This is a genomic window from Microcoleus sp. A006_D1, from assembly GCF_036702805.1.
GTDB lineage: Bacteria > Cyanobacteriota > Cyanobacteriia > Cyanobacteriales > Microcoleaceae > Microcoleus.
This window is the reverse complement of record NZ_JAUBVZ010000011.1, coordinates 115,343-173,013: the sequence shown is the minus strand read 5'-3', so window position 1 is coordinate 173,013 and position 57,671 is coordinate 115,343. Positions and strand designations below refer to the sequence as shown.

The window sequence follows — 57,671 nt, the reverse complement described above, 5'->3', positions numbered from 1 at the left end:
GAATGAACTCATCTTCGCTGCAAGCAACTGTTTTGCCCGATCGAGCGAAAATGACAGTAGATGTCTGAGGTTTCGCCGCGACTGCCGTTTCGTCCCTGTCAACCGTCAGTTGCAGTTGCCTGTTAAGGGCAGCTACATCCCCGGGAGATTGATTGGGAACAGCCCCAAACTTATCCACTAACAGTTGGTGCAGCAGCGGTTTCAGGTCTTCGCAAGGAATGCTTTTTTGGACGCAAGTACCCAAATGAGCATCTTTGCCAACTGTCCCTCCCATGTAGATGTCCACACCTTCGAGGGTTTTGCCGTTCTTGCGAACCTTTGTGCCCATCAAACCGATGTCGGCTACTTGGGGTTGAGCGCAGGAATTGGGGCAACCCGTCCAGTGAATTCTGACCGGTTTGGGAACGGACAGTTCGGCTTCCAGTTCCCGAATCATTGCCACGGCGCGGGTTTTGGTTTCAATGAGGGCGAAGTTGCAAAAATTCGCGCCTGTGCAGGAAACTAAGGCTCGCGTCAGGGGTGCGGGGTCGATCGAGAAACGCTGCAACAGCGGTTCTTTGAGCAGCGACTCAATCCGCGATTCGGGAACGTTAGGAATAATCGCGTTTTCTTCGACAGTGAGCCTGATCTCGCCGCTGCCGTAAACCTCGGCGATTCTGGCCAAATCGAACAAATCCGATGCTTGCAGCCGTCCGACGGGAACGTGCAACCCTACATACTTTAGCCCTGCTTGTTTTTGGTCGTAGATGCCGATGTGGTCGCGTTTGTCCCAGATGATTTCATCTTTGAGGGCGGCGGGTAGCAAAGTGCGGCCTACTTCTTGTTCGACGGCGGCGCGGAATTGTTCGATGCCGAGTTCGTCAATCAGCCACATCAAGCGCGATTTTTGGCGGTTTGCTCTCGGGCCGCGATCGCGAAATACAGTTAAAATGGCTCTGCACAAATCCACAACGTCGCTGGGACTAGCCCAGACGTTGAGGGGAATTGCAGCTTCGCAGCGTTTGGCGGAGAAGAAACCGCCGACTAAAACGTTAAAGCCGATGTTGCCATCTTGGTAAGCGGGTACGAAGGCGATGTCGTTGATTTCGGCGTGGACTGAGTTGTCGCGGCAACCTGCGATCGCAATATTAAACTTTCTCGGTAAATTGGAAAACTCGGGGTTGCCTTCGCCGCTGTTGGTAATCATGTCTTGGACTTGGTTCGCCAATTCCCACGTATCTATCAGTTCGTCCGCGTCCAAGCCGGAGACAGGGGAACCAGTGATATTACGCACGTTATCCATCCCAGACTGAACGCTGGTCATCCCCGCTTCTTTGAGGCGGCGGAAGATGTCGGGCACGTCTTCGATGCGAATTCCGCGCAGTTGCAGGTTTTGTCTGGTGGTGATGTCGGCGCTGCCGTCGGAGCCGTAGCGCTGGACGATTTCTGCTAGGGTTCTAGTTTGATTGCTGGTAATGACGCCGTTGGGCAACCGCAGCCGCATCATGAATTTGCCCGGAGTTACTGGCCGAAAGAAGATCCCGAGCCATTTGAGGCGGTGCTCGCGGTCTGTTTCGTCCATTGCTTCCCAGCCGATTTCGGCGAAGTGGTCGAGTTCGGCTTTTAATGCTAAGCCATCTTTTTCGGCTTTGAGTTTTTCAAATTTGTTCTGGCTGGCTTTGGGTTCTACTGTTTGGGTCATTGGTTTACCCTCGCTGCTGGCTTGTTCGGGGGAGGTATTGACTTGGAGCATAAAGTGTGTTTCCTGCTAAGCTTAGTGAGTGTAGGGATTTAAAACTGTATATTTAGTTACTTGATGGAATTTCTTTTAAGCATGGTTGGTCTTCTGTATACTTGAGCTTTTGTGGGCGCTGCCTCGAATGCCGCCAAACTATGTATGGTTATAGTTGCTACCGATGGTTCGATCGCTGCGTTTCGATGCACCTTTGTTATGAACTAATGTAAAGGGCAACACAGTAAATATTCGTAGCTATTTTTACAAAATATTGAGTTTTATGAATTTGTTGCATCGAGTCGATGCGTTTTATACATCTGTCATGGGGCATGGGGCATGGGGCATGGGGCATCGGGAATAGGGAATAGGGCATGGGGCATGGGGCATGGGGCCGAAGAGCATTTTTGACTATTGACTGTTAACTGCTGACTAAGGACTAAGGACAACTGACAACTGACTTCCATCCGTTACATCCGTTACATCCGTTACATAATCCGTTGCCGAACTTTTTTTTGCTGCTATAAAATTATTTTTGTGACGGCGATCGCAGACTTAAAACGCAACTCGTCACATACTTAGAGCGGCCGCTGTCACACAGTTTGGCTCAAAACATCACGTTCTCTGCTATGCCAGCGTCACTCTTGATTTTTGGAGAACGAGAGATGATAGTAGTATCGAATTCAGGGAACGTCTCATGTTTTTTATTCAACTTATCCCCGGCGCTATTTCCGAAATACTTGCCTCTGTTACCGATACGGGCAGTTTGACTTTAGCCGATCGCTACGGTTTGATGGCTGCTGTTTTGGACGACTCTCTCGACGAGCAAGACAGACATTCGCTCAACCGCCTGCTACGCTCCGTGCTCAAGGGAAAAGTCAAGATAGTCAACGACCTGTCGGCGATGTGTTAAGAGCATTGAAAGATTTGATGGATTTGTGCAGCGCTTCAAGTGCACAAACTACCGCCTGAGTTAGAATGAACTCGCGATGCCTGCTGTGATATATTGCAGGAACTTGCTTGACTATTCTAAAAATGTGCGTAGGCGACAGCCGAGGCGTTAGCCATCGATCCTCGCCGTCTAAACTTTTTGTGATTCTCCAATTATTTAGTTTTGCCAGATTATTTCACTTCGCTTTACCGCGAATTAATCTTACTTTACTATTTATTTACCGATTAGTTGTTGTTTTTTACCGATCTAGTTGATATTACGCGATCGCCTCACAAAAACTTTACCAAAACTTTAAGAAAATCTGCCGGAATTTATGATTAACTAAAAATCAAAGAGAGTCGAAAGATCGCACTTAATAATTTAACACTCATTCATCAGGGAGCTTTTTATGAATTCCATTACTAAAAATAGCATTCACTGGACTTGCTCAGCGGCTGTTTTCTGTGCAATTATCGCACTACACCCACAACAGGCTACAGCAGCAACGCTATCTAACGGCTGGAATTATGCGATCGACTCCTTCAACGACGGCGTGACAGGGCCCCAAGTCGGCGGCGGCGCATTTGAATTTTACGGCATCGCCGTCAAAGAAACATCAGATACAGCTTTCGTCGCCATCAACTCCAATCTAACTTTAGCAGGATATGCCGACAGCGCCGCTGCTAAAGGTAACATCAACTACGGCGATTTGTTCTTCAATTTTTCCGGTCAAAACTTCAACACAGCTAACGCAAATCGCAGCTTATTTGCCGTTCGTTTTGCCGACGGAAATGACTCAGGCGTGGCGACAACAGGTGTTTACAGCAATGTTACCGCTAAAAACGTCACCCAAACTAACTCCGGCTTCGTCAATTTAAATCAATTCAACACCTACGTTGCATCTCACGGTGGCACCCCATCAATGGGCGATTTAGCTGCCACTGACCCCTATTTTCAACAAACAGGAAACTGGACAGTTCTCAACTCAATTGCTGCGGGAACAAAAGTAGCAGACATCAATTCTTTAACGCCAGCAACTTTGAGCGCCCTCGGTCTAAATTTCGCTCAGTTTAATGCAGTAGGTTCTCAAACAATAGGATTCAGTTTCAATAAATCCTCAATGCCTTCTGGGAACTATATTGCTAACTTTTTTGCCGAATGCGCTAACGATGCGATCGCCATTAAAGCCTCGTTTCAGAATGCAGAAGCTGTACCCGAACCTTCTACTTGGTTCGGTACTTTAGTAGGATTGAGCTTTTTAGGTATGGGTGCGGCGAAACGCAAAATGAAGAGCAAGATTGCTTGAGGCGATTGCAGCATTCTGAGGAACGGGCTCTTCGGCCCATTCCGCAAAAACTAAATCTTCTAGTGGAACTAGCCGAAGAGCCAGTTCCTAAAAACCGCGCACCTAAAAACCTTATCGCGACATGAAATGCGCCCAAACATTACCATCTGGGCCCGCAACTTGATTGATGTAGCCGTAGGGATACATCAACTTTCTGCCCTCAGTATCGCTGTAACCGGTGAGTGCATCTCCCCAAGGATCTTGCACGATATAACCGTCAGAATTGTAACCAATTAAAGTGATAATGTGACCGGCCGCCGTAAAATCTCCCGCTAAAACTACGGGCCGCCGATTCAACAATTGCGATCGCACATCCGCCCATTTGCGAGTCGTACTAAAACTCGTCTTAAACCCGTAAGCTTGAATCAGCGCCGAAAGCACATTGTGATCGGTTTGAGAACCAACGCCTGCATCGTCGAAACACCACTGCAACAACTCATCTTCCAACTGTCCGCCCCACTTAGAACGAACGCCGTAATAATACAACACCATGGCGATCGCAGTTACGTTGCAAGTAGACCAGTCAAAACGCGGATTGTCCCGCTGCGAAAAATACGGCACGTTCAATTCCACATTGTTCGGAACCGGATCGAAAATTTTATCTCCGCGCTTGAACTGAATAAAACTCGGAAAAACATAACCTGTATTGCCAAAATTCGGCACTTCTTCAGTTAGAGAAACTTTCAGGTGATTTTGTTCCAAACCGTAGCTTTCCACGCCGTAAACTCGACCTAAAGGCAGTGTAGTCCTCTCCGTAGCGGTTAGCTTGGCAGCCTCTACCGGGCGTTTTTTGAACACAGTTGGTTGCAGCATGGTCATCGTCAAAGCATCAGGGTCAAAGGGAACTTCTTTGCCGTTTTTCTTGATTTGCACGTGCTGCCAATAGATAAATCCAACATTGCCGAAACCGGGAATAGATTCGGCGAGAGTTACTCGGAAATGCCCCAAAATGCACGCATAACCAGTGATGGTGTAGGTGCTGCCTAAAATTATCTCAGCAACTTGATTCGCAGGCAGTTTCGATGAATCTACTGTTTGACCTTTAATTTGAGTTGTTTGAGTGACCAACAGTTGAGCGCTGACATTGCTGTTGGGTACGTCAGCAAGGTCAAATTTCAGGACTTTTGTACCTTTGGCCAACTGAACGTCTGGTTCGTAAAAATAGCCAAAAGTGCCGATCGGCGAAATTGCTGAATCCAGCACCACCTTGAGATGGCCGTCAATAAATCCGTACTTGCTAACCGCCAAAGTCATACCTGCTTTGACAACAACTTTTTGCTGGTTGTCGAGGCGGGAAGAATCAACAGGGGCTACCTTAAACAAAGTGTCAGAAACTATCTTTAAGCTCAAACCTTTTCCAACAGTCAGCGGATCGGAACTTACGGTAATGTAAATTATTTGGCTGCCAGTAACGTTGCCTTTGGTGTCAGTTGCCCGCAACCTCAGCCAGCGAGCTCCAGCTATCTTAAATCCCTGCGGCAAATTCACTTGCCAAGTGCCGGCAGTTTGATTGAGAGTTACGTTTAGCGGAAATTTATCCTCAGCTATTACCTCAACTTTTGCTGCTTCTTGCTTGTCAAAAGTACCCCCAAGGACGATCGCCTGATTGACCAAAACTTCCGTCGGCCCTTGATAAGTTAAATTTGGGGCAGGGTTAAAAGATTTGCCACCGCGACTGAATTGTACGAAATCGGGATAAACGAAACCCGTGTTCCCAAAGGGTGGCAAATTTTCAGTCAGCGAGACTTTAACGTGACCTTGTTCTATAGAGAATCCAGAAACTCCGTAAATCATTCCCGCCGGCAAATTAATTTTTTCTTGCGGTTGCAGGCTTGCAGCCGCCGCCGGCCGCTTTTTAAACGCAGTAGTTTTGACAACAGTCATGGTAACTGCATTTCTGTCAAACGAAATTCCCTTGCCGTCTTGCAAAATTTGGACGTGTTGCGAGTACAGAAATCCCGAATTTCCGAAGTTAGGAATCGGGCTACTGAGGGTGACTCGAAAATGATTTTCTACGCAAGCATAGCCGAGAATATTGAAAGTTTCTCCCTGGTTAAATCGGACTTTCTGATTTTGTCCTAAAGTAGCAGAATCTGCGGGGTTGCGCTTTAACCAGGTTTTTTTATTTACCCACAGAAACTGCATTCCAGGTGCTGGGTTCGGTAGTTGAGTGCGATCGAAGATCAGGATTTTTGCACCTTTCGTGACGACTACGTGCTTTTCGTAAAAAAAGCCGGACTTTCCCACAGGAGAAATTGGATTATTTAGTTGAACTTGCAGGTGTCCATCTTCTAACTCGTAGTCGGTAATTTGATAAGTTGTTCCTGCTGGTATGTCCGCTTTTTGGGTATCATTAAGATTGCTAGTCGGCACTGTTCCGGCTTTGAATCTGGTAAATTGGAGAGTAATTAACGTGAAAGATTGATCGGGTGTGTTAGCAGCAGGATTAACTTTGACGTTAATTGTTTGTTCGCCGATAACTTTCCCACTCTTATCAGTTGCTTTCACCTGCACTGTGCGAATTCCGGCCCTATCGAATCCTTTCTCTAAACTGATATTCCAAATGCCGGTAGATAAATTTATCCCGGTCTTCAGGGCATTTGAGCCTTCTGCTGCTGAGATTGCCGCCACTTGATTTTTGTCAAAACTGCCAACTAAGACAGCAGCTCGATTAGCCTCAATTTCTTGTGGGCCTAAGTAACTCAAAATAGTGTTGTTGCTGGTCATTCTTTATCTGCCTATCTACTTAATTATTCAGCTACAGTAAGGATAACTTCTCATTTTATCAAACACAATGACTCGATCCCGGACAAAATCGCCCCGAGACTGAATCTAGGGGCGGTTAAGGCATTTTAAAGCATGAATTTTTAATGGTTGGCGGGATTATTCCAGAAATCTGACGCTCCAGGTACTTATGGCGCACCTGGCGCGAATATACGGCTGCTTGAGAGGATTTGTGGTGCAAGTTTTGAGGAAACAAATTTAGTTCGAGCCGGCTATTGCCCCCTGTACCTTTGACCCCTCACTTACTCGGTCAGGACTTACGAAAAAACCCGGTTTCTACGACAATATTGCCTGTAGCAACGAGACATCTCGGAAGAAACCGGGTTTTTACTCACTTGCTGAGCGCGGCTAAACTATGGTGACGAGAATATCTTGAGCGTGAGAGTCAACTTTCAGATTTTCTCCTTCATAAACCTGAATAATTTTGCCAGTACCGTCGATGACAAAAGTAACGCGCTTGGCATAATCACCTTTCTCCACATCGTAAGCTTTGGTAATCGCGCCATCAACATCTGCTAATAGCTGGAAAGGCAAACCGTACTTCTCTGTAAACTTTTGATGCGATTCTTCGTTGTCGCGGCTGACACCGAGAACTACTATATCTTTGCCCTTGTATTCTTCATGAGCTGCTTTGAAGCTTTGGGCTTGTCTGGTGCAGCCGGGGGTGTCATCTTTGGGGTAGAAATACAAGATTACGGTTTTACCGGCGAATTCGGAGAGGGAGACGGTTTTGCCGTTCGTGTCTTTGGCGGTAAATTGAGGCGCAGCGCACCCTACTGGTAATGTCATAGTTTTGTTGACCTTGCGATGGATAAAGATATTTTAGTTGATTTTGGGCTGATGTTGTCAATTTCTTAAATGCGAGATTCGGGATTGAGTGCCCGAAAGGGATAATTCGCACTCTGCAATAGTTCGACAGCGTGATTTTGTGCCTTGACTTGCGGGCGATCGTGTGTTAGATTGTGGGCGTGTAATCCAATTTTCCTGACGCTATTAAACTTGATAAACTAAGTAAAATATGATAAACTTTTACACTATTATTATCAGAAATAGTGCCAATAATTGGGTGGCATTGTGTTTGGAAAATGGATTGGTGGGACAAGGAAACACTCCCGAACAATCTATTGATAAACTCAAACAGGCGATCGAGTCATTTTCCGAAGTATATGAAGCTGAATCAGATATTTATGTCAGTCCTCTTGCTATTAATGAATTGCACGAGTTTCTTACTTTAGAAGATGCGGAAGCTTCAGACACTTATGAACTAAGAAAAGTTTATGCCTAAAAATCTCCCATCTTTAAAACCTAAAGCATTAATTAAAATTTAATAAAAAAATGGATGTCAATTTTACCGAGAGGGTAAAGGCGATCATTGTTTGTATATGCGTGAACTTGAAGGTCAAAAAAGGGTTGTTCCGATTGATATAGGTGCTGGGGAAATGTCACCAGCTTATGTGTTGCGGATTTTCAGGCAATTTGGGTTTACAGATTCAGAAATTGAGGGGATGATTAATTAAGTCAGTTAATTTTAATATTAATAGGACTTACGAAAAGAAACCCGGTTTCTACGATAAATCTTGGGTTTGGCAGCGAGTAATTCACGCAGAAACCGGGTTTATAGCCCCGGTGCAAGTCGTATTTTACTACTCCGGCATTCTTACGCACCTATAATGAATTAACTAGCATTTTTCACAACAGACAAACCGGGAGATACAACTGGTAATCCCTGCGCTTCTCGCTGTGCTACCTCAAAATTTAACTCTAGCAAAAACTGCAATGGATCATCGTTGGCTTTGATGCCGTAGGCTTGGCGAACCAGTTGATCTAGTTGGGCGTGGAGTTTGGCAAGTTGGCTGGCGGGTTCGGCAAAAAATTGGTTGTATAGTTGGGTAATTCCCCACTGTTTGCGCTCCATTTGCTCGGTGCGGTAATCATGGAGGGCTTGCATGGCGGCGCGAATTTGGGTTTTGGTTTTTTCTGGGCAGTTTTGGGGGAAAGGGAAGGTTTCAAAACAGGTGTTGTGCGTGTAGCGTGTATCGGCTTTAAGGGTTGAGCTTTGCGCTTTTACCCATTGGCGATGCAGATTTGAAGTTAGGATTCCCAGAACGTAGAAGTCATCAGAGGCAACAACATTAGCACCATCACCAGGCAGCCAATCTGGAATAGCAAGAATAAAGATTGACCATTTCGATACCCTGGGAACAACGAAACAAAAGGGTAAAGTTGCTAAAGCTTTTCGCATTCCTGGACGTTTTTCACCATATTTCCACCAATTTAACTTTGTTGTCTCTCTTCTGTTCTGATCTCGTTCTGGCTTTACATGAGTTTTGACATGGTTAAAAGGCAGTTCATATTCACTGGCATCTTCTAAACTCATGTCATTAAAATCAATAATCCAACGCTTCGGCTGACCATTTGCATTCTGTGCTAAGTCTTGCCCCTGAATAAAGAGTTTGAGAACTTCTTGATTTTTGGGATCGGCTTTAATCCATTGGTTGACCTGGATTTCTGTAAGCATAAAACCTTTTCCACTAGGCTGTAAACCTTTAAAGCAGTAGTTTATATTAGCTTGTAAGCATTTGGCTTGGGTAACATCAATTTCTGCTTTGAGGGAAGAGTTGATATTTGAGACAATTTTGTGATCTATTCGGTAGGTTAATTCTTTAGTATCAGAGGTTTTTAGCCAATTGATAATACTGATGTGTACTTTCGCTTCACCTGACCAAGGTTGTGTAGAAATTGCATCATAAATGTGTCCGCCATTTTTGGTAATATAATCTAAAGCAGCTTTACGACTTTGACCTTGAGAGATGGTGTTTGTGCCTACTAAACCAGCGCGGCAATTTTCTCCCAAATGGTTATGGGTAAGGCGAAACCAGTAGGTACAAAGATCTACTTGACCTTCTACTTCAGGAAATTTAGCAAAAATACGATCGACATATTCATCATTAAGCGTTAGTCGCAGACGATGACCACCCAAAAATGGAGGATTACCGACGATCGCATTAACGGGTTCCCAATCGCAAAACAGAGCATCATCAAAGCGGATATTGCGATCGAGGTTATCGAGGGGTAAAGCGCGATCGAGTTCCAGTGCTAGGTTCATTTGTGCCGTCTGTAGCAAGTGGTTTTCTTCATCTAAAGCTAACTTTTTGGCAAGCATCAGCGTCACTTTTGCCAATTCCACTGCAAACGGTTTGATGTCAATGCCGTAAAACTGGCTAGTCTTCACAAGCGACATCGTACCAATGGCATTACCAGCACGAGAGAAATTCTCATGAATTTTGGTTAGCAACTGTGCCTCTAACCGCTTCACTTCTCGATAAGCAACATAGAGAAAATTACCGCTACCACAGGCGGGATCTAGCACTTTGAAATCGAGCAATTCCAGCCGCAGTGCCAGCAAATCCTTTAGCGTATTCGCCGCTTCGATGCGCTCTCGCCAAGGGCGAATAATCGTAGGCAAAACCACTTTTTGAATATCCACCTCGCTAGTGTAGTGAGCGCCCAAAGCATGACGTTCTGCTTTGCCCATGCTCGATTCAAATAATGTGCCAAAAATCGCAGGTTCCACTTTTGACCACCGTTCCGCTGCCGCTGCCAACAGCAAGTCAATTTCAATTCTGGTTAGATGTATGGGTTCAATAGTTGAAAATATGCCACCATTAAAATAGGATACATCTCGGTAGCGGCTATCCTTGGGAGCAGGGCGATTGCTTCCCATCTGCCGAAATAATCCCCCTATTAAATCATAGGAACTTTCTCGATTTGTCTGGCAAACTTCTAATAATTCCGTGAATAAACCTCTAGGCAATAGATCGATATCTTCAGCAAACAAGGCTACAACACACTGAAGGATAAACCTTTGAGCGGTTTCTACTTTTTCGCCGCGCTCTACTAAGCGATTGAAAACTTGAGCAACTTTGTCAGCAGCCGTTCTTGTGACATCAATTTGGTTATTATTAAATAAAGGCTGGCGATTTTCGGGAAAGAGAAAGTTGAGGGCAGTGAAGCGATCGGGTAACTCTTCTAGTTTAATGCGATCGACTGGTTCCCGAAGCTGAAGATCGAAGTCGTAAACCCAAAACTCATCAAAATTGCAGAGAACTACATATTTAGGACGTTGTGGTACCAGTTCCAGCCAATATTCAAAGGCTTGTTGATAGTGTTTTTCCAGCTTTTCGCCACGCTTTTTCATTTCCAACAATAACCGGGGCCGCCACAATAAATCAGCAAACTTTGTGGTTTTGCCTTTCGCTTTCACCCGATATTCTAGTTCTGCTCCGGCTTCCTTGTAGCCTGCATGACCGAAGGCCTGAAACAGGCGATCGCAAAATACCTGAGCTTCCCCTTTTTCGTCTCCCTTCAAAGTACGCGCGTAATCAACAAATTTCTTAATATTATTCAGTGTATCGGTCATAATAAGTGTAAAATTAGTATTGATTGGATTGATATCTCTTAGTGTCCGCTGATTTGAGTAGCCGTTGCCAGGGATACAGGAAGCGATCGCCAGCTTTAAATGTCAATTGTTGTTTATATCTGTAACAATCAAAAATATACTACCTATTCACAGGCAAATCAATGACTTTTATCCCATCCGAAGCGTTTAAATCAATTAGTTATCCCAGCCGCACGGTAAAAAGAGCCGATCGCGCGATCCGGTGTGCCCCATTTCAATTACACTTCTTCCAGACCATCCGCGATAACAGCGTTTTCCTAAGTGCGATCGCCTCCAATGCGGGTGTCGAAAGCGGTTACACGCGATCGCCCGTATCCGAACTCGCAGCCGAAAATTCCCTGCTGTGGCTGATTCAAGTCGGCGTGTTGCGGCGCGAAGTAGACGGACAAGGAATCACCGATAGTTTTCGCCTCACGCCGCTGGGCCGCCAACTTGTGGAAAAATGGGAACAGGAAGGACAGGGAGTGCCGAATGCTTCGTTGTGCGATCGCCTGGGAAATACCGTTAGCCGCGGGTTGGGACTATTTCTATGAGCTTTTCTCACTGCCACAGTCTGATAGATAGTCCGAGAGTCCGACAGGGAATGAATTCCCTGTCTCATAGCGAAAGTCCTCTGAAAGAGGACTATTGAATTGAGAATTTACAGTCGTCTTCAGACGACTTCAGCTTTGAGGCAGGGGTTTGAACCCTTGCCGGATCGTCGGATCGGTCAAATGTTCAGTGGGCTGACTGAGTAGCCGTAACCTGGATTTATGAATGATTTTTTAACCACAGAGGCCGCAGAGGGCGCAGAGTTAGAGAAGAGAGTGTATCTTACGGATTTGCTTTGAGCGAATGTGCGATCGATCGCCTATACTGGAATATCTGGTTGTCAGCTCTTCAAGGACGAGAGAGGACTGAAGTCCTCACTACAAACTAATTTATGATTATTTAACCTGACTTGATAAGTGAGTCCACCTAACTAAACTTAAGATATCGAGGGCTAAAAAACTTGCTGTATAAGCATTCTTTCTTCCTTCTTCTTTCTTCCTTCTTCGTTCTTCCTTCCTTCTACTAACAACTAAGTACAAAAAACGTTTCTCAAAAATGGAAGCTAAATCTTACAAAGACACGGTAAATTTGCCCAAGACCAAGTTTGATATGCGCGCCAACGCCGTCAAACGTGAACCAGAATTGCAACAATTTTGGGCAGATCAAGAAATCTACGATCGCCTTTCCCACGATAACCCAGGCGATTTGTTCATCCTCCACGATGGCCCGCCCTACGCCAACGGACAACTCCACATCGGCCACGCCCTCAACAAAATCCTTAAAGATTTTATCAACCGCTACCAAATGCTGCGCGGTAAAAAAGTTCGCTACGTGCCCGGTTGGGATTGTCACGGATTGCCGATCGAACTTAAGGTATTGCAAAACATGAAATCGGAGGAGAGATTAAATCTTACTCCGATCGAACTCCGCCGCAAAGCCGCCGCCTTCGCCGAGGAAACAATGGCGCAGCAACGCACATCTTTTCAGCGCTACGGCGTTTGGGGCGACTGGGAACATCCGTATTTAACTCTGAAACCCGAATACGAAGCGGCTCAAATCGGCGTTTTCGGTGAAATGGTGCTCAAAGGCTACATCTTCCGTGGCTTCAAACCAGTGCACTGGAGTCCGAGCTCGAAAACTGCCCTCGCCGAAGCTGAATTGGAATATCCCGAAGGCCACGTCTCGCGCAGCATCTACGTGGGCTTTCATGTCAGAAAGTTGTCAAAAGCTTTGCAGACGAAGCTCAAGCGCTATATGCCGAGCCTCTGGGCGGCGATTTGGACGACTACCCCCTGGACGATTCCGGCAAACTTGGCGATCGCAGTCAATCCCGAACTGATGTATGCAGTGGTGGAACCGCCGGCAAATTCTAACATCGCACAACAATTTATCTTAGTTGCTGTCGATGCGGTCGATCGACTGTCGGCAACTTTGAACACGGAATTAAAAATACTTGCCACCTTCAAAGGTAAAGAATTAGAAGGCTGCATCTACAAACATCCGTTGTTCGATCGTGAAAGCCCGATCGTTGCCGGCGGCGACTACATTACCGCTGACTCAGGAACCGGATTGGTGCACACCGCGCCGGGCCACGGACAAGAAGATTTTATCGTTGGGAAACGCTGCGGTTTACCAGTTTTAACACCCGTTGATGAAAACGGAAATTTCACCGCCGAAGCTGGAGTCTTCGCAGGTTTAAATGTCCTCGGAAACGGCAATAGCGCAGTCATTGATGCCCTTGCCGAAGCAAATTGTTTGATTAAAGAGGAAGCTTATCCTCACTCCTATCCTTACGATTGGCGCACTAAAAAGCCGACCATTTTTCGGGCGACGGAACAGTGGTTTGCGTCGGTAGCCGGGTTCCGAGATGAAGCGTTAAAGGCGATCGCAAATGTGAATTGGATTCCCGCCCAAGGGGAAAATCGGATCACGGCAATGGTTAGCGATCGATCGGATTGGTGTATTTCCCGTCAACGGACTTGGGGCGTGCCGATTCCTGTGTTTTATGACGAAGAAACGAACGAACCGCTGTTGAATGCGGAGACAATCGCCCACGTGCAAGCTATCTTTGCAGACAAAGGTTCGGATGCTTGGTGGGAAATGTCGATCGCCGAATTGCTACCGGAATCATACCGCAATAACGGCCGCACTTACCGCAAGGGAACAGACACGATGGATGTGTGGTTTGACTCCGGTTCTTCCTGGGCTGCGGTGGCTAAAGGGCGATCGGAATTAAACTATCCTGCTGATATCTATTTGGAAGGTTCAGACCAACATCGCGGCTGGTTTCAATCGAGCTTGCTTACCAGTGTAGCAACTAACGGCGTTGCTCCTTACAAAACAGTTTTGACTCACGGTTTTGTGCTCGATGAAAACGGCCGCAAGATGAGCAAATCTGAAGGCAATGTCGTCGATCCGGCGTTAGTAATTAAGGAATATGGAGCCGATGTTTTGCGGTTGTGGGTGTCTTCGGTAGACTATTCCGCCGACGTGCCTTTGGGCAAAAACATTCTCAAACAGCAGTCGGATGTTTATCGCAAGATTCGCAATACAGCTAAGTTTTTGTTGGGGAATTTGCACGATTTCGATCCAGCAAAAGATGCCGTTGCTTACGAGGATTTGCCGGAACTTGATCGCTATATGCTGCACAGAATGGGCGAAGTTTTTGCGGAAGTTCAAGATGCTTTTGAAAGCTTCCAATTTTCGCGATTCTTCCAAACTGTGCAGAATTTCTGCACAGTTGATTTGTCGAGTTTTTACTTGGATATTGCCAAGGATCGACTTTATATCAGCGGCACAGATGCGCGCCGCCGTCGCAGTTGTCAGACGGTGATTGCGATCGCAGTCGAGAATTTGGCACGGGCGATCGCACCTGTGTTGTGTCACATGGCTGAGGATATTTGGCAGTATCTTCCCTATCCAACTCCCTACAAATCAGTGTTTGAGGCTGGTTGGGTTCAACTTGATGCGAAATGGCATAATCCTGAATTGGCTGCGCGCTGGCAGTATTTGCGGCAAGTACGCGGGGAAGTTAATAAGGTTTTGGAACAGGCGAGGACTGAAAAGGCGATCGGTTCTTCTTTGGAAGCTAAGGTTTTATTGTATGTTCCTGATGTCGCGAAAAGAGAGCAATTGCAAGCTTTGAATCCTAGCAGCGAAGGATTGATGGATTATGTGCGATCGCAAAATGCAGTCATCGAGTTAGCCGCAGAGGAGAAAGCAAAAGCAGTACAAGATAAACAGGAAGCACAAGCAGCAAGTGTTGCAAAAGTCTTGACTGTCAAGACAATTGATGCTGCTGTGGAAACTGTCGAAAAAGGGAATCAGCCTTCTGAGGTAGTCGAGTATGCGGCGATTGCTGAACCGTCGGCTTCAGAATGGCAGGAATTGTTAGATGAAAGCGCCCAGTTTTTGACTGATTTGCCTGAGTATATGGGTAATTTCTTCACAGAATACCAAAAGGCGATCGTCACACTTGGGCTGTTAGGTTCTGTGTTGCTGACTGGTAGAATAACGATCGCAGTTTTGGATACGATTAATCAGGTTCCGATGTTGGGTGAACTGTTTGAAGTGATCGGTTTCCTATTCACGCTGTGGTTTGTTTTCCGTAACTTATTGTTTGCCGAAAACCGTCAAGAAATTGCCGAACAAGTTGAGTTGCTGAGGTTAGATGTGGCTGGAAATGATGCGGCGATTGTGTTCCCGGAAAAACAGCCGATTGTAATAGAAGTGCCCGAAAAGGTGCTTGTAGAGTTACAGCCGATCGCACAAATGGCCACAGCAGCCGCCGAAATGGCTATTGTGAAAGCGCCTGAAATGCCGAAAGCGAAGTCAATTGCACTGGATAAACAGTCGGAAATTCTGGCTAACATCACTTTGATGCCTGATTCTGCGAAGGCTAGCAACGCCGTAGACGAACTGCGGTACTTATTTATCACATCAGAAGTCGAACTGGTTGAATCGAACGTGGTGATTGCAGGATTGCCCTACAGTTACGAATCTCCAGAGTTAGCGATTGGTGTTGTTAAGGTTGGCGGCCATAAGTGCGATCGATGCTGGAACTATTCTACTCATGTCGGAGAGTCGATCGAGCATCCGCTAATTTGCGAACGCTGCGTCTCAGCAGTTGACGGCAAATTCTAACCGCCCTCTTCAACCCGCGGAGGCGGGTTTCGTTTGTGTAGACGCGGTTTCAACCGCCGTCTCCAACCGCCGCCTCCAACTCTTGTGGGATGGGCTTTGAGCAGCGTCCCAAATATGCTATTTCTTGAAAAAACGGCAGACAATTTCACCAGGGTTGTTTTGTCCAAACGCCAAAAAAGTGCCATCTTGCTTAACTAAAGTGCGATCGCGACAATTGTAGACTTCAAGAGGTTGTTTGACTCCATCAACACCCAGAATTACCCTGTATTCCCAATAATTTTTTGCACTGCGTTTGATATCGACAATGCAAATCTCGTGCCCTCGATCATTGCGGCAGACAGAAGCCTCAGCCGGAAGCGCGACGCAGCAAAAAGATATTAATAGCAACAAGTAGCAAACATATTTCATCATAGGCGATCTATTCTACTGCATAACCAGTATACTTTCGCATAAACGGCGGCTGAAATCCCCACACAATATCCTCCTTGGGAACTCCGGCTATTACTAAATCTTCAGCAATATCATCTTCAGTCGCATTCCATTGCAGCCAAATTTTCCCGCCCTTGATATCAATGTGAATGCTACAGTGATGCACCCTAGTCTGTTTGTCCCAGCCCACATAGAAGATTTGGTAATGATCTCGTTCTGTATCAATAATTGTCTCGACTTCAATGTCTCCGTGGGCAGGTTTGCGATTGCCGTACTCCCTTAACATTTGCTGCACAATTTGCCGATATTTGATTAATTTTTCCATTCTACAATTACCTCAATTGCTGTAGCGACTTAACAACAGAGCGCGCCCTCAAGCCGCCACATCATAGGATAGCTGAACCATACCCGAACTGTAAGTCTGACATCCAGTTAGCTGCAAAGCTGTAGTGTTGGGATTAGCAAATAAAGGAATTCCCTCGCCCAAAATCAGCGGATGCACCGAGAGAATTAGCTCGTTTACAAGATTTTTGTTCAGGAAATCGCGAATTAGCAGAGAGCCTCCCACTAACCAAATATTTTTGCCCTCAATCAAGCGCAAATCATTGACAAAACTCTCTAATTGTGTTACCACTTCCACATCAGAAGTTGCTGCGAAATTTAGATTTTTGGTAAAAACATAACTTTTTTTTTCTTGGTAGGGATACTCGCCAAAAGTTAGAACTTGTTCGTAGGTTTTGCGACCCATGAGGACTGTATCGATACTATCTAAGAATTTAGTATAGCCGTAATTTTGGTCTGTATACAGCCAGTCAATCTCGCCATTCGATCGCGCGATATAACCGTCTAAACTAGATGCAATGAAGAGTACAACTTTACGCATGGCAATACCGGGATTTTGGCTGTGGGGGCGATCGCCCGATCTACCTTAATTTTAAATCATATCATGTCCGAAGACAACGCGGGCAATAAGTGCGATCGCAGTAATTGACCGGAGAGAAGTACCCATCGAGGCCAAGAAACCGGATTTCTACGAGTCCTTGGTTGGGTGAGGAGAAATACAGAGAGAAACCCGGTTTCTGAGATTTTCGCATGGGGCTAAGAAACCGAGGTTTACGCATCGAGGCCAAGAAACCGGGTTTCTACGAGTCTTTGGTTGGGTGACGAGAAATATAGAGAGAAACCCGGTTTCTGAGATTTACGCATCGGGCCGAGAAACCGAGCAAATCAGGGATCTCGATCTAATTTAGCGTCCTAACGGTAGCTCGATTTTGACACCAACTTTTTCACCAAGGTCGATCGCCTTATTAGTAATATCAATCGCGCCTCCCACACCAGTGCCGAGAATACCAGCCAACGCGACAAGGGCTGTTAAGCTTTTCTTTATCCTGGCTTTATTCCATTCGTTCTCCGGTTTCTTGACTTCCGCTTCGACATCTTCAATATCAATAATTACTCCCTCGCGGATGTCTTCGGGGAACTGCGCTGCGGTTTCGCGCATTGATGAAATCAGTTGTAGAATTTCAGCGGTATTCGCGTTATTGATTTGAATGCCGCCAGAGGGTGTTTGTTGGGCGTTGTCTTTTACTTCGTTAGCGATAGCGGCGTTGGCTATTTGTGCGCCTTGAAAATTATTGTTGTTTTGGGGAGAATCTTGAGTCATTTTGTTATTACCTAAGTGAACGTTGTACACAATTTGCTGAGAATTATAGGAATCTACACGATCGCCATATTCTCTTCCGTATTTTTCCATTTCTTCGCCGCCCATTTGGTTTCTGCGCCGAACTTCGATCGCATCATAGCCATCCAGCAACTGCCGCAAATCCAGTTTCAGCTTAAGTTTGCCCACACGCACAGTATTCTCGCCCATCTCCTCCAGCCCTAGCAATTCCTCGTAATCCAGCGGTTCAGCATCGGGATAACCGGGGACAGGAACCCATTGCCCAACTTCCAGGTTTGCAAAAGAATTGTGGATTTTGCTAAACGTATCGCGAATCATGGTGAGAAAAGAACGCCGCGTCGATTCCCGCCCGCTAACAGCAATAAAGATTTTTCGATCTTTCGGGTCAGATTTGATCCGGGCGATGTTGCACACGTCAGCGCCTTCGCAGTACGCCAGCATTACGCCAGTCCGCCAGTGGATTTTGTCGTGGATTTTGTGTTGCATCAGGACAATGAAGCGCGAGACGATGCTGTCGGGGAGGATGTCGTAGTGATATTGAAATTCCAGAGTTTCGCCTGCGAGTTTGGTGTTTTCCGGTTCCTCTTTCGGCAAGAGGCCGGGGATGAGGAACCTCGGCGCGGCGCAATCCCTGACAGGGAAGCAGAGTTGAAATTCGCCCATCAACTCGGTGAGGCAATTGTAACGGTGGCTGGGATATTTATTTGAGTCGAGGATGCGGCTGAGTTCTGCGTAGGTGAGAATGCCTTTAGTATTGACTTTGAGATGTTCGTCGCTGAGGAGGGCATAGATTCCTTCTGTCACCCAGTGAGGGTTGAGGATGTTGGTGGATTGCAGGATGGGGTGTTCGCGGAAGTTGAGGACAATGCCCAGGTTGTGCAGCAGTTCCAGCAATTGGGTTTTGTCGGTTTCTTCCCAGATGTTTTGTTTGCAGCAGATACTGGCGTATTCACTCATGTTGATGAAGTCTTTGTCAAGGGTTTCCAGACTCTGCTTGACTTGAAACCAGCTTAGCGGCAAAAGATCGTAAACTTCTTTGAGTTCGGAGATTTCGGTGTTGATGGCGCTGCGGAGTTCGTCGATTCCCTTTCCGCTTTCGCAGGAGGTTTCGAGGATGGCTTTGATGTTGGGATATTTGTCGCGCAAGGCTTTGCGGTTGAGATCGAGGGGTTGTTCGTCGCACTTGTTGCCGACAATGATCACGGGGGATGCGTCGCCGAAGCTTTCGATCAGTTTCAGCCAGTATTCGAGGCGGTTTTCGTCTTCGCTGATGCGGCAGTTGCACACGAGCACGTAGAGGCTGCGTTTGGTAAGGAAAAATTGGTGGGTGGCGTGGTAGATTTCTTGTCCGCCGAAGTCCCAGACGTTGAGTTTGACGGATTTGGTGTTGACTGTAATTTGCCAGTCTGTGATGTTGAGTCCGTCGGTTTGAGGTTCGTTGGGGTTGTATTTGTTGTGGGTGAGGCGTTTAATCAAGGAGGTTTTGCCGACGCTACCTTGCCCGACTAAAAGGACTTTGGCTTCGTTGAGGGGGCGGACTTCGCCACTGCGGAGTTTTTGGAGATAGTTGAAGATGGCGGCGGGAGTACCGGATTCATCTTCGTTGCCAAGAACTTCTGGAGAAATGGGCAGGGGATTGCAGCGGAGGTCGAGTGTTTCAATTTTTGGCAGTGTTTCCAAGCATTCTGGGATGGCTGCAATATGATTGTCTCTGAGGTTAAGCCGTGTCAGATTTGACAGTTGCCCGATCGCCTCTGGGATGACTGTAATCTGATTGTATCTGAGGTAAAGCAGTGTCAGATTCGACAGTTGCCCGATGACTTCTGGGATGACTGTAATCTGATTGTTACCGAGGACAAGCTGTGTCAGATTCAACAGTTTACCGATGACTTCTGGGATGACTGTAATCTGATTGCTAAAGAGGGAAAGCTGTGTCAGATTCAACAGTTTACCGATGACTTCTGGGATGACTGTAATCTGATTGCTACCGAGGACAAGCTGTGTCAGATTCGACAATTGCCCTATAGCCTCTGCGATGACTGTAATCTGATTAAATCTGAGTTCAAGGTTTGTGAGATTGGAGAGTTGCCCTATAGCCTCTGGGATGACTGTAATCTGATTGTGATGGAGGAAAAGCTCTGTCAGATTCGACAATTGCCCGATCGCATCTGGGATGACTGTAATCTGATTCCTACTGAGGACAAGCCCTGTCAGATTCGACAGTTGCCCGATCGCATCTGGGATGACTGTAATCTGATTGCTATCGAGGTCAAGCTGTGTCAGATTCGACAGTTGAGAGATCGCCTCTGGGATGACTGTAATCTGATTGTCAACAATCGAAAGTATTTTTAAGTTTGTTAACTGAAAAACTACATCAGGAAACTCTGTTAACTTATTCCCAACCCACTCTCCTTTCTCCTGATCCAACTTCCCCAACACCAACGTCTCAAGCTGCGTGCACTTGCCAATCTCCGGCGGCAATTCCTCCAACTCCAGCCCCGCCAAATCCAATTCCGTCAATTTTTCCTCAGCCGCCCGGTGAATTCGCCGCAGTGCTTCCTCTCGCGTCATGCCCTTTGTTTCCCCGTGTGTTTCCCCGCCATCTTGTTTCTATTCTGGCAGTCATTTTGGCTATCCGGGAAAGATGAGCCGCGATTGTGGAGGCGAGAAACCGCATCGAGGCGAGAAACCGGGTTTCTACGAGTTTTTGGTTGGGTGACGATAAATATCGAGAGAAACCCGGTTTCTGAGATTTTCGCATGGGGCCAAGAAACCGGGTTTCTATGAGTTTTTGAGTTGGGTGACGAGAAATACCGAGAGAAACCCGGTTTCTGAGATTTTCGCATGGGGCGAGAAACCGGGTTTCTACGAGTTTTTGGTTGGGTGACAAGAAATATCGAGAGAAACCCGGTTTCTGAGATTTTCGCAGGCCAAGAAACCGGGTTTCTACGAGTTTTTGGTTGGGTGACGATAAATATCGAGAGAAACCCGGTTTCTGAGATTTTTGCATGGGGCCAAGAAACCGGGTTTCTACGAGTTTTTGGGTTGGGTGATGATAAATATCGAGAGAAACCCGGTTTCTGAGATTTTCGCATGACCATAATAAAATAGCGCCATTTATTAAGCACCATGTACAACAGATTGCTTTTCCCGTTCGGCTTTCAATTTTCGCAATCTTTCCGTAGCAGGATGAGGATTTGCTGCTTGGATTTTTCGCTGCTGATGCGACCACTCTAACCAATCTTGTAAATATCCACTTACTGATTCTTTGTTCAGCAAATAATACAAAATAGTCGTATAAAATTCTGCCAAAGTTAGAGAAGGGTATAATTGCTGAATTTCTTCGGCCGTGCGTTCCCGATACAGATATTCATACAGTACCGTCTCAATCCCGATCCGATGTCCTTTGATGCGAATATCATCCGGTGCTAAAAAGTCAAAATAGTCATTTAATTCCATATCTAAAATTCCTCTTTTAGCCATCTACTATTATACTCATTATATGAAATAGCGATCGTAGGCATGAGCCAAGCAACTAGGGATGGGGCGAGAAACCGGGTTTCTATGAGTCTTTGGTTGGGTGACGAGAAATACACAGAGAAACCCGGTTTCTGAGATTTTCGTATCGAGGCCAAGAAACCGGGTTTCTATGAGTTTTTGGTTGGGTGACAAGAAATACACAGAGAAACCCGGTTTCTGAGGTCTGTGTTACCAACAGATGACAAATGATGGTATGCTTGGCATAGAAACTTGTTTGTTTATGAATCAAATTAAACGTGTTGCCATAGTGGGAGGAACCCACGGAAACGAACTCACAGGAGTATACCTTGTGAAGAAGTTCGATCGCGCGCCAGAGTTAATTGGTCGATCGACCTTTGAAACAATCGCCCTGCTAGCCAATCCCCAAGCCTGCGAAATCGGGAGACGCTACATCGATATCGACCTCAACCGCTGCTTTCGCCAGCAAGACTTAGAAAATCCCCACCTCACCAGCTACGAAGCCCAACGGGCGAAAGAACTCTACCACATTTTTAGCTCAAAAAACAATCAGCAACAAAATTTAATTATCGATTTGCACAGCACCACATCCAACATGGGGCTAACCTTTATTCTCGCCAGCCAGCATCCCTTTAACCTGCAACTAGCAGCTTATTTAACCTCTCTGTATCCCCATCTCAAGCTACTCGCTTCGCCAACCAATCATCAAGATAGTCCTGTGCTGCGATCGCTCTCCGAGTTAGGCGGTACGCTGGAAGTTGGTGCAGTGCCGCAAGGCGTTTTAGATGCGTCTTTGTTTCAGCAAACTGAGCAAGTTATCGGCACAATTTTAGACTGCGTAGAAGCTTACAATCTAGGCACAATGCCTGTTCTAACAAATCCGCTGACTGTTTATCAAAGCATTCAGGCGATCGACTATCCCAGAAACAAGTCTGGAGACATTCAGGCAATGATTCATCCTCAGCTACAATCCAGAGATTATGAAGCCCTGAATCCCGGCGATCCGATGTTTTTGACCTTTGACGGCGAGTCGGTCTTGTATGAAGATAAATCGACCGTTTATCCAATCTTTATTAACGAGGCGGCTTACTACGAAAAAAAGATTGCCATGTATTTGACCCAAAAGAAAATTGTTTCTCATGGTTCGTAGTGAGGACTTTAGTCCTTCTTATTGCGGACTGAAGTCCTCACTACGAACCTTGTTTCTGGTTTGTAGTGAGGACTTTAGTCCTTCTTGTTGCGGACTGAAGTCCTCACTACGAACCTTATTTATTGTTATTTTTCGGTTAAATTATGGGAGTCAGGCGACAAAAACTTCTCTTCAGGAACAGCACGAGAATCCTGAAACTGCTGCCATACTTTCAAACTAAAAATACAGGCGAGCAGCCATACAAAACCAGCAATATAACCAGCAATAACGTCCGTAGGCCAGTGAACTCCGAGATAAAGCCGGCTCAAACCAATAGCAGCAATTAATACAACTGTCAAGCTGTAAATCAACCAGCCCTGTTTGGGAAAGCGCGCACCCAAAAAATATCCTAGCAAACCGTAAACAACCATGGAAATCATCGCGTGCCCGCTAGGAAAACTGTAAAACTTTACCTCAACCGCGCGCTCCCAAAGTTGAGGTCGATCGCGCGCAAACAGTTGTTTTAAGAGCATATTTAAACCAACCGCCCCAGCGCCAGTAATTGCGATCGTTGTGGCTTCCGATCGATGTTGGCGCACCCACAACATAATACCCAAACTCACGCTCAGCATCAGCAGCAAATTTGGCTCCCCCAAAGCTGTCAAGGCGAGCATGATGCGATCGCGCACCGGATCGTGCAGGCTCCTGAGATATAGTAAAATAGATTTATCGAAAGCGTAGGTTTCCTTTTCCCAAACCTCACGGGCAATGGTGGCAAATGCCCACATCGCCAAAGCAGCAACAGCCAGGCCGCCAAGCCGAATTATCGAAATCAGCGATCGAATTTTAGAGAGCATTTTTTAAGTAATTAAGAATTAAAAATCCCAAACAGACAATAGTACAACAAATCTAGGAAACGAAAAGATGCGATCGAGCGTCTAGATTCCTGAGCAAGTATATTGTGAATGATTAATTGATTTTTCACTACCCACCTCAGCTTTTACATCCCATCGGCGAATGACTATACTATCAAAAAAACAGATTTCGGCAATTTTGTTGACCGTAGGGTTGACAAATATCGCTAGTTGTGCAGATAAAACCGGAGTTAATAGCCCGATCGCCCAAGCCAACTCGATCGCCCAACGTCTAGTATCAACCGCAGTCGCCCAACAGCCCAACAACCCCAAATTCGGTCAGCCGATCGCCTGTACCCTAGGAAAAGACTGTTTTGTACTGCTGTATTTCGATCGCGATCCCAGTCCCGCCGCCGTCGATTTTGGCTGCGGGCGGCAAACCTACGACGGGCACGACGGCACAGACTTCGCCATTCCCGACGCCAAAACCATGGCGAAAGGAGTCCCAGTTATCGCCTCCGCAGCGGGTAAAGTTTTGCGAGTGCGAGATGGTGTAGTCGATCGGCGTTTGCAAAACCAGACAGACAAAGCCAACGTCGCAGGTACAGAATGCGGCAACGGTATGGTAATCGATCACGGCGCAGGTTGGGAAGCCCAATATTGCCACCTTCGCCAAAACAGCATTGTTGTAAAGCCGGGAGTCCAAGTACAAAAAGGCACTGTTTTGGGCATGGTGGGGAACTCTGGGATGGCATCTTTCCCCCACGTACACGTCACTTTTCGCTATCAAGGTAAGCCAGTAGATCCGTTTGTCGGGCCCGATGCCAAATTAGGCTGCAACACCGCCCGCAATCCAATTTGGGACAAGCCGATCGACTATATTTCCACAGGTTTAATCCGCGCCGGTTTTGCCCCCAAGCCACCAGATGAGAACACTGTCTGGGCAGGACAATTTTCCGAAACTCAACTACCTGTAAACAGCCCGGTTTTATTGTTTTGGGTGCAGAGTTACGGAGTCCTCAAGGGCGATCGCGAACAATACAAAATCTTTGCACCCGATGGCAAAACAATCGTCAACGACAGCAAGGAAATTCCAGCCCCCAGCCGCACTCGGTTGCGTTATGTTGGCAAAAAAAACAGTACCAATTCTCCTCTGACTCCTGGAGTGTGGCGCGCCGAATATCGGTTGACGCGGGGCGATCGGGTTGTCGAAGAAGTTAAGCGAGAAGTTGAATTGCGCTAGCCACCAAGGTATACCATTTTCGATTTTCGATTTTCGATTTTCGATTCATACCAATTATGAAAAATATTGCTACAACCGAAATTAGAGCATCTCATTTGTAGGGAAACGGCATTGCCGTATCCAGCGGAGATTTATGCCTGCCGGACAGATAATTTCAAGATAATTAATAATTGTAGCAAGACTTTTTTAAATTGGGATTAGTTTGCGATCGCACTCAAAAATTTATGCCACAAGTCTATAATTTTTACACGATCGCCAATTCTACCGGACAACGTAGCTACCATCAGCTTATTGTCGCCGGCTTGATCGCACTTGCAGAATGCTTCGGATTTTGACAATTTAGGGCAAATTTTCCCAAGCTTGAGCCACAATCTCGCTCAGCCACCGCCTTTGAGCCAAATCGAGCAGATTGTCGTCGGCGAGAACCTCGGCCTTCAAGTCCTCCAAAGACTGAGATCGCGATCGAGCAATCTGAACCACACCCACGATCGCCGACGCCACCAATTCTTCATTCAGCGGCTGCTGACGCAAAGCAATCATTTCTTGAGGATTCGTAGGAATGGGATAATTCATAAGAGTGCATACCGAGGAAAGTAGATACAGACACGCTGCGGGTCAACCGCGAGCGCGATCCATCGCAAACCTAAAAATGTGAGAACATTGTAAACTTATTTAAAACTCAATAAGTATTCGGGAGTATAGCGTACTTCGCTCCCTTGTCAACTCCCCCATCTTTATTAATTTATTCAGAATTGAGACCCCAATCATGCAAGAAATTCTTTATCTAGAAGTCCCCACACCGGATACAGCAGCCGTCTGCACCTGGTTGCAGCACGAATTTGACCCCGGAATCGGAGAAAAAATTATTACTCCTGACGGTTTCCGGCTGCTTTCACCCGCAACAGCAGCGGAGTTGGTCAAATCTGCAAGTCAAAATGTCAATCCTAAACCCGCATTCGCTGACACCAATTCCAGAAACGGCAATTCGCGATCGACAGAACTTTCCACATTTGTCTGGTCAGTCCAGCGCACAACTTATTTAAAAGTCTTTCGTATCGAAGACGCGCCCTCTGGAGAAAGAAAATTCCTGCAAGCTCTGAATCTGGCGGTCAGAAACAAGTTTCCCGATCGCTATCCAGAACCCCCTGTCATAGACCTCTCCAAACAGTCAATTTTTGACGCTCTTGCCCCCTATTACCCCCTCACCGTCAAATACTTCCAAAAAATGCCCAAAGGCGAATACGACCTCCAGCGCGTCTACTGGTGGGAGCAGCGCTGGCGCGAAGGCACTCGCAATCCTCAAACCCCAAAACAAGTAGTGTTCTTGAAGAAGGAAGAAGGTTCGGCAACGGATTCTGTAACGGATGTAGCGGATGTTAAGAAGAAGAAAGAAGCAAGTTCGGCAACGGATGCTGGTGATACTGTTTACGACTTGATTTATATTGGCGGGGCTCTGGGAGTGATTCACGCCGCAGTCATGGCGAGATTGGGCTACCGAGTCCTGCTGGTGGAACGAATGCCTTTCGGGCGGATGAATCGCGAGTGGAATATTTCGCGGGATGAAATTCAAAGCTTAATTGATTTGGGTTTATTTACGGCTGCGGAAATCGAAACTTTGATTGCCAGAGAATACAAAGATGGCTATAACAAGTTTTTTGATGCTAACAATCCGCCCGTTGCCCGATCGCCAGTTCTGCACACGCCGAAGGTACTGAATGTCGCTTTGGACGGCGAAAAACTGCTGTATTTGGCGGGAGTTAAGCTGACAGAAGCTGGCGGGGAAATTTGGGACGAAACTGAGTTTATTAGAGCCGATGTCGAAGCTGAAAAAGTGATTGTTCAGGGCTGCCACCTGCCGACAAAAGCCGATCGCACCACCTCAGCAAGGCTGCTCGTAGATGCCATGGGTTCGGCTTCTCCGATTGCTTGGCAATTGAACGGAGGGCGGGCTTTTGACAGCGTTTGCCCGACCGTCGGAGCTGCCATCGACGGAGGATTTGAGCCTGGGGTTTGGGATTCCGAGTACGGCGATGTTCTCTACAGTCACGGCGACATCTCACGGGGACGCCAGCTCATTTGGGAGCTGTTTCCCGCTGCTGGTGGAGAACTTACAGTTTATCTGTTTCACTACCACCAAGTAAATCCCGAGAATCCCGGTTCTTTGCTGGAATTGTACGAGGATTTTTTCACAATTTTGCCGGAGTACCGCCGCTGCGATCTCGATAAATTAGTCTGGAAAAAGCCGACTTTTGGTTATATCCCCGGTCATTTTAGCAGCAACAGCAGCGATCGCGCGGTGGCGGTCGATCGCCTAATCGCGATCGGCGACGCAGCATCGCTGCAATCTCCCCTCGTTTTCACCGGTTTCGGCTCCCTCATCCGCAATCTTTTCCGCTTAACTGACCTTTTGGATACAGCTTTAAAGCACAACTTATTAAGTGCCAATCACTTAAACCAAATTCGCGCCTACCAGAGCAATGTGTCAGTAACTTGGCTATTTTCTAAAGGCATGATGGTTCCCACCGGGCGCAGTTTGCCACCCCAAAGAATCAATTCAATTCTCAATACCTTTTTCGGTATTTTGGCAGAACAAGAACTCGCCGTAGCCGAAACTTTTATTAAAGACAGAATCGACTGGCTCACTTTCAATAAATTAGCTATTCAAGCAGCCGGAAAAAACCCTTCTTTGCTGCTGTGGATTTTAGATTTTGTCACCTTGGGGGATGTTTGGCACTGGTTGGGGAGTTACTTGAGTTTTACTTTGCTGGCTTTAGCAAGTTGGCTGTTCGGATGGCTACCCAGTTTCGCCCGCAAGGTACAACCTTGGCTGGAACCCCGGTATCCGGGTGTTTGGCTGTGGCTGTTGGCTACCAGCTATGCTCTCACCTACGGCATGGGAAAGGGGAGAAAATAGAAGACCGGGCGGTTGAAACCGCGGCTATACAAACAAAACCCGCATTGCCAAGGGTTGAAGAACAGGCGGTTAAAATTACGTTTTACATTATTTTCTTGACACCGCGGAGGACGTTCGGCGAAGCTCAGTCGAGCCGCGGACATCATTTTTGTAGCTGCGGTTTCAACCGCCGTATTAACTAAAACTCAACCACCCAAAAACTGTTTCAACTGTCAATTCTAATTCGATTCCACTGAGTACGGGCAATTGAGCAGCGCCTTTGTACAGTTCCACTTTTTTACCGGGAAAAACGGCCAAAATACTTTCTTCCTCCGGATACATCAACCACCCCAATTCTGTGCCATTTCGGGAACAGTGCAGTAATTTACTCAGGACTTTGGTTTGGCTTTGTTCGGGAGATAGAATTTCAATTGACCAGTCTGGATGAATGTCAAACCGGTTAGCAATTCTTCCCGATGACTGGATGGGAATTCTTTCCCATCGGAATACTGCGACATCTGGCACAATTGATGCACCGCCAAAAGTGCAGCGCAACTCTGGAAAAGCATAGGCAATTTTTGGTGTTTCGACTATCTGATTAATGACAGCACAAAATTTAGCCTGCAATCTGCTATGTTCGCCTTGAGGCATGGTTTTTTGAATAACTTCTTCATCAATAAAATCTGATGCAGGTTCAGTTTCTGGAAGTTTTAGGAACTCTTCTAAAGCGACTTTAACTTTAACGAATGCAGTCATCAGTCAGTTCTCTTAAAAGTAAACTGGATAGGAAACTTTTGCCGACTTATCCCAATCTGAAACTTATCGCAGTGGACAGTTGACAGTGGACAGTTGACAGTTGCATAACCCGAATCAAATCATTGATGCAGTACGGGTATCGGCTCTATTCATCAAGTTATTTATGTCCTCACCGATGTGGCGGTTGCTATAATTAGCTGTTTTTTTGGTAATTGGTAAATCTGAGCAATTACCAATTACCAATTGCCCATTACCAATTACCAACTTGCGTTTGCTATCCAAAACTCGGCAATTCAATTTCAGCGAGCGATCGGCGTTTTTTAGCAGCCCGCAGCGGACTGGCGATCGAGGCCAGCCAGTCGGGTTGTGCGACTGCTGTAGATTTGGCTTCAGTCGATCGCACTTCTTGAATACCAAAGGTTTCAACGGAATTCAAAATTTGAACCGCCCTAGCCAATTCTTGGCTGCCTAATGTGGCAGCCGTTTCTGGTTCAGACTCAGTTACCGACAATTCAGGTGGCACAACCGCAAGGGTAGAGTCAGTTGCCAGCTCCTGAGGCTGGTGGGTTTCGCTCGGATGCAATTGAATGCCGGATGCTTCGGCTAATTGGTTGAGTTCCAGATTTGCTGTAGATTCAGGGTCGATCGCACCGGCAGCAGGTGCTACCTCTGGATGCTCTTCGGGATCTGACCAAGGCTGGACAGGGGAAGCGTTGAAGGCTGGCGGCAGCGGCACCTGAGAGCTTTTGACCGCCTCCAGCAAGGATTCTAATTGCTTGTGGGCAGTATCCTCGGCACCCTCAGGCGGCTCGACGATCGGCGATTTGACGTGCGGCATCTCCAGACTTCTTTCCAAGGCAGCTTTGAATTGCAGGGTGTGGCGCTGCTGGCGGTGCAAGCGCGATCGCAATTCCTTGCAAACATTTTCTGTGGCTACTAGCTGATGAAACTGTTCGTTGTAGCGTTGCACAGTAGACGCACATTCTCGCTCAACAATCGCTAACCTGGTTTGGCTAGTTGCCAACTTATTTCTTAAACTCTCGACTAAAATTTCTTGACCCTGGAGAGTTTGATGAGAAACATCCACTTTGCCAAACAGTCGCGCCAATTGTTCTTGAGTGTCTTCGAGTGTTGCAGTCCGCTGAAGAAGCAAGGTTTCGCGTTCTAGCAAGGTCTTTTGCGACACTTCGAGAGCTGTTTCTAGCTGGGCGATGCGGTGCAAAAGGTCGCGGTTGCATTCGTGCAGCGCTTGCATCAGGGTGACTGGGGTCGATCCTTTGCTCTGAGCCTGTTCGGCATTGCCAAGCAGATTTTTTAGATTCTCTGAAATCGGGGGCGAGTTCGCCTCGGTTGGTTGTGTCTGAGATGGCAAATTGTTCGCGGAGGGTGTTGTGGGAATTGCATCTACGCTGAGCGCGTTGGGAAAATCTACTGTTTGCCAGTCTTCTGCTGGCTGTTGGGGAACCCTTGCGGGAGTTTCTGTCGGATGGGGAGCGATCGGCTCAAAACCCCCAGCAGCAGCAAAATTTGACTGCAATGGTTCGTTATCCGATTGAACAGCAGGGTGCGGTTGGTGCTGATTGGCTCGAAGATCAGCTTCTGACATGGCTTTTTATCCCAATAGTCACAGGGTCTCAGATACAGTCTATCCTGATAGATTCTCCAAAAGAAAGCCCTTAGCCATTAGTCATTGGTCATTGGTCATCAGTCATTGGTCATTGGTCATTGGTCATTGGTCATTGGTCATCAGTCATTGGTCATTGGTCATTGGTCATCAGTCATTGGTCAGAAGCAAAATTCTCCTACTCGGACACTCTCTCATGCCGCGCGATCGGCTAAGCTTTGACAACTGCAAAATGTTTGTCAATAATTGCTGGAATTTCTGCTGGTGAAATGCGGCTGTAGCGAGTTTTGTCCGGCATCACAACTATATTTGGCCCAGCTTTGCACTGTTTGAGACATCCGGTTCCCTGAACTGTCACTTGCCCTTCTAAACCCCGGGCATTCAAAGCATTTTCTAAAGCTTTACAGACTGCTGCGCTGCCCCGCTTCTGGCAGTCAGATTTTTGACATACTAATATTTTGGTTTGGGTTTTTGCCGCAGCTTTTTCAGTTTTAGCTGCTGTGGGAGAGCTGACTTCGATTTTGTCGATCGCGCGATCCTCTTCGTTGATGAGCCTCCCGTAGGGGCGGGCTTCGCCAACGAATGTCAATACCGCAGCAGGTACACTGGTAGAGTCTAGCTGTTCGGGCGATCGATCGTTGTGGCCCTGAGCCAGCTTGAGACTGCGAGCTTTAAGTTTTATTTTACCATTTTTCAAATTGAGTTCTTTCTCACCCGCAACTTGAACTCTCAACCCAGTCGTCAAAACAGGCGCTAAAAATGACCGCAACTCCTTGGAAAGTTTAACCAGAAACTCTACTCCGCGATCCGTACCAATTCGCAAATATTTAAGTTTGTAACCCTCTTCAATAACTAGGCTGAGGATTTCTCCCTCTAAGCTGAATTCGGAAACTTGCTTACCAGATTGATACATTGTTATAACTCCGTGACATCCGTTAAATCCGTTAAATCCCGTACATTGTTCGTTGGCCAAACTGCCTTTAGCCGATTTGCCAGCAGCACTCCAGCAAATGCACAAGTTCGCCCCGTGAAGCGCTCAATTGCCTCAAAACACTCGCTAATTGAGCAGCTTGTTTAGCCGTGCTAATTTTTGCCCGCAAAGGTTGGTCAACTCCGCACCAGCAGGGAATTTCTAGTTCTTGCAAGCGTTGGTAAACCTGCCATCTGTCTAGCCAACTGACTTGCACGATGTCACAGACTTCTAATCCTGGATCTGCTGGATTCATTTTTTTTAACAACAATAATGATTTGCATTAATTTTTGCTCTCGATCAACCCCACTTTCTGGAAGCATTCAAAACGAGCATCTTTTTCAAGCATAACCCAACTGCTAATAATTCTCAATAGGTTGAGAATAAAATTTTCCTACTCTACAAAATCTTCCACTATCGAGGCAGACCCTGCTTGACTGGTAAATCTGGGATGCTAAACTGACTCTATTGGCAACAAAACTGCCTATTGAGAGGAGAACACACATGGCTGAGATTCAGAGTGCATTGAGACCGTTTGGTCACCTAGCCGAAAACCCAGTTCTACTGGAACATTCAGTCACAGCACCCATTTGTGAAGGGATGAACGCGCTGCTGGCCAGTTTTCAGGCGCTATACCTGCAATATCAAAAACATCATTTTGTGGTGGAAGGGGCAGAATTTTACTCCTTGCACCAATTCTTTCAAGAAAGCTACGGAGAAGCTCAAGATAACGTCCACGAATTGGGCGAGAGGTTGAACGGATTGGGCGGCATACCAGCAGCTAGCTTTAGCAAGTTAGCCGAGATGTGCTGTTTCGAGCCGGAAGCCGACGGCGTGTATTCCTGCCGCCAAATGCTGGAACATGATTTGACTGCGGAACAAGCTATAATCGGTTTGCTGCGCCGTCAAGCAGGACAAGCAGAAAGTTTGGGCGATCGAGCTACGCGCTACCTCTACGAAAAAATCCTGCTAAAAACAGAAGAGCGAGCTTATCACATTTCCCACTTCCTCGCCCCCGACACCTTAGTCCAGTTGAGCTTGAACTAACAACAGGTTCGTAGTGAGGAATTCAGTCCTTCTTATCTTAATGAAGAAGGACTAAAGTCCTCACTACAAACCAGATTAAAAAAGCGAGCAGTTTTCAGACTGCCCGCTTTTTTATACAAAGTGCGATAACCTACTCAAAATTAAGGAGCTAAAGCACTGCCGCGCAACAAGCTACCAATGGTTTTCGCGGTAATCTTCATCTGAATGAAGGGATTGGCCGGCACAACTGTTTTATACAAGTAGCTATCGAATGTGAGTTTCTGCACATCGCGATCGGCACACATTTCCACAAAAGCTTCGCGAGTAGCATCAGAACGGTAAAACACCCGTTGCAAAATGTCAAGCACTTTGTAAGTAATCCCGTAGGCTTTATCCCAGCGCTTCAGATAAAGCTTGATTTCCTGTTCAGTCGGAATGCGCGTACCCTGCTGAGAAATCTCAACAATAGTTTCAGCGCACATCCGGCCAGACTTAGCGGCAAAATAGATACCTTCGCCCGAAGACTTGGTAACATAACCAGCAGCGTCACCGATGAGAGCAACTCGGCCCACAACCCGGCGGGGACGCGGATGTTCTGGGATGGGGTGAGCTTCCACTTTAATGATTTCACCGCCGAGGAGTTTTTTGGCAGCGCGGGCGCGGACTCCTGCTTGCAGCTTTTTGATATTGGCTTGATTGACTTTCATCGTGCCGGTACCGACGGCTACGTGGTCGTATTTGGGGAACACCCAGGCGTAGAAGTCGGTGGAAACGTCGTCGCCGACGTACATTTCGGCTAGACCTTCGTAGTAAGCCATTTTATCTTCTGGGAGGCGGATGCGCTCTTGGAAGGCGATCGCATAATTGTAGTCACCAGCATCAATCGCCTTTGCTACGCGGGAGTTAGCGCCGTCAGCCCCGATTACCAAATCCACTTTCAGAGTTTTCTGAGTTCCCACAGCGGTGCCGTTGGAGTGGTCGGCGTAGTGGAGAATGTAGGGGTCGGTGTTGTTCGCGGGAATCTCTAAGGTGTGAACGGTACCGTTAATTAGTTTGGCACCTAAGGAAGCGGCGCGATCGCGCAAAAAGCCATCGAGCACTTCGCGGCGGCACATACCGATGTATTCGTGTTCGTTTTCGATATTGATGTCCACCTCTACATTGGAGGGGGAAATCATTTTCATTTTTCTGACTTGGCGATCGATAATACTTTGTGGCAAGTCAAATTCTTCTACCATGCACAGAGGAATTGCTCCGCCGCAGGGTTTCGCGTTGTCTAATTTGCGCTCAAATAAATAAGTTTCGATGCCTGCTTTTACCAATGTTTCGGCGGCGCAAGAACCGGCTGGCCCTGATCCAACAACTGCAACCCGTAGTGTCAAAGCTTTTCTCCCCAATTTTTTCTATAGTTTTTACCAGTCAGATGTGATGGTATCACGGACTTGAGAGGCTGTGGGGTGAGAATCGGAGATTTAAATGAATTGCAACAGAGCTTAACAATTAGATACGAAAATGGTCATCGGGGTGCTGGTTTTGCTCGACAATCTTAAATCTTTAACGGTAGATGAACGCGGAGGGACGCTGATGTGCGATCGAATTAAATACTGTAGGGACAAAACATAGCCCTTAATTGTGTCAACTTCGCAAAGTTAAAACTTTTTGTATATCTCGTTTACCGCCGAGGCCTGATCCCCCTAAATCCCCCGAAAGCAAGGGGGACTTTGAGAAGAATCTTGTCCCCCCCTTCTTAAGGGGGGCTAGGGGGGATCAGGGCCTTGAACGCCAGACAGAAGACTGGCATTACGTTTGACATTAAGCACTGCCGTGTCTTGGCGATATCTCGACTAAAAACTGCTATGCGTGGGCGCGAACTCCGTGCAATTACGTTACATTTAAGTTAAGTAAAGCTCCTATATAAAATTTCAAATTGCTATGCTAGGTAATTTTCAACAAAGTCAATTGCGGATTGAGGTTGAAGCTTCGGAGACTGCGATTCGGGACAGTTTGATGCGTCCTGTGCAGTTGCAGCAGTGGCTATGGCCTCAGCAGTTTTCTAAGGGTTTGCCGGAATTGCTCGATCGCGAATTGACCTTCACGAGTTGGATAGGCCCGGTAGCGGTGCAGCACTATGTGGAGATTGCCGAGTCAAATTGTCTGCGGCTGTTGTTGAGTGAGGGAATTGACGGGTTTCACGAGTGGTATTGGGGCGACGGTTGGGTGCAGTCTCGCTTGGAGGGAGTCTCGCTGCTACCGCTGAATTTGGGACAAACCGCTAGTTTGTTGCGTTTGCGGGAGTTTTTGGCGGGGAAGGGGAAGGGCAAGTAGGAAGTAGAGCAAAATCATTTAAGTGTAATTATCGTAGGGGTGGGTTCGCCCTAATCTCCAATACAAATCCGAGTTTCAATAAACCCACCCCGGCCGGGATATTGCGATCGATCCGACATGATATTTAGAGCTAATTCACCTGAATCAAGTCTTTTTCAATTAAATTAGGTTGATTTGTACTGTCCAATTCTAGGTAAAACGACACACTCTCAATATCCCAACTAACCCAAGCATGGGGAACTAGCATTACTCCTTCTATTAAAAAAGACTGTACTGGTTCACCGATATCGGGAAACGGCCCATCGACGATCGAAATTGAAGATTCCACGGTTCTGAAGTGACCAGATTCAGCGGGTTCGGCAACATAATGCCACAGTTCGCGAATCGATGTTTTGACTCCCTGGAAGACTAAGTAGCATTGAGGTATAAAAATAGTTTCTGTCGCCGTAGGATTCAGCGGATGTCCTGGAATTACGCCGAGATTGCGCGTAGGAATCACCATTTTATCATCTACAGCGATCGGCATATCGTAATCACTGGCGATCGTATAAAGTTTATCAAAATTATTTTGAATAATTGTCATGCTTCCTTCTCCAAAATAGTTGTGCGGATAGTCTGCAAGGGAATATTATAACTGCTATCAGGTCTAGGTGTTTGTCTAAAAAATTGTTGGTTGGCAAATCGAGGTTCAAGATTGCCATTTTCTACGATGACGCGCAGGCGCAGGTGATTTAAAGTATCTGCATCAAGCAATATCAAGTTTTTTGTCCTGTACTTAGCTAGCACCTTTGACTACGCTACGGAGAATTTCAAGTTTTTCCCGGTAGTAAATAGTGTCAGAATGAGAGTATCCTAAACGGCGATCGCATATCTTAATCGCTTCTAAATACAGGCTTTCTGCTTCGGTGTACCGTTTTAAATCTCTGTATAGTGCTGCTAAATTATTGAGCGTAATGGCTACAGTTGGATGATCTGAGCCTAAAAGTTTCCTATTTAGTTCCAAGGCTTTTAAATAAATTAATTCTGCCTCTTCATAACGTTCTAAACCATGATAAACCATTGCCAAGTTATTTAAACTAGAAGTGTGATCGGGGTGTTCTTCTCCGAATAAGCGCTGATACAGTGCAACGCTTTGTGACAAAATCGGTACCGCGTCGCTATAACGTTCCCAATCGTGGTAAAGCAATCCTAATCCATTGAGAGTATCTGCTACATCAGAATGCTCTTCCCCAAATAATTCTTTTCTCATTCTCAGAGCTCTATCGTAAAATTGTTCTGCTTCAACATAGCGTTTCTGAAGCCTGTAGCATTCTCCTAAATTATGCAAGCTATCTCCTAAATCTTCATGGGTTTCCTCTAACCGCAGTTTTCTAATTCCTAAAGCTTCTAAAAGCATGGTTTCGGCTTCCTTGGTTCGCCCTAGATAATTATAAAGCGTTCCCAAATTATTTAAGATTCCTGACACATCAAGATGAGTTTCTCCCAGTTCGTGTTTGCTCATTTCTAAAGCTTCCAAATAGAATTTTTCGGCTTCTTGATACCTGCCTTGCTTTTTATAGTTCAATCCCAAATTACCGAGACTGTGCGCTACAAAGGGATGAGATTCACCGAAACGAGCTTTAGTAACGAATAAACATTCTTCAGACCAACGCCCTGCTTGTTTATAAAACCCTCGAATGCGGTCAAACCTTTCTAAGCCGACAAACAGCCACATTAAACGATCGCCTTCAAGAAAATCTGTTAGGTACGTTGCCGCTTCTGCTATATGAGGTATGCTGAGAGTCATTGCTGCCATAAACTGAGGGTGATTCTCGCTAGCTGACACAGGCACTTTTTTAGCTTCCTCTGCCATTGCTTCTGCAAAAGCATATTTGAGTTCTTCAGCTTCAGTTAATTGCTTTAGTTCAGTTATTTGCATATTTTTATTCCTCTAACTTACTTTTGAAAAATTCCATGATTAGTGAATGCAAACGATAGCTTTGTTCCCCATTGTATTGAATCAAATGGAAGCTGATTAAATTCTTTGTAGCTTCTTCCAAATTCTCTGGGTTGAACTTTTCACCTTTTGGGGAACGCTGACAGCGTTGCTGTTCTACACTCTCAACTAAATGCCAAGGAATGAGAGTTGAAGCAAACAGACTTAGCAACTTGCCTAAGCGTTTGGTGTCGCCATCTAATTTTTCCCAACTCAACTCAAAAGCTGCTGCTACTCCTCGTTGAGCAGTCAAATCCCAAAATGGATCATTTTGTTTGCGGATGAGTGACTGATGTTCTAGTGACTTTTCTTGCAGCCGGAATAGCATCACTGATAAGGATAAATCCGGCACTTGATTTAGATACCTCCCCACCAATTCTAACCCTAATGGTAGATATCCCAACCACTCACAGAGAACATTAGCAGTTTCTGGTTCTTGTTCGATCCGAGCTTTGCCAACTAGATGTTCTGATTCTAACAGTTCTAAAGATGCTGTTAAAGTCAACACATCCAAACTTAAATTCTGAATGTTGGTCAACTTAAGCCGGGTTGTCATCAGCACTTTAAAACGGGATTTAGCAGGCGGTAAGTAAGGCTTGATTTCGGGGAATTCCGCAACATCATCTATCACAACTAGCACAGATCCCGCTCCTGGCCAGTTCTGCCAGCACCAATCTACTTGTTGCTTGAAATTCAGTTGTTTTCCGCCTAGCTCTTGCGGCACTTCTAAATGTAGATAAATTTGGAAAAAATATATAATTTGCTCGTAAATGTTCTGTTTTGCTCCGGTTTCCAACCAGCAAATACCGTCTGGGTAGTAAGTTAAATGCTGATAGGCATATTGCACAGCCAATTCTGTTTTTCCCATTCCGCCCATGCCAGCAACAGCAACAATGGCAATCCGATCTTGCTGTTGCAATTGTTGGTGCAGTGTTTCTAGTTGCGTCTGTCTTCCTACAAATTTAATAGCACCCGTGTAAGGAATGTTTTGGTAGGTAGTTAGTTGAGATTGCGGAGTTTGTTCCTCAATTTGAGGGTCGCCTTCGTCAATAATATCTTCCCAGTTTGCCTCTATAACTGTACAAATTTTGACAAAAATTTTATAGGAAATAGACTCTTTTTTCCAAAATCTCTTTAAGGTTGATTCTGAAATATATGCCAACTCATACCAAGCCTTTTCTCTTTTTGACCAGCCTTTTTTAATCCTAAGCCGATCAATAATTTTTAACCCCTTGTCAGAAGCTCTGAGAGTCGCAGCCATAAATGATTTTCTACTTATGTTTTTGATTGGTTCAGTTTTTGTTCACTTAATCTAGTCCTCAAAATGACCAAATAATGACCCAGATGTGACCCGGAAAGCCTTTCTGCCTGCCTCATGCTGGAAGTATGGAGACAGCAGTTAGCGCTAACTCGTTGGTTCCCTACTCAAAAACTTGACTAGGAGACACGAGAATGAATTGCAAAGTCTTGATTTCCCCCTTGTTCATACTAATATGTGCGATCGCCCCTTCGACTTTGGTATTGGGGGCAGTTGCCAGCACGTCAACTAACCCAACAGTGAAAACTGAGACATTGTTGAAGAATAACGTGGCTCCAAAGATTTGCCTAGACAGGGATGGTAACAAATATCACTGTCCTTAATTAATCCAGATTACCATTGGTGGGCGATGTGCAGGACAGTTCCTTCAGGCGTTTTCGTGCCATCCCCATCCAAACACCTTTGTCTCGGCTATCGCACTTGGGATACTTGTTAACGTAATTTTTCCAAGCTTCCGCAGCCTCAGTACGGTATCCCAAGTTTTCTAGAGCTTGTGCCATGAGAGCGTGAGTAGAAGCGCGATCGCTATCTAACTCTAAAGATTCTTGTAGCTTTTCCAAAGCTTCTTCATAGAGTCCTAGTTCTATCCACGCCCAAGAGAGGTAAGTCAACAATGCCGCTTTTACTATTTTGTCGGTTTTAACGCTATCTTCTTTTACCAATTTTAAACCTTGTCCGCAGATATCGACAGCCAAGTCATACTTTTTATCTTCAATGATGTGCAAGCGAACCAAGTTACAGTAAGCAGCCGCAAAACCATGCGATGCCGCTTTACGATAGAGCTTTATAGCGTGGTTGAAATCTCCAAATCGTTCGTAACTCCATGCCTGATTGTAGTAACTTGCGGCATTATCTGGTTGGATTTTAATGGCTAAATCGAACTCTTTTTTTGCTTGAGTTAAGTCACCATTATTATAGTAGTCCAAGCCGAGATTGTTAGCTGCGATCGCTGGTTCTACCGCGACACTTTCAATAGCTGGCGGTTGCCGTCGCGAGTACCGCTCTAGTGTCGCCCTAAAACTCTTTTTTTCGACTCGTTCGCCTAACGATTTTGAGAGGAGCTTCCACAACCGAGAACCCACCTCCTTGATATGAGAGTAATTATTGTGGGGGTCATCATCGTGAATTTTCTGGTAGCTACTACCTTCCCAAGCACCGGAAACTATCAGTGTTTGCAGATCGTTGAGCGGTTTTCCTGTCTGGGCAAGAACCAACTCGTTGACACATTCTAACGGAGCTTTAACGTCCATCGTTTGGGTAGATGTAAGAGTCCCTCTCTAGTCTAATCTGAATTTTGCCCGCTTTTGCCGACCGATTCAGCTAAACCCGACTTTTTCCGACTGACTTGACTTCAAACACCCAGCTAGATCCGGCCGACAAACGCTTAAGACATTAGCAATACTTGGATTATCCGACTTTCAACCCTCATTAATTACGGTGTAACTATGACTACTACCAAGTCGATACTCGTGGCAATGGCCGGATGTGTTTGTCTTAGCAGCACGGGGCTGCCCCTAAATGCAGCACAGATCGATCGCACAACAAACCAAACCCTGAAAGTAAACACCCAGCCCCAGCTAATCGCTCAAGGTAATTCTTGCATTAACTTTGCTTCTGTTACACCTGCCTTTACAGCGACGACAGGGCGGGGCACAGTAAACGTTCGTTCCGGGCCTTCTTTAAGCGCATCTATCGTTAGAACATTGGCTCCCAATCAAATTTTTCGCTTTGACGGATGGGCTCACGGCGATAGCGTTATGGATGCAGGATTTAACCCTCCGCGACCCGATGCGCGGTGGTATAAATTGGCAGGTCAGAATCAGTGGGTCGCCAGTGCTGTCGTGATTGGCAATGCCCCTAACTCTACTCCAACTTGTACTCCCTCTCGCGGCGGCTATTTTAACAACTTAGCTTCTTGGAGCGATACGCAGTGGGAGAATGCCATCAACAGTGCCAGCGCCCTCAACTCCGTCAACAATAATCCCCCCACTTCTGATATCGGACGCATTTACAGGGATTTATCCAATGACTTATTTGGTCGGTATTTTCCAATGACAGGAGCCTACGTTTCTGATGACTATTTCCGAGCAACTGGCGGTCGTTTCGGCTTTCATGGAGCCATAGATATCGGTACTCCAGTAGGTATCGAAGTTAAATCTATGGTAGACGGAACAGTTGTAGTTTCCCAGCGCAACCCTAATGGCAGCAGCAATCAGGATGGAATTCTGACCATCAGAGCTGCCGACGGTAGTAATTACATCTATATGCACTTGAGTGAAATTAGAGTTACTCAGAATCAGCAGGTAAGGAAAGGCATGGTCGTCGGAAAAACTGGGGCTATGGGAGGTGGCAATCGAAACGCCTTTGCACCGCATTTGCACTATGAAGTTGCGCGGCCTGGTTTTCAGCTTGGCGCTTTAACAACACCTGCTGCACGGACTAAAGATCAGTTTCGCCAGCGCACCTTTAACCCCCTGAAAAATTACTGGGAATTAAGGCGGCGATAAAAACTAAAACAGCCTGAACATTCTCATTTAGTTGATTATTTTCAGGCTGAGTCAGGCGATCGCTCAGAGCGAATTTACAAACAAATAATTATATGCTCCAAACCTTATATCGGATAGCTGCTCTATCTGCTGCCCTTATCCAATTTACGACTGAAATTGCCATCAGCAATCCGCAACCAGTCAATTCCCACTACCCGATCGTCTCCCAATCCGACGACTCATTGCCAATTTGCTATATGCAGACAAGAGGTGGCATAACTTTGGATCTGAGCAATATGTGTAAAAAAACAACTCGAAAACCAGCCGTTAATTCTGAAAATAGCCCTCCCCGATTAGAGCCGGCAACACCTGAGAATCCTCCGCTCAATGAATCTCCACTAGCAATACCTCTCGGTTAAGGAACTTTGCTTAACAATCGCTAATGAGTTTACAAGTATTTCAGGAGATTAAATCCTGTAATTTTGTGCTTAACCCAGAGGTCTTGCAATACGAGGAGCAGCAATAAATTCTCAAACATATAACTTGCATCTTTGGGGCAGGCGATCGGCTTACCCCCACAATAATAGTTTCAAAATTTGTGATTTTAATAGCTATTTTAGTGTGGTAAATGCGATCGACTCTTTGATTTACCCCCCTACCTACCTAGCCCGCACCACCAACACCGAACAAGGAGCCTCAGCCACAACCTCAGCGCTTACCGAACCCTCCAAAATCCGCTTCAAACCAGTCAAACCCCGACAGCCGATCGCAATTAAGTCTACTTTATAAATATTCGCCAAACGCAAAATCTCCTGCGCCGGTTCCCCCGACACAATCTCCAACTCACTCTGGCAAGGCAACATTTCCTGATAAGATTGCAACAACTTCTCTACTTCTCGGTAAGCAATCTCATTTCCCTGAGCGTGAGGTCGATCGACCACCGCGTCAAAATCCGACATCCCAGAACTCACAACATGAACTAAAATCACCTTAGCCGTCGGTTCTAGCTTAAACTGCCCCACAGCTTGCAAAACCTGTGCTGCAAACTCAGAATTGTCGATCGCCACCAAAACAGTATTCAATATAATGCACCTTTAAATCTCAGATATTAGACTTGAAAATTCTAGTTAAATCTCGCCTACTTTCCCAAATTTCGCGCTTCCCACCAACATCATCATTACCAACACAGAAACCCGATTTCTTAACATAATTGCGTAATTTAAGCAAGATATTGGAAGAAACCGGGTTTCTTAAGCCCGAAATGCGTAAATCTCGATCGCCAAACTCAAACCTACCATCTAAAATTGATCATCCCCCTGATTTTCAGTCCGCAGTCGCACTGAATCAGCGTGAGAAGGCAAACCCTCAGCTTGGGCCAAAACATTAATCGCCTTAGCCACCTTTTTCAGTGCAGTTGGCGAATAATCAATCAAACTCGAATGCTTCATAAAAGTTTCGACACATAGCGGTGACGCATAGCGGGGAGCTCCAGAAGTCGGCAAAGTGTGATTAGGGCCAGCCAAATAATCACCCACAGCTTCCGGCGTCGAATAGCCCAAGAAAATCGCCCCAGCGTGGCGAATTTGCTCCAGCAAAGCCCAGGGATCTGCCACTTGCAATTCCAAATGTTCGGGAGCAAACTCGTTAGACAGTTCCGCCGCCGCCTTGAGGGACTCCACCACTACTACTAAACCGTAATTGGCGATCGCCTTTTCAGTCAAAGTCCGGCGCGGATGATTTGCCAACTGTCTGTCTACCTCAGCCACGACTTTTCTCGCCAACACCGAATCCGCCGTCAGCAAAATCGCCGATGCCATAGAATCATGTTCAGCTTGAGCCAACATATCCGCAGCTACGTGCACAGGATTTGCCTTGCCATCAGCGATAATCAGCACCTCCGAGGGCCCCGCCAGAGAATCGATCCCCACAGTGCCGTAAACCAGTTTTTTCGCCAGGGTGACGTAAATATTTCCTGGCCCAGTAATTAAATCCACCTTCGGAATAGTTTCTGTACCATAGGCCAAAGCTGCGATCGCCTGCGCCCCGCCTACCCGATAAATTTCATCAACTCCTGCTTCCTGAGCCGCTACCAGCACCGCAGGATTCATTTTTTTCTCTTGTCCGGGGGGAGTACACATCACCAGTCTCGGAACCTTGGCGACCTTCGCGGGCACCGCATTCATGATCACCGAGCTGGGATAGGACGCCTGACCGCCAGGGATGTAAATTCCCGCGCGATCGACCGGAGTGTAGCGTTTGCCCAAAACAATTTCGTCATCACCAAACTGCACCCAAGACTTGGGCACGCGCTGTCGGTGAAACGCTTCTACTTGTTTGCAAGCCAACCGGATGGCATTTAATAATTCTTTCGATATTTGCTGATAAGCAGCATCCAATTCGGCGCCACTGACGCGCAACTCTTCCGCATTTAGGGTGATGCGGTCAAATTCAGCAGTATATTGCAGCACAGCCTGATCGCCTTTGCGCCTTACAGCTTGCAGCACCTCGCGCACGGTGGCTTCTTTGTGAATAACAAGTTCGTCGTGGGTGCGATCGCAGATTCGTCGCAGTTCAGCTTGTGCCTCAACCCACTGAGTAATAATTCGCAGCATGGAGATTATGAATGCCGTCTATAATTCACGCTTGATTTGCTTGCAAGAAGGAATTTTCTTGCTTGATTCTGGGGAACTCGGCGACCAGTCCAAAACCTTGAACCGCAAGAGTTGCGGCATTTTCCCAGGCTTCAGTGAAGCGTTTAAATCTCTGTCGATCGTTTTGCAACACTGAGGACAAGTCACAACTTTTCTTGAGGAATTGCCCGCCAGAGAACCGGGTGTGGAGGGAGAGCGTTTCAGGGGAGATTGAGTCAGGGCGATGGCTCAAGAGAGAGTAGGTTCGAGGGAAAAAATTTTCTCTGCTGCCTTCTCTGCTGCCGGATGCTACGCGATCGGCCTTTCTTCGACTGCCCCAGCGGTCTGCCGAATGCCGAATGCCTTGTTCCCTTTACCTTCTATCTTCTTGGACACTCCCCGGTCTTTCATAGGCGGGGATTCTTGTTTCGCAGGGAGTCTCATAACTTTACCCTCAACAAGCATCCACTGTGTGCCGCACAGCGGGCAAGTGCTTCGGGCTGTTGCTAGAATCACCCGTACTCTTTGTTATAGCTTAACTTGGATTTTTCCGGGAATGGCATTTCGATCTGAATAGATGCTATATTGGTTTTTCTGACACCTGACATTTTTTTTATAAAAAAACGCAAAAATATTGTATACTTGAAAGTTGCGCGCTAGAAACCGTAACTTTCACTCGTAACGGTGGAAACCCCGCAACACGCCTCTGCAACACCCGTGTCATGCCTTTGGGTCTGTCAGGGTAGAAAACGGGGAGTTAAATGAGTCAATTAAAATTTAGTGCGATCGTCGCCAAAAAGTAGCCGCAGACTCAGCTCAATCTGAGCCAGAGGCTAGTGGCTGTCTGACTCAGCCTTTAACAATCAAGCTTTTTGTGGCTCGCTCCCGAAAAAGTTGTCCTGCAAAACCCCGTGTCTTGAGACTATCTTGAGACTAGAGTGTATCAATCAATACCTAAATCCACAAACTGAACTATGGCAAATATTAAGTCCGCCGTCAAACGAGTCAAAATCGCAGAGCGCAACCGCTTGTACAACAAGTCTTACAAGTCAGCGGTAAAAACTTTGATGAAGAAGTATTTCGCGACCGTTGAGAAGTACGCCGCAGCTCCGACACCAGAATTAATGCAAGAAGTCCAGCAACGGATGTCAGAGGCCTACAGCAAAATTGACAAAGCTGTCAAGAAAGGTGTACTGCACCGCAATAACGGCGATCGCAAAAAGTCCCGCTTGGCAAGAACCCTCAAGCCACACGAAACACAAGTAGCATCTTAAGACAGAAGGAAGTTCGGCAACGGATTGTGTAACGGATTTAACGGATTTAACGGATGTTGAGGGAAAAAGTCCGATCGAAGTTCGGCAACGGATTTAACAGATGGATGAAAAAAGGAAGAGGGAAGATTTTCCCACTCTCCCGATTCTCCCCCTCTCTCCCTCTTCCCCTCTCCCATTCGCCCATTCGCCATGCAGCTCATCGATACTCACGTTCATATCAACTTTGAGACTTTCAAATCTGAGTTAGAAGCCATTCGAGAACGCTGGCGCGAAGCTGGTGTGGTTCGCTTGGTTCATTCTTGTGTAGAGCCAGAAGAGTTTGCCGGAATTCAAGCGATTGCTAATCAATTTGCAGAAGTCTCCTTTGCGGTGGGGCTTCACCCCCTAGATGCCGGCAAGTGGAAAGACGAAACTGCAAGCCTGATTAGAAAATTAGCGAGTTCTGACGATCGGGTAGTGGCGATCGGCGAAACCGGACTAGACTTTCATAAAGGTGACGATCGCGAACACCAGTTTAAAGTGTTTGAGGCACAGCTAGAAATTGCCCGGGAACTTGACAAACCAGTGATTATCCACTGTCGCGACGCCGCCGCGCCAATGGCCCAAATGCTGCGGAACTTTTGGCAAACACGCGGCCCGGTGCGCGGCGTGATGCACTGCTGGGGAGGTACACCCGAAGAAACTCAGTGGTTTTTAGACTTGGGTTTCTACATCAGTTTTAGCGGAACTGTCACCTTTAAAAAAGCCTTGCAAATACAAGAATCAGCTTGTATGGTAAATAGCGATCGCATCCTAGTCGAGACAGATTGCCCTTTTCTAGCCCCCGTACCCCAGCGGGGAAAACGCAACGAACCAGCTTACGTCTACTACGTAGCCGAGCAAGTTGCTAAATTGAGAGGAGTTTCTCTGTTAACTTTGTCCCAGCAGACAACCGAAAATGCCTGTCAGCTATTCGGCTTTTCAGTGTAGCCTCAGCAGCACAGAGAAACGCAGAAAACAGGTTGAGTTAGGAGCAAACGATAGGGAAAATCCCATCTCTATCCTGCACAAAAAACCGGATTCATCCTTTATTTGAGATTCTTTTGGCGTTGTCTCCTGCAATCGGATTTGCGTCCTATAATTAAAAGAACCTACCGATCGGGCATCGCTTGCGATCGGCGCGATCGCAGTCGCCCGGGAACTGCCAGCTCGAACGCCAGCACGCTAACCTTCGGGGCAGGTCAAAAAATCAAGCAAGACCTCAAGTTTACACACTCAAACTTACAGATCAAAAGAAAGTTGGAACCTCAGAAATTTGGCAATAGCTGTAAAGTCAATTTTAGAAGTCAAATGTGTAGGTTTTTTACCCTGAAGCACCAAGAGATCGAAGCTAAAAACAATTCGATCGAAGCCAAAGTACGCACAGAATTACTGCGAGCAACCAGCCCAAAAAACCGTTGCAGCAGTTGGCAGGCGATCGAAAACATCATATAAATTCTCTCACACAATCCATCAAAAAAACGCAACAAGGTAAAAACGCCAAACCTTGGCGCCATGTAAAAAGCTAGAGCCACTGCGGAAAAAGGACACCCATGACCACTAAAGATTACACAGAATTTGCCTTCACCTTGCCCGACCTGATTGAAATCCAGCGGGCAAGTTTTCGCTGGTTTCTAGAAGCCGGACTGATAGAAGAACTTGACAGCTTCTCCCCGATTACAGACTACACAGGCAAGCTGGAACTCCACTTCATCGGCAAAGACTTCAAACTGAAGCGCCCGAAATACGACGTAGACGAAGCCAAGCGCCGGGACAGCACCTACTCAGTGCAAATGTACGTACCCACCCGCCTGATCAACAAAGAAACAGGCGAAATCAAAGAGCAAGAAGTCTTCATCGGCGACTTGCCCCTGATGACTGAGCGCGGCACTTTCATCATCAACGGTGCCGAACGAGTCATCGTCAACCAAATCGTGCGATCGCCCGGCGTATACTACAAATCAGAAACCGACAAAAACGGCCGCCGTTCCTACAACGCCTCGCTCATCCCCAACCGTGGCGCGTGGCTCAAGTTCGAGACCGACAAAAACGATTTAGTCTGGGTGAGAATCGACAAAACCCGCAAACTGTCAGCTCAGGTGCTGCTCAAAGCCCTAGGGCTCACAGACGGCGAAATCTACGACAGTTTGCGCCACCCCGAATACTTCCAAAAAACGATCGAGAAAGAAGGACAATTCGGCGAAGAAGAAGCTCTGATGGAGCTCTACCGCAAGCTGCGACCAGGCGAACCCCCCACCGTAGCCGGGGGAGAACAGCTCCTCCACTCGCGCTTTTTCGACCCCAAACGCTACGATTTGGGCAAAGTCGGCCGCTACAAACTCAACAAAAAACTGCGGCTCTCCGTTCCCGATACCACGCGGGTGCTGACATCCCAAGATATCTTGACGGCGATCGACTACTTAATCAACCTCGAATTCGACATCGGCTCAACGGATGACATCGACCACTTAGGCAACCGCCGAGTCCGCAGTGTCGGAGAACTGCTGCAAAACCAAGTCCGCGTAGGACTCAACCGCTTAGAACGGATTATCCGCGAACGGATGACCGTCTCCGACGCCGACTCCCTCAGCCCCGCATCCCTGGTCAACCCGAAACCACTGGTAGCAGCAATTAAGGAATTCTTCGGTTCCTCCCAGCTATCCCAGTTCATGGATCAAACGAATCCTCTGGCAGAACTGACCCACAAACGCCGGCTTTCCGCCCTCGGCCCCGGAGGCTTGACTCGCGAACGCGCCGGTTTCGCGGTGCGGGACATTCACCCGTCCCACTACGGCCGGATTTGCCCGATCGAAACACCAGAAGGCCCCAACGCCGGACTCATCGGTTCCTTGGCAACCCACGCCCGCGTCAACCCCTACGGCTTCATCGAAACACCATTCTACCCAGTCGAAAAAGGACAAGTGCTGCGGGACAAAGCCCCGGTTTACATGACAGCCGATGAGGAAGACGACTTGCGCGTCGCCCCCGGAGACATCAGCCTCGACGAAAACAACAACCTCTTGGGCGAAACCGTAGCCGTGCGCTACCGCCAAGAATTTACCACCACCACTCCGATGCAGGTGGACTACATGGCGATTTCGCCGGTGCAAATCGTCTCCGTCGCCACATCGCTGATTCCGTTCTTGGAACACGACGATGCTAACCGCGCTCTGATGGGCTCGAATATGCAGCGGCAAGCCGTGCCGCTGCTGAAACCAGAACGCCCCCTCGTGGGTACGGGCTTGGAAGCTCAGGCCGCCCGAGATTCCGGGATGGTGGTGGTTTCCAAGGTGAACGGCGAGGTGATTTACATCGACGCTACCCGGATTATTGTCAAGCCCCTGGCGGCAGATGCCGAGTCGAATTCCAGCGAGGAAAGTTTCCTGATTCGGGAATACGACGACCTCAAAACCAAACAGCCCTCGGTTTGGAAGCAAAAATACTCAGGCTGTATCGAGCACGAACTGCAAAAATATCAGCGCTCTAACCAGGATACCTGTTTAAACCAGCGCCCGCTGATCTATGAGGGCGATCGCGTCGTAGCCGGTCAAGTCCTCGCCGACGGTTCCTCCACCGAAGGGGCAGAACTGGCTCTGGGTCAAAACATCATCGCAGCTTATATGCCCTGGGAAGGCTACAACTACGAAGATGGAATACTGATTAGCGAACGTTTGGTGTACGAAGATGTGTACACCAGCATCCACATTGAAAAATACGAAATCGAAGCCCGCCAAACCAAACTCGGCCCCGAAGAAATCACCCGCGAAATACCCAACGTCGGCGAAGACGCACTGCGCCAGCTAGACGAACAGGGCATCATCCGCAAAGGTGCTTGGGTAGAAGCCAGCGACATTTTGGTCGGGAAGGTGACTCCCAAAGGTGAATCCGACCAACCGCCGGAAGAAAAACTGCTCAGGGCAATCTTCGGCGAAAAAGCCCGAGACGTGCGCGATAACTCGCTGCGCGTACCCAACGGCGAAAAAGGCCGCGTCGTAGACGTGCGCGTTTTCACTCGCGAACAGGGCGACGAACTACCTCCAGGCGCCAACATGGTTGTCCGCGTCTACGTAGCCCAAAAACGCAAGATTCAAGTCGGCGACAAAATGGCCGGCCGCCACGGTAACAAAGGTATTGTGTCCCGGATTCTGCCGATGGAGGATATGCCCTACTTACCCGATGGGACTCCCGTTGACATCGTGCTCAATCCCTTGGGTGTACCGTCGCGGATGAACGTGGGTCAGATTTTTGAGTGCTTGCTGGGCTGGGCGGGGGAAAATCTATCCATGCGGTTCAAGATGGTGCCTTTTGATGAAATGCACGGTGCTGAAAAGTCGCGGGAAACCGTTCACGGCAAGTTAGAGGAGGCGCGCGAAAAAACGGGTAAACCGTGGATATTTAACGAAAAACACCCCGGTAAGACTATTGTCTACGATGGCAGAACTGGCGAACCGTTCGATCGCCCGATCACCGTCGGCATTGCCTATATGCTGAAACTCGTCCACTTAGTAGACGACAAAATCCACGCCCGCAGCACCGGCCCTTACTCGCTGGTAACGCAGCAGCCCTTGGGCGGCAAAGCGCAGCAAGGAGGGCAGCGGTTCGGGGAAATGGAAGTTTGGGCCCTGGAAGCCTTCGGCGCAGCTTATACTTTGCAAGAGTTGCTGACTGTTAAGTCGGATGATATGCAGGGTAGAAATGAAGCTTTGAATGCGATCGTCAAAGGCAAAGCTATTCCGCGCCCCGGTACGCCGGAATCGTTCAAAGTGCTGATGCGGGAGTTGCAGTCTTTGTGCTTGGACATTGCCGTGCACAAAGTGAATACGAACGACGAAGGCAGCGAGCACGTAGAAGTCGATTTGATGGCAGATGCAGGCGGGCGGCGATCGCCCTCCCGGCCTACTTACGAATCGCTTTCTCGTGACGAAGACGAGGATTAACAATTAAAGATTTTAGATTTCTTGGCAACATTCAATCTAAAATCTTTAATCGACAATCTCAAAATAAAATGCCTCAGTAGTGTTCGTACCACTGCTGAGGCGAATCAACGCTCTTAAGATGAGAGACGCTGACGTGATAATTGTAACAGTTGTCCCAGGAATTGAAGGAGAATTAGACCTGGAGACAGGCTGTATTAACTGGCAAGGCAGTAAGTTGGGCAACGGTTACGGGCGCAAATGGCTCGATGGCAAAACGGTATTAGTCCACCGATTAGTCCTAGAATCGAAAATAGCAGGATTCCTCGATTCCAGTTATTTTGCTTGCCATACCTGCGACAATCCAAGCTGCATCAGCCCGGAACATCTCATAGCCGGATCGGCTGCTGAGAATACCGGACAGATGATGGGGCGCGATCCTCTTCGTTGATGAGCCTCCCGTAGGGGCGGGCTGCGCTAACGCAAAACTCCCAGACGCAAAAGTATTCCGGGAATTGGTAAATTGTCGATCGCCCAACTGCGGGAAATTCAGACTAAATATTTATCTGGAACAGTCAAGAACCACCTAGCAAGAGAGTATGGAGTACAAAATGAAACTATTACTAAGATACTTCAGGCAAATATCCCCGATAACTTCATCACAGTTTCCCCACGCTTTGTAGGAGAAATTCAAGACAACGGCTGCATAATTTTTCAAGGCGCAAAAGACGGCGCAGGCTATGGCAAGTATTTTACAAAAGATGGAAAACAGGCAACAGTTACTCGTGCTGTTTTATCCGAGAAATTAGGATATGAACTTCCCACTTATATGGATGCTTGCCATACCTGCGACACTCCCAGTTGTATTAATCCAGAACACCTCTGGGCTGGTACTCGCACTCAGAATTTATTAGATGCTTCCAAAAAAGGACGCACCCAAGGAAAAAGTCATCCGCTTTCCAATGCCAAATTAGACTGGGAAAAGGTGCGAGAAATCCGGCAAAAACTAGCAGCAGGAGAGAGAATGAAGGATGTAGCTGAAGCATACAGTGTCGGCCGCAAAACTATACACGATCTTAAATATCACGTCACTTGGAAGCAAGAAGGCGAAGAAGTTCCAATTCCTCGTATGGGTGGATGTCTCGATCGCAAAATGACTTTTGCTCAAGCACAGGATGTGCGAGAACGAATTAAAGCCGGAGAATCCCTTGCTAAAATTGCTAGGGACTTTGGAGTATCGAAAAGTGTCATTTATGACATTAAAAATAATGTCACATATAAAGGAGTCTGACATTGATTTAATCCGCAAAGAATCAATCAAAAAAGATAAATTACAGCAAATAATTTCAAGTAAATCATCGATTGGAGTCAAGAATGGCTAAGATAGAACAACGATTTGATTACGTAAAGATTGGGTTAGCTTCACCAGAAAGAATTCGACAATGGGGAGAGAGAACTTTGCCCAATGGTCAGATTGTTGGCGAAGTAGTCAAGCCCGAGACGATCAACTACAGAACTCTAAAACCGGAAATGGACGGTTTGTTTTGTGAGCGCATTTTTGGGCCTGCAAAAGATTGGGAATGTCATTGTGGCAAGTACAAACGAGTTCGTCATAGAGGCATTGTTTGCGAGAGATGCGGTGTCGAAGTCACTGAATCTCGCGTCCGCCGCCACCGCATGGGATTTATCAAATTAGCAGCTCCAGTAGCTCACGTTTGGTATCTCAAAGGCATCCCCAGCTACATGGCAATTCTGTTAGATATGCCCCTGCGAGATGTCGAACAAATTGTCTATTTCAATGCCTATGTTGTGTTGAATGCTGGTAATGCTGAAAAGCTCCAATACAAGCAATTGCTCACAGAAGATGCTTGGCTGGAAATAGAAGACGAACTTTATAGCGAAGATTCCACGCTGACGGGCGTAGAAGTAGGAATCGGTGCTGAAGCTTTGCAAGTTTTGCTGCAAAATATTCCGCTAGAAAGCGAAGCGGAAAAGTTGCGGGAAGACATCGCCAATGCTAAAGGTCAAAAACGGGCGAAGTTAATTAAACGCTTGCGGGTAATTGACAACTTTATCGCTACGGGTTCTCATCCCGATTGGATGGTGCTCAATGTGATTCCGGTGATTCCGCCGGATTTGCGGCCGATGGTACAGCTAGACGGTGGACGTTTTGCAACGAGTGACCTTAATGACCTTTATCGGAGAGTGATTAACCGTAATAACCGCTTAGCCAGATTGCAAGAAATTCTGGCGCCGGAAATTATCATTCGCAACGAAAAGCGGATGTTACAAGAAGCCGTGGATGCGCTGATTGATAACGGCCGCCGGGGCCGGACTGTGGTGGGCGCAAACAACCGTCCGCTGAAGTCTCTGTCGGACATCATTGAAGGGAAACAAGGTCGTTTCCGGCAAAACTTGCTGGGGAAACGGGTTGACTACTCCGGGCGTTCGGTGATTGTCGTGGGGCCCAAACTGAAGATTCATCAGTGCGGTTTACCGAGGGAAATGGCGATCGAGCTTTTCCAGCCCTTCGTCATCCACCGTTTGATCCGCCAAGGACTCGTCAACAACATCAAAGCAGCCAAAAAACTCATCCAGCGCAACGATCCTAGCGTTTGGGACGTGCTTCAGGAGGTGATTGAAGGCCACCCAGTCATGCTGAACCGGGCGCCGACGCTGCACCGCTTGGGGATTCAAGCCTTTGAGCCGATTTTGGTGGACGGGAGGGCGATTCAGCTTCACCCGCTAGTCTGTCCGGCTTTTAACGCTGACTTTGACGGTGACCAAATGGCTGTACACGTTCCTTTGTCTCTGGAATCTCAAGCCGAAGCGCGCTTGCTGATGCTGGCTTCTAACAACATTATGTCGCCAGCAACGGGAAGACCGATCGTCACTCCTTCTCAAGATATGGTGCTCGGTTGCTATTATTTGACAGCCGAAAATCCTGATGCTCAAAAAGGAGCCGGTCACTATTTCTCTAGCTTTACCGATGCGGTTGTAGCTTACGAACATGGAGTCGTGGACTTGCACTCATACGTGTGGGTGAGATTTCAAGGCGCCATCGAAAACACAGAACCCGAAGGGGAACCGCTGAAGATGCAACGATCGGCAGACGGTACAGTAGTGACGAAAGAATACAAGTTCCGCCGGGTTCGGGAAGATGCAGAGGGCAAGTTGATTACTCAGTTCATTCGCACTACTCCCGGTAGGATTATCTATCACCAAACTATCGAATCGGTAATTAACAACTAGGAACTGGGTAATCGGTAATCGGTAATGCGTAATGGGTCAATCCATCAGAAAAAAATGGTTTGATTTGATGCGGGATCGTAGCGGTAAGGTGCGCATTGCGCACCCTACATATAGATGTTATGTGGCTTAAATCCTGTACTAATTACCAATTACCAGTTACCAATGACTAATGACTAATGACTAATGACCAAATTACTAACAGCAGAAAAATGACAGAAAATAAGGAAAATAAGGAAATTGTTTTTCGTAATCGAGTTGTTGACAAAGGTCAGCTCAAAAAATTAATCTCTTGGTCATTCATGAACTGTGGAACTGCCCGCACAGCCCAAATGGCAGACAAACTCAAAGACTTGGGTTTCCGCTACGCCACAAAAGCCGGAGTCTCGATTAGCGTAGACGACCTGCAAGTACCCCCAATCAAACGACAACTGCTCGATGCAGCCGAAGAAGAAACCCGGATCACAGAACAGAAATACACCAGAGGCGAAATCACCGAAGTCGAACGCTTCCAAAAAGTAATCGACACCTGGAACAGCACCTCAGAAGACCTCAAAGACGAAGTAGTCAAGAACTTCCGAGCCACAGACCCCCTCAACTCGGTCTACATGATGGCCTTCTCCGGCGCGCGCGGAAACATCTCCCAAGTGCGGCAGCTCGTCGGAATGCGCGGATTGATGGCAGACCCCCAAGGAGAAATCATCGCCTTGCCAATTAAAACCAACTTCCGCGAAGGACTCACCGTCACCGAATACATCATCTCCTCCTACGGAGCGCGCAAAGGCTTAGTCGATACTGCCCTGCGCACTGCCGACTCCGGCTATTTGACTCGGCGGTTAGTAGACGTAGCCCAAGATGTGATTGTGCGCGAAACAGACTGCGGCACCCAGCGCGGGATTCGGGTACGCCCGATGACCGACGGTGCTACCGTGCTGATTCCCCTCAAAGATCGGCTACTGGGACGAGTATTTGCCCGAGACGTACTACACCCCAAAACCGGGGAAATCGTAGCTTATGGCAGCGAAAGAGCCGTGCGAAATCAGCCGATTACCGAAGAACTAGCGGACGCGATCGGCAACTCCGGAGTTGCAGAAGTATATTTGCGATCGCCCCTGACTTGCGAAGCAACGCGCTCGGTGTGCCAGTCCTGCTACGGTTGGAGCCTCGCTCACTCGAAGATGGTGGACATGGGAGAAGCGATCGGGATTATCGCCGCTCAGTCGATCGGCGAACCGGGAACCCAGCTCACCATGCGCACTTTCCACACAGGCGGTGTATTTACTGGAGAAGTCGCCAAACAAGAACGCGCACCTTTTGCTGGGACAGTCAAGTTTAAGAATTTGCGTACCCGCGGATTCCGCACCAGACACGGGGAAGAAGCCCTGGTCGCTGAAAACAACGGCAAACTTGTTTTAGAGGCAGATGGCTTTGAAGAAGGCAAATCCGGCGCTAAAAATCAGAAGCTGAAAATCGAACTGGCGATCGCCCAAGGTTCAACAGTTATGGTCAAAGACGGACAGCGCGCCATCCCCAATCAAATATTGGCAGAAGTGCCGATCGCTGGCCGCGCCGCCCGCAAAACCACAGAAAAAGTCACAACCGACGTAGCATCCGACCTAGCCGGAGAAGCTAAGTTTGCTGATTTAGTACCAGAAGAAAAAACCGATCGCCAGGGTAACACCACCCGCACAGCCAGCCGGGGCGGATTGATTTGGATTCTAAGCGGCCAAGTGTATAACTTGCCTCCAGGTGCTGAACCGGCTGTCAAAAACGGCTCTCGGATTGTCGCCGAAAGCGTGATTGCTGAAACAAAACTGATTTCGGAACACGGTGGCGTGGTGCGCATCGCTGATGAGCGAGAAATCGAGATTATTACAGCTCAAGTTTTGCTCGACCAAGCAGTTGTCCGCGCCGAAAGCGCTGGCGGCCGCGAACACTATGTGATTGAAACTGCCTCGAACCAGCGGTTTTCGCTCAAAACGGCGCCTGGAAGTAAGGTGATCAACGGCGAGGTTGTGGCAGAACTGCTTGACGACAGCTACCGCACCGCCACCGGAGGTATCGTCAAATATGCAGGCGTAGAAGTCCACAAACGCGGCAAAGCTAAACTCGGCTACGAAGTAGTCAAGGGGGGGACTCTGCTGTGGATTCCTGAAGAGTGCCACGAAGTTAACAAAGACATTTCCTTGCTGCTGGTAGAAGACGGCCAGTACGTCGAAGCCGGTACCGAAGTTGTCAAAGATATTTTCTGCCAAACCAGCGGCGCGGTAGAAGTCACTCAGAAAAACGATATCCTCCGGGAAATCGTGATCAAACCCGGTACCCTGCACGCAGTAGATCGCCCGCCACTAACTTTCGGCGAGGGTCAAATCGTCAGTGCTGGTCAAGAAATATTCCCCGGCTTAATTGCCGAAGAGCTGGGCTACGCAGAATATATCGAAACTCCCGAAGGCCCGGCTTTACTGCTGCGGCCTGTGGTGGAGTTCCCGGTGCCGGATAAGCCACCTGTGCCTTCTCAGACAGCTCTGAATGAGTCGATCTCTCTCAAAGCAGTGCAGCGCCTCCCTTATAAGGACGGGGAGCGAGTCAAATCTGTGGAAGGGCTGGAATTGCTGCGAACTCAGCTTATCTTGGAAATTGGTTCGGGGGCGCCGCAACTGGCTGCGGATATCGAACTGTTGCCGGATGAGGATGATGCTAGTGCTTTTGGGGCTGATGGTTCTGGGCCTGCTTGGAATGCCGAGGCGGCGTTGGCGAACCGCGATTTGGTTGTGGTGGAAGGGGAGAGCGATCGACCAAAGAAAGCTTTCCGCTTGCAGTTGGTGATTTTGGAGTCGCTGGTGATCCGCCGCGATGTGTCGGCTGACCCGACCCAGGGTAGCACTCACACGCGGCTGCTGGTGGAGGACGGACAGTCGATCGCCCCCGGCGCAGTAGTAGCCCGCACCGAGATTCTCTGCAAGGAAGCAGGTATTGTCCGCGGTATCCGCGAAGGGCAGAATGAACCAGTTCGCAGGCTGCTGGTAATGCGGGATGCAGATTCTATTACTGTTTCTGTGGCCGGGACGCCGGAAGTGAGTCCAGGTCAATTGCTGGTTGCGGGTACAGAAGTGGCTCCTGGCATTTTGCTGGAAGAATCCGGCCAAGTAGTGAAAGTTGTACCTGCATCGGGTGACGAATCTGCGAAAATCGTGTTCAGGGTGGCTCGCCCTTACCGGGTATCTGCCGGAGCGGTGCTGCACGTGGATGACGGAGATTTGGTGCAGCGCGGGGACAATTTGGTGATTTTAGTGTTCGAGCGCGCCAAGACTGGAGATATTATTCAGGGTTTGCCGAGAATTGAAGAGTTGCTGGAGGGGCGCAAGCCTAAGGAAGCCTGCATTCTGGCGAAGCGCCCGGGTACAGCTCAAGTAGCCGTAGATGACGATGTAGTGGAACTGGCGGTGGTCGAGGATGACGGCCGCATCGAGCAGTATCCTTTGTTGCCCGGTCAAAATCCGATCGTCTCTGACGGACAGCGCGTCGGCGTTGCCGAAGCTTTGACTGACGGGCCTGCCAATCCTCACGAAATTCTCGAAGTCTTCTTCCACGTCCTCAAGGAGCGCCAGCCGACTTTTGAGGCAGCTTTGGAAAGTTTCCAGCAGGTGCAAACTTTCCTAGTCAACGAGGTGCAGTCTGTCTATCAGTCTCAAGGCGTAGATATTTCTGACAAACACATCGAAGTGATCGTGCGCCAGATGACCAACAAAGTGCGGATGGAGGACGGTGGCGATACTACCATGCTCCCGGGCGAGTTGGTGGAACTGCGGCAGGTAGAACAGGTGAACGAGGCGATGTCGATTACTGGCGGCGCACCGGCCGACTATACTCCCGTACTGCTGGGGATTACTAAGGCTTCGCTCAATACCGACAGCTTTATTTCCGCTGCTTCCTTCCAAGAAACTACCAGGGTGCTGACTGAGGCTGCGATCGAAGGCAAATCAGACTGGCTCCGAGGGCTCAAGGAAAACGTCATCATCGGCCGCCTGATTCCTGCCGGAACCGGGTTCAACGCCTACGAGGATGCTAGCGTTCAGGATGCGGGTTTTGACGGTGCCGTGTTTGATGACGAAATCCACGATTTGCAGGAGGATGTTGTTTTGGACGATCGCACTGCCCGCCGCAAGTATACGATCGAGAGCACTTTTGAGGTAGGGCGCGGCTCTGCTGACATTGAGGTTGGGGAGGATTTTGAGGATGTTGAGGTTGAGGAGGACGATTTTGTCCCTGATGCTGATGACGATGCTTTAGTTGTCCCTGATGCTGATGACGATGATGACGAGATCGATTATGACTTCGATGAGGACGAGGACTAATTTGAATTTTTAGGTGGCCGCGCAGCTAGCTGTTTTTGCTGCTAGCTGCGCGGATTTTTTTGGGGAATAGCTGCGATGAAAAGGGTTGGGAACTGATGCTGTAAGTGTCTGCGATCGGGGTTTTTGAGTGAAGGCTCTACACCGACATTTGTCGGAATCTATCAGCTAAATTTCAATAGTTTTTGATTGTGGAAGAGTTTTAATTGTTTGAACTAACTAACAATTAAAACTCGAACTTTTTCGGCTTTTATTCTGACTGTTTCCGATCCTTTTTTGCTAACATTCGCTAACAAACACATAAGTTGAGGCGTTCTCTCAACCAAGGCGTATCAACCAATGCCCGCAGGAAAATCCCGCGAGCACCATTTATATCCCTGTTCATGCAGCGTCCATCTTTATCTTTGATGACGCGGGAACCGCCAATCTTCTTAATCTCTCCAGTCCAAGAAACCGTCTTTGATGTATAAGCTTCGTTGATATTAGTCAGGGCTACTTTGCCCGATTCCCAAGCTTTCCACTCAAGGTGTTTCTTGAACTGATAATGAGACAGAGTAAGCATCTGACGCACGGTTTTAGAGCGGAGCTTGCGACGTGACTTGCTAACCATCTGAGATGACTCAAACGATGGCAAGAAAATCAAGTCAAAGTTATCAACCAAGAACTTAGCAGTCTTGTGATGCAGCTCTTTAACCATGTCCTGAATTTTAGCTTTCAACCTGTCAGCGGCTTTCTTAAATCTCTTTTTCTGTGCGCTAGGAGCTTTGCTCATTTTTGAGATCAGCTTGTCTAATTTAAAGCACAGTTTCTGGATTTGAAGATTGGAGTCATTGCCGAGATATCCGTAGGACTTCTCGGAAATAAAAGTCATGAACGTGCGGACACCGGGATCTAAGGCAACCGCGCGACCTTGGTTATCGGTCTGACGCGGTTGCACTTCTTCAGAGACGATGAGGTAATATTCACCATAGGCGAGTGTTAACCGTCCATCACTGAAAGCTTCGGTTAATGCCTCTTTCAGCTTTGACCGACCCAATATTGTGTGGTAGATACCACAGTCTTTGATGGCTGTTTTGGGGATAAAAACAGATTGTTTTGTATCTTTGCGACGGCGGAATTTACTA

General features: G+C 47.4%; 47 protein-coding genes and 1 pseudogene (2 of these 48 running past the window's edge). 21 read left to right on the top strand and 27 right to left on the bottom strand.

Going from position 1 to position 57,671, the window contains the following annotated elements:
* Window positions 1-178, bottom strand: partial view of a 2Fe-2S iron-sulfur cluster-binding protein gene (locus QUB68_RS20270; protein ID WP_332995844.1) — the 5' end (the start) only. 194 nt of this gene lie to the left of the window's left edge; only the first 178 of its 372 coding nucleotides appear in the window; it begins with the start codon at window positions 176-178; the stop codon falls past the left edge of the window.
* Window positions 152-1,681 (bottom strand): annotated as a pseudogene (locus QUB68_RS20265) (ferredoxin--nitrite reductase); the annotation flags it as partial. The gene QUB68_RS20270 and the pseudogene QUB68_RS20265, both read right to left, overlap by 27 nt.
* 727 nt (window positions 1,682-2,408) lie before the next feature.
* On the opposite strand from QUB68_RS20265, the gene QUB68_RS20260 reads away from it, so the two are divergent.
* Together QUB68_RS20260 and QUB68_RS20255 are read left to right on the top strand one after the other, a co-directional pair.
* Complete coding sequence (locus QUB68_RS20260; RefSeq protein ID WP_332995813.1) at window positions 2,409-2,624, top strand: hypothetical protein; 216 nt, start codon at window positions 2,409-2,411, stop codon at window positions 2,622-2,624.
* Window positions 2,625-3,051: 427 nt separating this feature from the next.
* A complete protein-coding gene (locus tag QUB68_RS20255) occupies window positions 3,052-3,948 on the top strand; it encodes an XDD3 family exosortase-dependent surface protein (protein ID WP_332995812.1) in 897 nt (298 codons plus the stop codon).
* 111 nt (window positions 3,949-4,059) lie between these two features.
* On the opposite strand, the gene QUB68_RS20250 is transcribed toward QUB68_RS20255, so the two are convergent.
* Together QUB68_RS20250 and QUB68_RS20245 are read right to left on the bottom strand one after the other, a co-directional pair.
* Window positions 4,060-6,714, bottom strand: a complete 2,655-nt coding sequence (locus QUB68_RS20250) for a C39 family peptidase (RefSeq protein ID WP_332995811.1) — start codon at window positions 6,712-6,714, stop codon at window positions 4,060-4,062.
* Between the two features lie 405 nt (window positions 6,715-7,119).
* The gene (locus QUB68_RS20245) at window positions 7,120-7,560 is read right to left on the bottom strand and encodes a peroxiredoxin (protein WP_332995810.1); all 441 of its coding nucleotides are present in this window, start codon (window positions 7,558-7,560) and stop codon (window positions 7,120-7,122) included.
* A 229-nt stretch (window positions 7,561-7,789) separates the two neighbouring features.
* On the opposite strand from QUB68_RS20245, the gene QUB68_RS20240 reads away from it, so the two are divergent.
* The gene (locus QUB68_RS20240) at window positions 7,790-8,056 is read left to right on the top strand and encodes a hypothetical protein (RefSeq protein WP_332995809.1); all 267 of its coding nucleotides are present in this window, start codon (window positions 7,790-7,792) and stop codon (window positions 8,054-8,056) included.
* A 390-nt stretch (window positions 8,057-8,446) separates the two neighbouring features.
* On the opposite strand, the gene QUB68_RS20235 is transcribed toward QUB68_RS20240, so the two are convergent.
* Window positions 8,447-11,191, bottom strand: a complete 2,745-nt coding sequence (locus tag QUB68_RS20235) for a class I SAM-dependent DNA methyltransferase (RefSeq protein ID WP_332995806.1) — start codon at window positions 11,189-11,191, stop codon at window positions 8,447-8,449.
* A gap of 161 nt (window positions 11,192-11,352) precedes the next feature.
* Between QUB68_RS20235 and QUB68_RS20230 the strand changes: the two genes are divergently transcribed.
* On the top strand, window positions 11,353-11,763 hold the full coding sequence (locus QUB68_RS20230) for an Npun_F0494 family protein (protein WP_332995804.1): 411 nt from the start codon (window positions 11,353-11,355) through the stop codon (window positions 11,761-11,763).
* Between the two features lie 553 nt (window positions 11,764-12,316).
* Complete coding sequence (ileS, locus tag QUB68_RS20225; protein ID WP_332995802.1) at window positions 12,317-15,904, top strand: isoleucine--tRNA ligase; 3,588 nt, start codon at window positions 12,317-12,319, stop codon at window positions 15,902-15,904.
* Window positions 15,905-16,021: 117 nt separating this feature from the next.
* On the opposite strand, the gene QUB68_RS20220 is transcribed toward ileS, so the two are convergent.
* The 5 genes from QUB68_RS20220 to QUB68_RS20200 form a co-directional block, all read right to left on the bottom strand.
* On the bottom strand, window positions 16,022-16,315 hold the full coding sequence (locus QUB68_RS20220) for a hypothetical protein (RefSeq protein WP_332995800.1): 294 nt from the start codon (window positions 16,313-16,315) through the stop codon (window positions 16,022-16,024).
* A 7-nt stretch (window positions 16,316-16,322) separates the two neighbouring features.
* Complete coding sequence (locus QUB68_RS20215; RefSeq protein WP_332995799.1) at window positions 16,323-16,658, bottom strand: XisI protein; 336 nt, start codon at window positions 16,656-16,658, stop codon at window positions 16,323-16,325.
* A 48-nt stretch (window positions 16,659-16,706) separates the two neighbouring features.
* Window positions 16,707-17,216, bottom strand: coding sequence for a dihydrofolate reductase family protein (locus tag QUB68_RS20210; protein WP_332995798.1), 510 nt, complete (start codon window positions 17,214-17,216; stop codon window positions 16,707-16,709).
* Between the two features lie 363 nt (window positions 17,217-17,579).
* Entirely contained in the window at window positions 17,580-20,585 is a 3,006-nt protein-coding gene (locus tag QUB68_RS20205) for a leucine-rich repeat domain-containing protein (protein ID WP_332995796.1), read from the bottom strand.
* 549 nt (window positions 20,586-21,134) lie between these two features.
* Window positions 21,135-21,497 (bottom strand): DUF433 domain-containing protein, encoded by a 363-nt coding sequence (locus tag QUB68_RS20200; protein WP_442923106.1) that lies wholly within the window; start codon window positions 21,495-21,497, stop codon window positions 21,135-21,137.
* Between the two features lie 277 nt (window positions 21,498-21,774).
* On the opposite strand from QUB68_RS20200, the gene QUB68_RS20195 reads away from it, so the two are divergent.
* A complete protein-coding gene (locus tag QUB68_RS20195; RefSeq protein ID WP_332995841.1) occupies window positions 21,775-22,662 on the top strand; it encodes an aspartoacylase in 888 nt (295 codons plus the stop codon).
* A gap of 125 nt (window positions 22,663-22,787) precedes the next feature.
* Here QUB68_RS20195 and QUB68_RS20190 read toward each other — a convergent pair whose 3' ends face one another.
* Window positions 22,788-23,498, bottom strand: coding sequence for a phosphatase PAP2 family protein (locus tag QUB68_RS20190; RefSeq protein ID WP_332995795.1), 711 nt, complete (start codon window positions 23,496-23,498; stop codon window positions 22,788-22,790).
* 160 nt (window positions 23,499-23,658) lie between these two features.
* Between QUB68_RS20190 and QUB68_RS20185 the strand changes: the two genes are divergently transcribed.
* Complete coding sequence (locus tag QUB68_RS20185) at window positions 23,659-24,738, top strand: M23 family metallopeptidase (RefSeq protein WP_332995793.1); 1,080 nt, start codon at window positions 23,659-23,661, stop codon at window positions 24,736-24,738.
* A gap of 197 nt (window positions 24,739-24,935) precedes the next feature.
* Here QUB68_RS20185 and QUB68_RS20180 read toward each other — a convergent pair whose 3' ends face one another.
* Window positions 24,936-25,076, bottom strand: coding sequence for a hypothetical protein (locus QUB68_RS20180; protein ID WP_332995791.1), 141 nt, complete (start codon window positions 25,074-25,076; stop codon window positions 24,936-24,938).
* Window position 25,077: 1 nt separating this feature from the next.
* Window positions 25,078-25,311 (bottom strand): hypothetical protein, encoded by a 234-nt coding sequence (locus tag QUB68_RS20175; protein ID WP_332995789.1) that lies wholly within the window; start codon window positions 25,309-25,311, stop codon window positions 25,078-25,080.
* 193 nt (window positions 25,312-25,504) lie between these two features.
* Here QUB68_RS20175 and QUB68_RS20170 point away from each other — a divergent pair, with 193 nt between their 5' ends.
* Window positions 25,505-27,652: a flavin-dependent dehydrogenase gene (locus QUB68_RS20170; RefSeq protein ID WP_332995787.1), complete on the top strand. Its 2,148-nt coding sequence runs from the start codon at window positions 25,505-25,507 to the stop codon at window positions 27,650-27,652.
* Window positions 27,653-27,826: 174 nt separating this feature from the next.
* On the opposite strand, the gene QUB68_RS20165 is transcribed toward QUB68_RS20170, so the two are convergent.
* The 4 genes from QUB68_RS20165 to QUB68_RS20150 form a co-directional block, all read right to left on the bottom strand.
* Window positions 27,827-28,387: a Uma2 family endonuclease gene (locus QUB68_RS20165; protein WP_332995785.1), complete on the bottom strand. Its 561-nt coding sequence runs from the start codon at window positions 28,385-28,387 to the stop codon at window positions 27,827-27,829.
* 274 nt (window positions 28,388-28,661) lie between these two features.
* A complete protein-coding gene (locus QUB68_RS20160; protein ID WP_332995782.1) occupies window positions 28,662-29,993 on the bottom strand; it encodes a hypothetical protein in 1,332 nt (443 codons plus the stop codon).
* Window positions 29,994-30,222: 229 nt separating this feature from the next.
* Window positions 30,223-30,924 carry a (2Fe-2S) ferredoxin domain-containing protein gene (locus QUB68_RS20155; protein ID WP_332995781.1) on the bottom strand — a complete coding sequence of 234 codons (702 nt, stop codon included), beginning with the start codon at window positions 30,922-30,924 and terminating at the stop codon, window positions 30,223-30,225.
* Window positions 30,925-30,991: 67 nt separating this feature from the next.
* Window positions 30,992-31,237, bottom strand: a complete 246-nt coding sequence (locus tag QUB68_RS20150; RefSeq protein ID WP_332995780.1) for an Asr1405/Asl0597 family protein — start codon at window positions 31,235-31,237, stop codon at window positions 30,992-30,994.
* A gap of 248 nt (window positions 31,238-31,485) precedes the next feature.
* Between QUB68_RS20150 and QUB68_RS20145 the strand changes: the two genes are divergently transcribed.
* On the top strand, window positions 31,486-32,028 hold the full coding sequence (locus QUB68_RS20145) for a Dps family protein (protein ID WP_332995778.1): 543 nt from the start codon (window positions 31,486-31,488) through the stop codon (window positions 32,026-32,028).
* Window positions 32,029-32,168: 140 nt separating this feature from the next.
* On the opposite strand, the gene chlP is transcribed toward QUB68_RS20145, so the two are convergent.
* Complete coding sequence (gene chlP / locus QUB68_RS20140) at window positions 32,169-33,389, bottom strand: geranylgeranyl reductase (RefSeq protein ID WP_332995775.1); 1,221 nt, start codon at window positions 33,387-33,389, stop codon at window positions 32,169-32,171.
* A gap of 550 nt (window positions 33,390-33,939) precedes the next feature.
* On the opposite strand from chlP, the gene QUB68_RS20135 reads away from it, so the two are divergent.
* A complete protein-coding gene (locus QUB68_RS20135) occupies window positions 33,940-34,332 on the top strand; it encodes a hypothetical protein (protein ID WP_332995774.1) in 393 nt (130 codons plus the stop codon).
* A gap of 130 nt (window positions 34,333-34,462) precedes the next feature.
* Here the strand turns inward: QUB68_RS20135 and QUB68_RS20130 are convergent, their stop codons facing one another.
* From QUB68_RS20130 to QUB68_RS20105, 6 genes are all read right to left on the bottom strand, one after another.
* A complete protein-coding gene (locus QUB68_RS20130; RefSeq protein WP_332995772.1) occupies window positions 34,463-34,915 on the bottom strand; it encodes a hypothetical protein in 453 nt (150 codons plus the stop codon).
* Window positions 34,912-35,091 (bottom strand): hypothetical protein, encoded by a 180-nt coding sequence (locus QUB68_RS20125; RefSeq protein ID WP_332995770.1) that lies wholly within the window; start codon window positions 35,089-35,091, stop codon window positions 34,912-34,914. Before QUB68_RS20125 ends, QUB68_RS20130 begins: the two co-directional genes overlap by 4 nt.
* Window positions 35,092-35,107: 16 nt before the next feature.
* A complete protein-coding gene (locus QUB68_RS20120; RefSeq protein ID WP_332995768.1) occupies window positions 35,108-36,250 on the bottom strand; it encodes a tetratricopeptide repeat protein in 1,143 nt (380 codons plus the stop codon).
* A 4-nt stretch (window positions 36,251-36,254) separates the two neighbouring features.
* On the bottom strand, window positions 36,255-37,568 hold the full coding sequence (locus QUB68_RS20115; protein ID WP_332995767.1) for an NB-ARC domain-containing protein: 1,314 nt from the start codon (window positions 37,566-37,568) through the stop codon (window positions 36,255-36,257).
* 160 nt (window positions 37,569-37,728) lie between these two features.
* Entirely contained in the window at window positions 37,729-37,932 is a 204-nt protein-coding gene (locus QUB68_RS20110; protein ID WP_332995765.1) for a hypothetical protein, read from the bottom strand.
* A 16-nt stretch (window positions 37,933-37,948) separates the two neighbouring features.
* Window positions 37,949-38,875: a tetratricopeptide repeat protein gene (locus tag QUB68_RS20105; protein WP_332995763.1), complete on the bottom strand. Its 927-nt coding sequence runs from the start codon at window positions 38,873-38,875 to the stop codon at window positions 37,949-37,951.
* Window positions 38,876-39,070: 195 nt separating this feature from the next.
* On the opposite strand from QUB68_RS20105, the gene QUB68_RS20100 reads away from it, so the two are divergent.
* Entirely contained in the window at window positions 39,071-40,132 is a 1,062-nt protein-coding gene (locus QUB68_RS20100) for a peptidoglycan DD-metalloendopeptidase family protein (protein ID WP_332995761.1), read from the top strand.
* Between the two features lie 92 nt (window positions 40,133-40,224).
* Window positions 40,225-40,530 (top strand): hypothetical protein, encoded by a 306-nt coding sequence (locus QUB68_RS20095; RefSeq protein WP_332995759.1) that lies wholly within the window; start codon window positions 40,225-40,227, stop codon window positions 40,528-40,530.
* 240 nt (window positions 40,531-40,770) lie between these two features.
* On the opposite strand, the gene QUB68_RS20090 is transcribed toward QUB68_RS20095, so the two are convergent.
* A complete protein-coding gene (locus QUB68_RS20090; RefSeq protein WP_332995839.1) occupies window positions 40,771-41,196 on the bottom strand; it encodes a universal stress protein in 426 nt (141 codons plus the stop codon).
* 213 nt (window positions 41,197-41,409) lie between these two features.
* The gene (hisD, locus tag QUB68_RS20085) at window positions 41,410-42,723 is read right to left on the bottom strand and encodes a histidinol dehydrogenase (protein ID WP_332995757.1); all 1,314 of its coding nucleotides are present in this window, start codon (window positions 42,721-42,723) and stop codon (window positions 41,410-41,412) included.
* A gap of 7 nt (window positions 42,724-42,730) precedes the next feature.
* Here hisD and QUB68_RS20080 point away from each other — a divergent pair, with 7 nt between their 5' ends.
* The 9 genes from QUB68_RS20080 (at window position 42,731) to QUB68_RS20040 (ending at window position 56,550) form a co-directional block, all read left to right on the top strand.
* The gene (locus QUB68_RS20080; RefSeq protein WP_332995756.1) at window positions 42,731-42,898 is read left to right on the top strand and encodes a hypothetical protein; all 168 of its coding nucleotides are present in this window, start codon (window positions 42,731-42,733) and stop codon (window positions 42,896-42,898) included.
* A gap of 817 nt (window positions 42,899-43,715) precedes the next feature.
* The gene (gene rpsT / locus QUB68_RS20075; protein WP_332995754.1) at window positions 43,716-44,015 is read left to right on the top strand and encodes a 30S ribosomal protein S20; all 300 of its coding nucleotides are present in this window, start codon (window positions 43,716-43,718) and stop codon (window positions 44,013-44,015) included.
* Window positions 44,016-44,204: 189 nt separating this feature from the next.
* The gene (locus QUB68_RS20070) at window positions 44,205-44,984 is read left to right on the top strand and encodes a TatD family hydrolase (RefSeq protein ID WP_332995752.1); all 780 of its coding nucleotides are present in this window, start codon (window positions 44,205-44,207) and stop codon (window positions 44,982-44,984) included.
* Window positions 44,985-45,122: 138 nt separating this feature from the next.
* The gene (locus QUB68_RS20065) at window positions 45,123-45,488 is read left to right on the top strand and encodes a hypothetical protein (protein WP_332995750.1); all 366 of its coding nucleotides are present in this window, start codon (window positions 45,123-45,125) and stop codon (window positions 45,486-45,488) included.
* A 98-nt stretch (window positions 45,489-45,586) separates the two neighbouring features.
* Entirely contained in the window at window positions 45,587-48,970 is a 3,384-nt protein-coding gene (gene rpoB / locus QUB68_RS20060; protein ID WP_332995748.1) for a DNA-directed RNA polymerase subunit beta, read from the top strand.
* A 118-nt stretch (window positions 48,971-49,088) separates the two neighbouring features.
* Window positions 49,089-49,397: an HNH endonuclease gene (locus tag QUB68_RS20055; protein WP_332995746.1), complete on the top strand. Its 309-nt coding sequence runs from the start codon at window positions 49,089-49,091 to the stop codon at window positions 49,395-49,397.
* Window positions 49,398-49,469: 72 nt separating this feature from the next.
* A complete protein-coding gene (locus tag QUB68_RS20050) occupies window positions 49,470-50,237 on the top strand; it encodes an HNH endonuclease (RefSeq protein WP_332995744.1) in 768 nt (255 codons plus the stop codon).
* Between the two features lie 83 nt (window positions 50,238-50,320).
* Entirely contained in the window at window positions 50,321-52,198 is a 1,878-nt protein-coding gene (locus QUB68_RS20045) for a DNA-directed RNA polymerase subunit gamma (protein WP_332995742.1), read from the top strand.
* Window positions 52,199-52,407: 209 nt separating this feature from the next.
* Window positions 52,408-56,550 carry a DNA-directed RNA polymerase subunit beta'' gene (locus QUB68_RS20040; protein WP_442923108.1) on the top strand — a complete coding sequence of 1,381 codons (4,143 nt, stop codon included), beginning with the start codon at window positions 52,408-52,410 and terminating at the stop codon, window positions 56,548-56,550.
* Window positions 56,551-56,836: 286 nt separating this feature from the next.
* Here QUB68_RS20040 and QUB68_RS20035 read toward each other — a convergent pair whose 3' ends face one another.
* Window positions 56,837-57,671, bottom strand: partial view of an RNA-guided endonuclease InsQ/TnpB family protein gene (locus tag QUB68_RS20035; RefSeq protein WP_332995738.1) — the 3' portion only. It continues 575 nt past the right edge of the window; only the last 835 of its 1,410 coding nucleotides appear in the window; its start codon lies off the right edge, out of view; its stop codon occupies window positions 56,837-56,839.

Bases quoted from the DNA above. Each gene is read 5' to 3' on its own strand.
- QUB68_RS20260 (WP_332995813.1), top strand. From the start codon at position 2,409: ATGTTTTTTATTCAACTTATCCCCGGCGCTATTTCCGAAATACTTGCC.
- QUB68_RS20255 (WP_332995812.1), top strand. From the start codon at position 3,052: ATGAATTCCATTACTAAAAATAGCATTCACTGGACTTGCTCAGCGGCT.
- QUB68_RS20250 (WP_332995811.1), bottom strand. From the start codon at position 6,714: ATGACCAGCAACAACACTATTTTGAGTTACTTAGGCCCACAAGAAATT.
- QUB68_RS20245 (WP_332995810.1), bottom strand. From the start codon at position 7,560: ATGACATTACCAGTAGGGTGCGCTGCGCCTCAATTTACCGCCAAAGAC.
- QUB68_RS20240 (WP_332995809.1), top strand. From the start codon at position 7,790: ATGATAAACTTTTACACTATTATTATCAGAAATAGTGCCAATAATTGG.
- QUB68_RS20235 (WP_332995806.1), bottom strand. From the start codon at position 11,191: ATGACCGATACACTGAATAATATTAAGAAATTTGTTGATTACGCGCGT.
- QUB68_RS20230 (WP_332995804.1), top strand. From the start codon at position 11,353: ATGACTTTTATCCCATCCGAAGCGTTTAAATCAATTAGTTATCCCAGC.
- ileS (WP_332995802.1), top strand. From the start codon at position 12,317: ATGGAAGCTAAATCTTACAAAGACACGGTAAATTTGCCCAAGACCAAG.
- QUB68_RS20220 (WP_332995800.1), bottom strand. From the start codon at position 16,315: ATGATGAAATATGTTTGCTACTTGTTGCTATTAATATCTTTTTGCTGC.
- QUB68_RS20215 (WP_332995799.1), bottom strand. From the start codon at position 16,658: ATGGAAAAATTAATCAAATATCGGCAAATTGTGCAGCAAATGTTAAGG.
- QUB68_RS20210 (WP_332995798.1), bottom strand. From the start codon at position 17,216: ATGCGTAAAGTTGTACTCTTCATTGCATCTAGTTTAGACGGTTATATC.
- QUB68_RS20205 (WP_332995796.1), bottom strand. From the start codon at position 20,585: ATGACGCGAGAGGAAGCACTGCGGCGAATTCACCGGGCGGCTGAGGAA.
- QUB68_RS20200 (WP_442923106.1), bottom strand. From the start codon at position 21,497: ATGGCTAAAAGAGGAATTTTAGATATGGAATTAAATGACTATTTTGAC.
- QUB68_RS20195 (WP_332995841.1), top strand. From the start codon at position 21,775: ATGAATCAAATTAAACGTGTTGCCATAGTGGGAGGAACCCACGGAAAC.
- QUB68_RS20190 (WP_332995795.1), bottom strand. From the start codon at position 23,498: ATGCTCTCTAAAATTCGATCGCTGATTTCGATAATTCGGCTTGGCGGC.
- QUB68_RS20185 (WP_332995793.1), top strand. From the start codon at position 23,659: ATGACTATACTATCAAAAAAACAGATTTCGGCAATTTTGTTGACCGTA.
- QUB68_RS20175 (WP_332995789.1), bottom strand. From the start codon at position 25,311: ATGAATTATCCCATTCCTACGAATCCTCAAGAAATGATTGCTTTGCGT.
- QUB68_RS20170 (WP_332995787.1), top strand. From the start codon at position 25,505: ATGCAAGAAATTCTTTATCTAGAAGTCCCCACACCGGATACAGCAGCC.
- QUB68_RS20165 (WP_332995785.1), bottom strand. From the start codon at position 28,387: ATGACTGCATTCGTTAAAGTTAAAGTCGCTTTAGAAGAGTTCCTAAAA.
- QUB68_RS20160 (WP_332995782.1), bottom strand. From the start codon at position 29,993: ATGTCAGAAGCTGATCTTCGAGCCAATCAGCACCAACCGCACCCTGCT.
- QUB68_RS20155 (WP_332995781.1), bottom strand. From the start codon at position 30,924: ATGTATCAATCTGGTAAGCAAGTTTCCGAATTCAGCTTAGAGGGAGAA.
- QUB68_RS20150 (WP_332995780.1), bottom strand. From the start codon at position 31,237: ATGAATCCAGCAGATCCAGGATTAGAAGTCTGTGACATCGTGCAAGTC.
- QUB68_RS20145 (WP_332995778.1), top strand. From the start codon at position 31,486: ATGGCTGAGATTCAGAGTGCATTGAGACCGTTTGGTCACCTAGCCGAA.
- QUB68_RS20135 (WP_332995774.1), top strand. From the start codon at position 33,940: ATGCTAGGTAATTTTCAACAAAGTCAATTGCGGATTGAGGTTGAAGCT.
- QUB68_RS20130 (WP_332995772.1), bottom strand. From the start codon at position 34,915: ATGACAATTATTCAAAATAATTTTGATAAACTTTATACGATCGCCAGT.
- QUB68_RS20120 (WP_332995768.1), bottom strand. From the start codon at position 36,250: ATGCAAATAACTGAACTAAAGCAATTAACTGAAGCTGAAGAACTCAAA.
- QUB68_RS20115 (WP_332995767.1), bottom strand. From the start codon at position 37,568: ATGGCTGCGACTCTCAGAGCTTCTGACAAGGGGTTAAAAATTATTGAT.
- QUB68_RS20105 (WP_332995763.1), bottom strand. From the start codon at position 38,875: ATGGACGTTAAAGCTCCGTTAGAATGTGTCAACGAGTTGGTTCTTGCC.
- QUB68_RS20100 (WP_332995761.1), top strand. From the start codon at position 39,071: ATGACTACTACCAAGTCGATACTCGTGGCAATGGCCGGATGTGTTTGT.
- QUB68_RS20095 (WP_332995759.1), top strand. From the start codon at position 40,225: ATGCTCCAAACCTTATATCGGATAGCTGCTCTATCTGCTGCCCTTATC.
- hisD (WP_332995757.1), bottom strand. From the start codon at position 42,723: ATGCTGCGAATTATTACTCAGTGGGTTGAGGCACAAGCTGAACTGCGA.
- QUB68_RS20080 (WP_332995756.1), top strand. From the start codon at position 42,731: ATGAATGCCGTCTATAATTCACGCTTGATTTGCTTGCAAGAAGGAATT.
- rpsT (WP_332995754.1), top strand. From the start codon at position 43,716: ATGGCAAATATTAAGTCCGCCGTCAAACGAGTCAAAATCGCAGAGCGC.
- QUB68_RS20070 (WP_332995752.1), top strand. From the start codon at position 44,205: ATGCAGCTCATCGATACTCACGTTCATATCAACTTTGAGACTTTCAAA.
- rpoB (WP_332995748.1), top strand. From the start codon at position 45,587: ATGACCACTAAAGATTACACAGAATTTGCCTTCACCTTGCCCGACCTG.
- QUB68_RS20055 (WP_332995746.1), top strand. From the start codon at position 49,089: ATGAGAGACGCTGACGTGATAATTGTAACAGTTGTCCCAGGAATTGAA.
- QUB68_RS20045 (WP_332995742.1), top strand. From the start codon at position 50,321: ATGGCTAAGATAGAACAACGATTTGATTACGTAAAGATTGGGTTAGCT.
- QUB68_RS20040 (WP_442923108.1), top strand. From the start codon at position 52,408: ATGACAGAAAATAAGGAAAATAAGGAAATTGTTTTTCGTAATCGAGTT.